This is a genomic window from Streptomyces smyrnaeus, from assembly GCF_017676345.1.
Taxonomy (GTDB): domain Bacteria; phylum Actinomycetota; class Actinomycetes; order Streptomycetales; family Streptomycetaceae; genus Streptomyces; species Streptomyces smyrnaeus.
Window position 1 is genome coordinate 114,492 of sequence record NZ_JAFFZM010000019.1, and the last position, 43,545, is coordinate 158,036.

Annotated in this window: 33 protein-coding genes, 1 tRNA gene and 1 riboswitch (1 of these 35 cut by a window edge); of the genes, 10 read left to right on the forward strand and 24 right to left on the reverse strand. The window is 71.6% G+C overall.

Annotation, left to right across the window (positions count from 1 at the left end):
• A protein-coding gene (locus JW613_RS27545) for an NADP-dependent isocitrate dehydrogenase (protein ID WP_209213578.1) crosses the window boundary here: on the forward strand, positions 1-1,571 show its 3' portion. The gene continues 652 nt to the left of window position 1, outside the view; 1,571 of the gene's 2,223 nt are visible here — the last part of the coding sequence; the start codon falls outside the window, past its left edge; it ends in the stop codon at positions 1,569-1,571.
• Between the two features lie 108 nt (positions 1,572-1,679).
• On the opposite strand, the gene JW613_RS27550 is transcribed toward JW613_RS27545, so the two are convergent.
• Complete coding sequence (locus tag JW613_RS27550) at positions 1,680-2,576, reverse strand: DUF1206 domain-containing protein (RefSeq protein ID WP_209213579.1); 897 nt, start codon at positions 2,574-2,576, stop codon at positions 1,680-1,682.
• A gap of 207 nt (positions 2,577-2,783) precedes the next feature.
• On the opposite strand from JW613_RS27550, the gene JW613_RS27555 reads away from it, so the two are divergent.
• A complete protein-coding gene (locus JW613_RS27555) occupies positions 2,784-4,046 on the forward strand; it encodes a hypothetical protein (RefSeq protein WP_209213580.1) in 1,263 nt (420 codons plus the stop codon).
• A gap of 358 nt (positions 4,047-4,404) precedes the next feature.
• On the opposite strand, the gene JW613_RS27560 is transcribed toward JW613_RS27555, so the two are convergent.
• On the reverse strand, positions 4,405-6,528 hold the full coding sequence (locus JW613_RS27560) for a tetratricopeptide repeat protein (protein ID WP_307866059.1): 2,124 nt from the start codon (positions 6,526-6,528) through the stop codon (positions 4,405-4,407).
• A 554-nt stretch (positions 6,529-7,082) separates the two neighbouring features.
• Here JW613_RS27560 and JW613_RS27565 point away from each other — a divergent pair.
• Entirely contained in the window at positions 7,083-10,214 is a 3,132-nt protein-coding gene (locus JW613_RS27565) for an AfsR/SARP family transcriptional regulator (RefSeq protein WP_209213581.1), read from the forward strand.
• A 415-nt stretch (positions 10,215-10,629) separates the two neighbouring features.
• Here the strand turns inward: JW613_RS27565 and JW613_RS27570 are convergent, their stop codons facing one another.
• Positions 10,630-11,925 (reverse strand): DUF5685 family protein, encoded by a 1,296-nt coding sequence (locus tag JW613_RS27570; protein ID WP_209213582.1) that lies wholly within the window; start codon positions 11,923-11,925, stop codon positions 10,630-10,632.
• Positions 11,926-12,103: 178 nt separating this feature from the next.
• On the opposite strand from JW613_RS27570, the gene JW613_RS27575 reads away from it, so the two are divergent.
• On the forward strand, positions 12,104-12,475 hold the full coding sequence (locus JW613_RS27575) for a hypothetical protein (RefSeq protein WP_209213583.1): 372 nt from the start codon (positions 12,104-12,106) through the stop codon (positions 12,473-12,475).
• 253 nt (positions 12,476-12,728) lie between these two features.
• Positions 12,729-13,955 carry a threonine--tRNA ligase gene (thrS, locus tag JW613_RS27580; protein WP_209213584.1) on the forward strand — a complete coding sequence of 409 codons (1,227 nt, stop codon included), beginning with the start codon at positions 12,729-12,731 and terminating at the stop codon, positions 13,953-13,955.
• 56 nt (positions 13,956-14,011) lie between these two features.
• Here thrS and JW613_RS27585 read toward each other — a convergent pair whose 3' ends face one another.
• From JW613_RS27585 to JW613_RS27615, 7 genes are all read right to left on the reverse strand, one after another.
• Positions 14,012-14,890, reverse strand: a complete 879-nt coding sequence (locus tag JW613_RS27585) for a (2Fe-2S)-binding protein (protein ID WP_209213585.1) — start codon at positions 14,888-14,890, stop codon at positions 14,012-14,014.
• Positions 14,874-15,683: an ABC transporter ATP-binding protein gene (locus JW613_RS27590; RefSeq protein WP_209213586.1), complete on the reverse strand. Its 810-nt coding sequence runs from the start codon at positions 15,681-15,683 to the stop codon at positions 14,874-14,876. The genes JW613_RS27585 and JW613_RS27590 overlap by 17 nt, the downstream gene beginning before the upstream one ends.
• Entirely contained in the window at positions 15,680-16,699 is a 1,020-nt protein-coding gene (locus JW613_RS27595; RefSeq protein WP_372448007.1) for a FecCD family ABC transporter permease, read from the reverse strand. Before JW613_RS27595 ends, JW613_RS27590 begins: the two co-directional genes overlap by 4 nt.
• Before the next feature lie 10 nt (positions 16,700-16,709).
• Complete coding sequence (locus tag JW613_RS27600; RefSeq protein ID WP_209213588.1) at positions 16,710-17,717, reverse strand: ABC transporter substrate-binding protein; 1,008 nt, start codon at positions 17,715-17,717, stop codon at positions 16,710-16,712.
• Between the two features lie 143 nt (positions 17,718-17,860).
• Positions 17,861-18,082, reverse strand: a complete 222-nt coding sequence (locus JW613_RS27605; RefSeq protein WP_209213589.1) for a hypothetical protein — start codon at positions 18,080-18,082, stop codon at positions 17,861-17,863.
• A 67-nt stretch (positions 18,083-18,149) separates the two neighbouring features.
• Positions 18,150-18,330: riboswitch (cobalamin riboswitch) on the reverse strand.
• A 163-nt stretch (positions 18,331-18,493) separates the two neighbouring features.
• Positions 18,494-18,567, reverse strand: a tRNA-OTHER gene (locus JW613_RS27610).
• Positions 18,568-18,758: 191 nt separating this feature from the next.
• Positions 18,759-19,490 (reverse strand): DUF7873 family protein, encoded by a 732-nt coding sequence (locus tag JW613_RS27615; protein ID WP_209213590.1) that lies wholly within the window; start codon positions 19,488-19,490, stop codon positions 18,759-18,761.
• A 162-nt stretch (positions 19,491-19,652) separates the two neighbouring features.
• Here JW613_RS27615 and JW613_RS27620 point away from each other — a divergent pair, with 162 nt between their 5' ends.
• A complete protein-coding gene (locus JW613_RS27620; RefSeq protein ID WP_209213591.1) occupies positions 19,653-21,866 on the forward strand; it encodes a terpene synthase family protein in 2,214 nt (737 codons plus the stop codon).
• Here the strand turns inward: JW613_RS27620 and JW613_RS27625 are convergent.
• The 5 genes from JW613_RS27625 to JW613_RS27645 all read right to left on the reverse strand — a co-directional run bounded on the left by JW613_RS27625 (position 21,802) and on the right by JW613_RS27645 (position 26,721).
• Positions 21,802-22,776: a DMT family transporter gene (locus JW613_RS27625; RefSeq protein WP_209213592.1), complete on the reverse strand. Its 975-nt coding sequence runs from the start codon at positions 22,774-22,776 to the stop codon at positions 21,802-21,804. The genes JW613_RS27620 and JW613_RS27625 overlap by 65 nt on opposite strands.
• A 102-nt stretch (positions 22,777-22,878) precedes the next feature.
• Positions 22,879-23,115, reverse strand: coding sequence for a hypothetical protein (locus tag JW613_RS27630; protein ID WP_209213625.1), 237 nt, complete (start codon positions 23,113-23,115; stop codon positions 22,879-22,881).
• A 192-nt stretch (positions 23,116-23,307) separates the two neighbouring features.
• Positions 23,308-24,843 carry an FAD-dependent oxidoreductase gene (locus tag JW613_RS27635; protein ID WP_209213593.1) on the reverse strand — a complete coding sequence of 512 codons (1,536 nt, stop codon included), beginning with the start codon at positions 24,841-24,843 and terminating at the stop codon, positions 23,308-23,310.
• A 347-nt stretch (positions 24,844-25,190) separates the two neighbouring features.
• Complete coding sequence (locus JW613_RS27640; RefSeq protein WP_209213594.1) at positions 25,191-26,078, reverse strand: TIGR01777 family oxidoreductase; 888 nt, start codon at positions 26,076-26,078, stop codon at positions 25,191-25,193.
• A 121-nt stretch (positions 26,079-26,199) separates the two neighbouring features.
• Positions 26,200-26,721 (reverse strand): DUF4240 domain-containing protein, encoded by a 522-nt coding sequence (locus JW613_RS27645; protein ID WP_180289898.1) that lies wholly within the window; start codon positions 26,719-26,721, stop codon positions 26,200-26,202.
• Between the two features lie 177 nt (positions 26,722-26,898).
• On the opposite strand from JW613_RS27645, the gene JW613_RS27650 reads away from it, so the two are divergent.
• The gene (locus JW613_RS27650; RefSeq protein WP_307866060.1) at positions 26,899-27,846 is read left to right on the forward strand and encodes an SDR family oxidoreductase; all 948 of its coding nucleotides are present in this window, start codon (positions 26,899-26,901) and stop codon (positions 27,844-27,846) included.
• Between the two features lie 17 nt (positions 27,847-27,863).
• Here JW613_RS27650 and JW613_RS27655 read toward each other — a convergent pair whose 3' ends face one another.
• Positions 27,864-28,862, reverse strand: coding sequence for a helix-turn-helix transcriptional regulator (locus JW613_RS27655; protein ID WP_209213596.1), 999 nt, complete (start codon positions 28,860-28,862; stop codon positions 27,864-27,866).
• 74 nt (positions 28,863-28,936) lie between these two features.
• Here JW613_RS27655 and JW613_RS27660 point away from each other — a divergent pair, with 74 nt between their 5' ends.
• Together JW613_RS27660 and JW613_RS27665 are read left to right on the forward strand one after the other, a co-directional pair.
• Positions 28,937-30,463, forward strand: a complete 1,527-nt coding sequence (locus JW613_RS27660; RefSeq protein ID WP_209213597.1) for a sodium-dependent transporter — start codon at positions 28,937-28,939, stop codon at positions 30,461-30,463.
• Positions 30,463-30,564: a methionine/alanine import family NSS transporter small subunit gene (locus JW613_RS27665; protein WP_209213598.1), complete on the forward strand. Its 102-nt coding sequence runs from the start codon at positions 30,463-30,465 to the stop codon at positions 30,562-30,564. Before JW613_RS27660 ends, JW613_RS27665 begins: the two co-directional genes overlap by 1 nt.
• 143 nt (positions 30,565-30,707) lie before the next feature.
• Here JW613_RS27665 and aceE read toward each other — a convergent pair whose 3' ends face one another.
• From aceE to JW613_RS27705, 8 genes are all read right to left on the reverse strand, one after another.
• A complete protein-coding gene (gene aceE, locus JW613_RS27670) occupies positions 30,708-33,407 on the reverse strand; it encodes a pyruvate dehydrogenase (acetyl-transferring), homodimeric type (protein WP_209213599.1) in 2,700 nt (899 codons plus the stop codon).
• 305 nt (positions 33,408-33,712) lie between these two features.
• A complete protein-coding gene (locus tag JW613_RS27675; RefSeq protein ID WP_099880061.1) occupies positions 33,713-34,342 on the reverse strand; it encodes a GntR family transcriptional regulator in 630 nt (209 codons plus the stop codon).
• Positions 34,343-34,514: 172 nt separating this feature from the next.
• Positions 34,515-36,356 (reverse strand): 2-oxoglutarate dehydrogenase, E2 component, dihydrolipoamide succinyltransferase, encoded by a 1,842-nt coding sequence (gene sucB, locus JW613_RS27680; protein ID WP_209213600.1) that lies wholly within the window; start codon positions 36,354-36,356, stop codon positions 34,515-34,517.
• A 61-nt stretch (positions 36,357-36,417) separates the two neighbouring features.
• Positions 36,418-37,806 carry a dihydrolipoyl dehydrogenase gene (lpdA, locus tag JW613_RS27685; protein ID WP_180289617.1) on the reverse strand — a complete coding sequence of 463 codons (1,389 nt, stop codon included), beginning with the start codon at positions 37,804-37,806 and terminating at the stop codon, positions 36,418-36,420.
• 239 nt (positions 37,807-38,045) lie between these two features.
• The gene (locus JW613_RS27690; protein WP_209213601.1) at positions 38,046-39,626 is read right to left on the reverse strand and encodes a leucyl aminopeptidase; all 1,581 of its coding nucleotides are present in this window, start codon (positions 39,624-39,626) and stop codon (positions 38,046-38,048) included.
• 204 nt (positions 39,627-39,830) lie between these two features.
• Positions 39,831-40,658, reverse strand: coding sequence for an adenosylcobinamide-GDP ribazoletransferase (locus JW613_RS27695; protein ID WP_209213602.1), 828 nt, complete (start codon positions 40,656-40,658; stop codon positions 39,831-39,833).
• 55 nt (positions 40,659-40,713) lie between these two features.
• On the reverse strand, positions 40,714-41,826 hold the full coding sequence (locus JW613_RS27700) for a nicotinate-nucleotide--dimethylbenzimidazole phosphoribosyltransferase (protein ID WP_209213603.1): 1,113 nt from the start codon (positions 41,824-41,826) through the stop codon (positions 40,714-40,716).
• Positions 41,827-41,990: 164 nt separating this feature from the next.
• The gene (locus tag JW613_RS27705; protein WP_209213604.1) at positions 41,991-43,205 is read right to left on the reverse strand and encodes a bifunctional adenosylcobinamide kinase/adenosylcobinamide-phosphate guanylyltransferase; all 1,215 of its coding nucleotides are present in this window, start codon (positions 43,203-43,205) and stop codon (positions 41,991-41,993) included.
• A gap of 84 nt (positions 43,206-43,289) precedes the next feature.
• Between JW613_RS27705 and JW613_RS27710 the strand changes: the two genes are divergently transcribed.
• Positions 43,290-43,526: a hypothetical protein gene (locus JW613_RS27710; RefSeq protein ID WP_209213605.1), complete on the forward strand. Its 237-nt coding sequence runs from the start codon at positions 43,290-43,292 to the stop codon at positions 43,524-43,526.
• Positions 43,527-43,545 lie beyond the last annotated feature (19 nt).

Sequence of the window (43,545 nt, forward strand, 5' to 3'; positions counted from 1 at the left end):
CGGGCGAGGTCGTCGACGCCGCCGTCATGCGGGTGGCCGCGCTGCGCGAGTTCCTGTCCGCGCAGGTCGAGCGGGCCAAGGCGGAGGGTGTGCTGTTCTCGGTGCACCTGAAGGCGACGATGATGAAGGTGTCCGACCCGATCATCTTCGGTCACACGGTCCGCGCCTTCTTCCCGAAGACGTTCGCCACCTACGGCGACAAGCTCGCCGCGGCCGGTCTGACCCCGAACGACGGTCTGGGCGGCATCTTCAAGGGCCTGGAGTCGCTGCCGGAGGGCGACAAGATCAAGGCGTCCTTCGACGCCGAGCTGGCCCAGGGCCCGGACCTGGCGATGGTCGACTCGCACCGCGGTATCAGCAACCTGCACGTGCCCAGCGACGTCATCGTGGACGCCTCCATGCCCGCGATGATCCGTACCTCGGGCCACATGTGGAACAAGGACGACCAGGAGCAGGACGCCCTCGCGGTCATCCCCGACAGCAGCTACGCGGGCATCTACCAGGCCGTCATCGACGACTGCCGCGCCAACGGCGCCTTCGACCCGGCCACCATGGGCTCGGTACCGAACGTCGGTCTGATGGCGCAGAAGGCCGAGGAGTACGGCAGCCACGACAAGACCTTCGAGATTCCGGCGACCGGCACGGTCCGCGTCCTGGACGGCGCGGGCGAGCTGGTGCTGGAGCAGGCCGTCGGCGAGGGCGACATCTTCCGGATGTGCCAGACCAAGGACGTACCGATCCAGGACTGGGTCAAGCTGGCCGTCACCCGCGCCCGTGCCACCGGCGACCCGGCCGTCTTCTGGCTGGACGAGACCCGCGCCCACGACCGGAACCTGATCAGGAAGGTCCGCGAGTACCTGCCGCTGCACGACACCGAGGGTCTGCAGATCGAGATCATGTCCCCGGCCGACGCGATGAAGTTCTCCCTGGAGCGCATCCGCCGCGGCGAGAACACCATCTCCGTCACCGGCAACGTGCTGCGCGACTACCTCACCGACCTGTTCCCGATCATGGAGCTGGGCACCAGCGCCAAGATGCTCTCCGTGGTGCCGCTGATCAACGGTGGCGGGCTGTTCGAGACGGGCGCGGGCGGTTCGGCCCCCAAGCATGTGCAGCAGCTCGTCAAGGAGAACTACCTGCGCTGGGACAGCCTGGGCGAGTTCCTGGCGCTGGCCGTCAGCTTCGAGCACCTGGCGCACAAGGCGGGCAACCCGCGCGCCCAGATCCTCGCGGACACCCTCGACCGCGCCACGGGCACGCTGCTGAACGAGAACAAGTCGCCCAGCCGCAAGCTCGGCAGCATCGACAACCGCGGCAGCCACTTCTACCTCGCGCTGTACTGGGCGCAGGAGCTGGCGGAGCAGACGCAGGACACGCAGCTCGCACAGGCGTTCTCCGGCCTCGCCAAGACGCTGGCCGAGCAGGAGCAGACGATCGTCGACGAACTGCTGGCCGTCCAGGGCTCGCCGGTCGACATCGGCGGCTACTACCAGCCTTCCCCCGAGAAGGCGGCGGCCGTGATGCGCCCGTCGAAGACCTTCAACGAGGCGCTGGCTTCGCTGACGCGCTGACGCGCCGGCTTCGCTGACGCGCTGACGCAGCACTGCGCGTATGGAGGGGCCCGGGAGCGGTATCGACCTATCGACCGCTCCCGGGCCCTGCTGCTTGTGCTTGCGGCTTCAGGTTCTGCGCCAGCGCGCCACCGCGAACGAGAAGAGACCGAAGAGAAGGAGCCCCGCCGCCACGGCCACCAGCAGCCACGGCCCCGCCGGGGTCCGGGTGAAGGAACGCAGCGTGTCGTCCAGCCCCTTGGCGCGCTCCGGGTCGTAGGTGAGCGCGGCGCGGGCGAGGAAGGCGCCGACGGTCGCGAACACCAGCCCGCGGGCGAGACCGCCCAGAACGCCGGTGACGTCGACGAACTTCCGCTGCCTCTCGGACAACCGACCCATCCTCAGCTGGTCGTGGTACTTGCGCAGCGCCGCACGGCAGGCCATCACCAGCCCGGCGACCACCACTGCACCGGCCCCGACACCGACCACCCACTGCCCTGCGGGCAGGCCGAGCAACTCGGCCGTCACATCGCGCGACCGCCTGTCGGACGCGCCGCTGCCGCTGCCCTTGTCCCCGGCGGCGAAGGCCAGCACCGAATACGCGACGCCTACGTAGAAGAGCCCGCGCGCCCCCGAAGCGAGGCGCTTGCGGGGCTTGTGGCCGCCCGGCTCGGCCGCACCCCAGACCGCCTCGGAGAGCCGCCACAGCGCCATTCCGGCCAACGCCAGCCCCAGCGCCCACAGCATGAACGCGCCGAACGGACGCCCCGCCACCTCCCGCAGCGCCCCGCCGCGGTCGGCCTGCCCGCCACCTCGCTGCCCGTCGGCGAACGCGACCTGCACCGCCAGCGCGCCGACCAGCAGATAGCTGAACCCGCGCCCCAGGAACCCGGCTCGTGCCGCGCCGTTCAGCACCGGCCGAGCTGTTGCTCTGGCCCGGTCCGAAGCCCGCGCCCTGCCCGGTACCGCCCACCGCACCCTGCTCTCGCCGCCCCGTTTGCGGCCCCGCGGAACGGTCGCGTCCATCGCCCCTCCCCGGTCGCTCCTGCGAGCCGGGTGCCCAGCGGTGTCACAGGTAGTCCGCACATGTTCCGGAGCCCTGTGCCTTCTGGGAGCGGCCGCCCGCATCGGCTGAGGCGGTTGCAAGGATCCGGCAAGGCCGTTGCAAGGCTTCCGCCTTCAGCGTCGGGCATGTCTCTTCCCGCTCCGGTCGACGATGATATGGGGGAGAGCATGTCCGTGTTGGACATTCGCAGTACGACGTCCTCACGGCAGCCGGCCGACATCTGGGCCACGCTGCCGGAGGGCAAGAAGGTGCTGGTCGTCGTGCACACCGAGGTGTACGGCAAGCGGCTGCAGGATCTGCTGCCGCTGCTGGAATCCGATCTGCGGCTCGAGGTGACCTTCACGGTCGCCCCGCACGCCTTCAACGCCGGCGTGAGGCGTTTCTTGCGGTCGATGGGCGCGGCCGTGATGAGCTGGAAGGACGCCGTGCGGACAGAGTTCGATCTGGCACTGGCCGCAGGCTCACGGGGGACGGAACAGTTGCGGGCCCCTCTGGTGCGGGTCTCGCACGGAGCAGGTCACCTGAAGCTTGCCCGCACGGCCGAGGTCGGCCCAGGGGAGCCCCGGGCTCCCGGCGGAATCACCGGGAGGGGGTATCTGACCTGGAAGGGCAAGGTCGTGCCCAAGGCGGTCGCGCTGCCCCACCGGGACGACCTCGCGGCACTGGAGCGCTGGTGCCCGCAGGCGCTTCCGATCGCCGAGGTGGCCGGTGACCCCTGCTACGACCGCATCCGCCGGAGCCTGCCCCTGCGGGAGAGCTACCGGAAGGCCCTGGGGCTGGCCGACGGTCAGAAGCTGGTGCTCGTCACGTCGACGTGGGGGTACACCTCGTCCTTCAACCGGATCGGTGCGCTCCTCCCTCGACTGCTGGCCGAACTCCCGCGGGACGAGTTCCGGGTGGCGGTGCTCGTCCATCCCAACGTCTGGTCGCGCTACGGCGCCTGGCAGGTACGCGCCTGGCTGGCAGGGTGCGGCCAGGCGGGGTTCACCCTACTGCCCCCGGAAGCGGACTGGCGCCAGCCGCTGATCGCTGCCGACTGGCTCATCGGCGACTACGGGTCCGTGACGCTGTACGGCACGATGACGCACGCGCCGATTCTCATGACCCACTTTCCGCACCGGGACGCGAACCCGGCCTCTCCGGGTGTCGAACTCGCGTTGACGGCACCGGCGCTCTCGTCGGCACACCCCCTGGGTGAACAACTCGCCTACTCGGCAGCCGAGTACAACCGGGCGGACTATGCCCGTATCGCCACCGGGATCTCCTCCGAACCCGGGCGCTTCAACCAGAACTTCCGGCGCCTGATCTACCGCGTCATGGGCCTTGGCCAGCCGGCCTGTCCTGCGGCGACGCACCCGCTTCCGCTGCCGCCGCCGTTGGAGGTGTTGGGGCAACCGCACAGCTGTGATCGGCTGGGAGCCCTGCCGTGACCGATGTTCACCGGTATGCGCCGGTACCCTTCGACGACGACTGCGTGTGCGTGGATCTCGACCTGCGTGCCGATGACCGAGCGCGCCAGTGCGCCGACGTGCTGTACGGGAGCGACCGGCATTGCCAGGAGGGCCTGCTGAGCAACTACCCGGGCTGCATTTGCGTCACTCTTCGCAGGGCGGACGCCTCCGGACGGCAGACTATCTGTTCGACCTTGTGCAGAGGCGGGCGACAGTTCGAACTGACAGTGAGCCACGAGATGTCGGCAGCAGAGCACCGACGGCTCGCCTCGGCACTGCATGGTTGGCTGGCCCTGGGGATCCCGCCAGGCCGGTTCGGCGCCTTCCTTGCGGCGGCTCACTCCCGGGGGCTTCCCCAACCGATCTTGTGGAGATGCTCTTTCAGACGTCGTGCATCGACCGGACTGACGGGCTCGTAGAGGGCGAGGGAGTCCGCGAAGCGACGCCGGGCGGTCTCGAGGGCCCCCTGTTCCTGCGCGGTCTCTCCCAGCATCTCCAGGACACGGGCTTGCCAGTGCACCGAGCCCGCCGAACGGAACTCGCCGAGCGCCGTGCTCAGCAAACGCACGGCCTCGGCGTACCCCCGCAAGGAAGGGTGCGCGTGGGCGCGGCCCAGAAAGGCCAGCGCCCGCGCTGCGTCGTATCTGTCCTGCACGGCCAGCAGTTCCGCCCTCGCCCGACCGAGACAGAGCCGGGCCTCGTCCGGCCGGTCGGCGGCGAGGGCGACGTCACCGAGGCACAGACGCGAGAGCGCCGCACCTCGCCGATAGCCGATGTCCGAGCGGATATCGAGCGCTTCTGTGAACAGAGCTGCTGCTTGCTGCAGTCTGTCGGCCAGCCGGTGGGTCTGCCCCAGACCGTGCAGGGCCTGCGCCTCCGCTCGGCGGTCGCCCCGTTCACGTGCGTCCCGCAGAGCCTGGGTGAACCAGTCGAGAGCGTCATCGAGGCGGCCCGCGTTGTACATTCCGCTACCACCGGTGGTGAGCATCCGGCTGACACCCTCGGAATGGCCTGCCCGCCGCGCCGCGGCCAGGCCGAGCTGGTGCGACTCGACCCAAAGGTCGTAGGGGCGTGCACGCAAGAACCAGGGCTGCATGGAGTCGACAAGCTGCCAACAGACCGCGTCCCAGCCCCGTTCCGCGGCGAGCCGCACCAGTTGCATCAGGTGCGGCCCCTCGCTGTGCATCCAGTCCCAAGCTGTCTCCGCCTCCTCGAAGTCGGACGTGGCGGGTGGCGGGAAGGCGTAGTCCCTCCGGAGCCGGCGGTGGCTGGGCGACAGCAGCGTGCGTGCGGCTGTGGCGGTGGCCAGGTACCAGTCGACAAAGCGCCGCTCGGTGTCGACCGAGGCCGTGTCCGGTTCCTCCTGCGCGGCCCGGTGGGCCGCGTGCAGGCGGATGAGGTCGTGCAGGCGGTATCTGGGCTGCCCTGTGGCGGGATGCGGGCCCAGTTCCTCCAGGAGGCTGGCCTCGATCAGTTCCTCCACCAGGTCCCCCATCGACGACACGTCGGTGGCGCAGGCCGCTGCGGACGCGTGGAGGCAGAAGACGTCGACGGGAAGGACGCCGAGCTGTCGGTAGACACGCGCCACCTCCGGCTCCAGCGCCCGGTAGGACTCGTCCAATGCCGCCTCCACCACCCGGTCCCCGTCCAGTCGGAAGGCCTCCAGAGGCCGGGTCTTCTCCGTCATCGCACCGACCACAGCGGCCACGCTCTGCTGTGGCCGGGCCGCCATGCGTGCGGCAGCCACGCACACGGCCAAGGGCAGTCCGGCACACAGGGCGGCCACTTGGCGAACAGAGGAGGGCTCGTCCCTGGCCCGCTGGTTCCCGATCCGGCGACTGAGCAACTCCACCGACTCTTCGGCCCCGAGCACGTCGAGCGTGTGGAAGGCCGCGCCGTCGATCCCCAGTCCCATGAGACGCCTCCGACTGACGACGGCCACCAGGCTGCTGCCACCACCGGGCAGTAGAGGTCTGACCTGGGCGGCGCTGAGTGCGTTGTCCACCATCAGCGCCACCTGTCTTCCGGCGGTCAGCGAGCGCCACAGGGCCGCCTTCTCCGCGAGCTCGGCCGGCACTTGCCGACAGCCGAGCGCCCGCAGCAGCCTGTCCAGAACGTCGCTCGGGCGCTGTGCGCCGCTGAGGGAGTAGCCGGTCATGTCGGCGTAGAGCTGGCCGTCGGGAAAGGCCGGCGTGAGGAGTTTCAACCAGCGGGAGACCAGCACGGTCTTCCCCACGCCGGCAGGTCCGGTCACCGCCACGATCAGCGCGGAATCTCCTCGGTGCTCGGTCCGGATCCGTTCGAGTGCGGTGAGATCGTCCTGTCTGTCGACGAAGTCGGCGGGGACCGGAAGGAGTTGGTGCGGTACCGGCGGGCGCGGCGGCGGCTCCGTCTGCACCTGTACGTTTCCGTGGATCTCGCGTGCCTGGATCACGGTGCCGGACAGCTGCGTGCTTTCCACGGCGTTCGATGATTCCGACGCGCTCCCACCGCCCGTGCCGCTGACGAAGCGTTCGTATTGGAGCAGCCAAACGCGCAGCACCGGCAAGAATCCGGACCGAGCTTCGGCTTGGGCGAGCAGCGCTTCGGCAAATGCAATTGCATTCTGCCGACTGTCCGGTTCCATTTCGGCTGCGACCATGGCCCGGGGCAGATCGTCCTCGGGCGCCTCGGCCATCCCGCTCACGATCTCCGACAGGCCACTCCAGAGCAGCGGTTCACGGACAGCGCCGGTCAACGCCGTGGCCAGCCGTGAGACGGTGATCGATCGCATCCCGGCCCCCGCATTTTCCAGAAGGAAGTAATCGGCTCCTGCCCGAATCGAGTGTTACCCGCTCAGTCTGCGACTAAGCCATGCCGATTAAGACGGCATGCGGCGAGAAGTGGAAGGTTTCGGCCAAGAGGCCCGATCAAGAAAACCGCTCTGGTAAAGCCCAAGGGAACCTGTCATCCTCGATCAAAGAAAAGTCATCATCTGGCAAAGGCGAACGAGTCGAACCGGCGAAGGGCGAGCTGGTGGACTTCGAGATCCTTCTCCTGGGGCCGGTCGGCCTGCGGGTGGACGGCCTGCTCGACCCCCTCGGGTCGGCCAAGGAACGCGCCCTCCTCGCCGCGCTCGCTGTCGATGTGGGGAAGGCGGTCTCGACCGAAGCCCTCATTCGGCGCCTCTGGGGTGAAGATCTTCCGGCCAAACCCCAGTCCGGTCTGCATGTGTACGTCGCCAGACTGCGCCGCCGCTTCCGGCAGGCGGCCGACCGCGTCCCCTTGGTCCAACGCGCCCACACCTACGCTCTCGACATCGCACCCGACTTCATCGACCTGCACCGCTTCCACCGCCTCACCTCGCATGCCCGCTCCGTGCGCGACACCTCCGGGACAGAGGCCCTGGCCGCTTTGCGGGAAGCCGAAACGCTCTGGCGCGGGGAGCCGCTGGCAGGACTGACCGGAGCCTGGGCCGAGGAGGTCCGTGCCGCGCTGGAGGCCGCACGCCTCGCCGCGCGGGTCGACCAGGCGGACCTCGAACTGCGGGCCGGGGACTTCACGGGACCCGCGACCTACCTGCCGCCCCTGCTCGAACAGCAACCGACCAACGAGACGCTCGCGGGCCGGCTGATGGTGGCGTACTACGGTTGCGGCAGACAGGCGGACGCCCTGCGCGTGTACGAGCACGTCCGGAAACTTCTCCGGAACGAGCTCGGGGTGGATCCGGGCACAGCCTTCAGCGAACTGCACGGATTGATCCTGCGCCAGGCGCCGGTGAGTGCCTTCCTCCCGTCGTCGGCGAGCGACCCCGCGCCTCCGCATGCTCTCAACAATCTCCCGGCACACGCCGACCTGGTCGGACGCGAGGGCGAACTCGCAGCGTTGCAGGAGCCCCCACCCGAGGGAACGGTCATCGCCCTGCAGAGCATCTCCGGCATGGCGGGCATCGGGAAATCACTGCTGGCCTTCCACGCTGCTCGGAAGCTGGCCCATGCCTACCCGGACGGGCAGCTCTACGTCGACCTGCGGGCGCACTCCGCGAGACGTCGGCCCCTGACACCGTCCTCGGCGCTGGCCTCACTGCTGCGGACCCTCGGCCTGCCGTCCAAGGGGATACCGCACAGCCTGGAGGAGCGCACCACCTTGTGGCGCAGCCTGCTGCAGGACCGGCGCGCCGTGGTCGTGCTCGACGACGTGGCCGGCGCGGAGCAGATACGCCCCCTCCTGCCACTGGGGTCGCCCTCCCTCGTGCTCCTCACCAGCCGTCAGCGGCTGAGTGGTCTGCCCGGTGTCCGCTCGCTCTTCGTGGACGTACTGTCGGCCCCGGACGCCGTCGCGCTGTTCACCCGGCTCGTCGGCCCCGAGCGTGCCCGGGACGGTGACGAGGTGGCGCACATCGTGGACGTCTGCGGACGCCTGCCGCTGGCGATCGAACTCGCCGCCGGGCGGCTGCGTTCCCGGCCGTCCTGGACCACACGCCATCTCCTGCGGAGACTGGCACAGAGCCACAGCAGGCTGCGGGAGATTCGGGACCGGGACTCCGGTATCGACCGGGCATTCGAGTTGTCCTACAGGACGCTGACCCGCCGACAGCAGGCCGCCTTTCGCCGGCTGGGCCTGCACTTCGGGACCGGCTTCGGCTCCCATGCGGCCGCAGCCCTGATCGGTGTACCGGTCGCCGAGGCCGAGCCGCTGGTCGAGGCCCTGCTCGACTCCAGCCTGCTGACCGAGCCGGAACCCGAGCGCTACCGTTTTCATGACCTGCTCGGCGAGTACGCCCTCACGCTCGCCCGTAGGGACCGCGAGGAGGAAACCGCCGCATTGGAACGGCTGGTCGACTTCTGTCTCGCCGCCGCACTCCGCGCGGATCTGCTGGTGCACCCCAGGCGCACACGCATCGACATCGCCCCCGGACTGCCCTCCGACCACATCCCGGTCTTCCGCGACGACCACGAAGCCAGAAGCTGGCTGCTCGACGAGACCCCTGCACTGCTCGCCGCCGAGGACTATGCACGCACCCACGGCTCGGCACGCAAAGCCGCCGAGCTCGCGCACGTGCTCGGGACGTTCCTGGACACCGAGGGGCTGTGGGACGATGCGGAACTCATGCACCGGCACGCGGCACAGTACTGGCACCAGCAGCGCGCCGACCGGGCCGAAGCGCTGGCCCTCATCGACCTCAGCAGCGCCCACGGACACACCGGGCGCTACGACCAGGCTGCTGCCGCAGGCAGCAGGGCCCTGGCCGTGGCCCGCGCCGCAGACGACGCCGAGTGCGCAGCGGAGGCGCTCCACCAACTCGGAATACTCCACTGGCATCGCGGGGAATACCGCGCGATGCTCGAAGTTCAGCGCGAGGCACTCGAAATAAGGCTTCGTTCAGGAGAACACTGGCACGTGGCACGCAGCACCAACAACATGGGGATCGCCCATCTCCATCTGGGGGACAGCACTGCCGCATTCCGCTATTTCCAGGAAGCGCTCCTGGCATTCCGTGAGATAGGGGACGCCAGAGGAGAGGCCCAGGCTCTCAACAATCTCGCCGAAGTTCATCTGCACACCGGTGACATCTCATCGGCACGCCAATTCTTCTCGCGTTCGCTGATGATTGCGACGGAGTCGTGCAGCCGCTCGGAACAGGCCATGGCACAGTTGAACCTGGGCAACACCCTGGCCGTCCCCGAAGAGCTGGACGAAGCGCTGGACCTGTACGGAAAAGCGCTCTCCTCCTTCCAGCGCCTCGGCAACCGGCGGTACGAGACCATCACCCGTATCGCGCTCGGAGACGCGCTCCGCAAGGCGGGCCGCTACGCGGACTCCCTCGAACAGCACCGGATCTCCCTGACGTTGGCACGCGGTATCGGCGCAGGTCTCGAGGAGGCCCAGGCGCTACGCGGACTCGGCACCGCCGAACACCACCTCCAGGATCACGCCGCTGCCCACCGGGACCTCGAAGAGGCGCTGGGGCTGGCCACCAGGATCCAGTCCCCGGAGGAAGAGGCACGCGCCAAGGACGCGCTGGCCGAACTGCATTTGGCCTGTGACCGTCCGGATCAGGCGATAATGCTCTGGGAAAGTTCCATTGGCATATTCGAGCAGCTCGACCCGACGGAAGCGATCCGCATAAAGCAGCGGTTACGCCGTGCACAAGATCTACGCGAGTAGGCGACCCTCAGGGCGCTGAGCGCTTGATCACTTCTGCATCAACGTCTACTGTGCACTTTCCTGCGCGAATCGCGCTGACATCCCACTCTTCCACGGAAAAGAGCCTCATTCGCATGTTCGCAATGCCCTTGCCTCCGATTTCGGACGCCTCGGAGGTCCGGACCATGGAACCCGTCGCCCGCCAGGCGGAATCCGGGTTTCATACCCCGCTGCTCACCCCGTTCGACACCGCCGGTGCGCGCATAACCGTGTTCCGTGAAAAGTCGTCCCCCGCACGACCCGTGGTATGCATGCCGTCGAGCTACACCGGCCCCACGGGGTTCGCCGCCGCCGATCTGCCGCGCGGACTCGCGGCGGTGTAGCGCGCGGACCCGCGAGGCCGCACCACTGCTGACGCGAGCCGTCCGGGCTCGTGTCAGCAGTCGCAGCAGCCGCAGCTGCAGTCGCAGCCGTCGCAATTGCAGCAGTCGCAGCAATCGCAGCAGTTCGAGCACAGGCCCTCGCGCTTCTTGCGGGACCAGGGGCCCTCGTACTCCGAGGCGCAGCACAGTTGGCAGGTGCAGCAGAGGCCGACGAAGGCCGCGCAGCCGGCGAGGAAGCCGCGTGGGGGGCGTCGGTTGGGGGGATGGGGGCTGTGGCCGCCGGGGTTGCCGCCCCAGCCGCCACCGCCCTGGCCGCCGTCACCGTCACCGTCGCCGGGCGGCAGCCGGCTGCCGCCCTCCCCCGCGTAGGGATTCGCGGGGCCGTTGAGGCTTTGCGGGGCCTGCCCGTACGGAGGGCGGCCCTGCGGCGTCTGCCCGTACGGCTGCTGCTGGTAGGGGTTGCCGGAGGGGTCGGCGCCGGTGTGTGCGCAGGTCGTCGTGGTGAACGCGCGGTCCACGGCGCGCGGCAACTCGTGCACCAGCAGGACGTGTGCCAGCCGCGGATCGGCGAAGTCGACGTCCCGCAGTGCCAGTCGGATGCCGCGGACCGCGTCGTCGCACAGCCGGCGGGTCTCGGTGCGGGAGGCGCCGGTGGCGGTGATGGGGTTCCAGGCGTTCTCGGCGGCGTCCGTGACCCGGTCCTCGACCGCGTCCAGCAGGTGTGCGAGGCGTCCGAACAGCCGCCCCACCTCGGCGAGCGGGGCCGCGTTGCCCGGTTTGCCCGCGAGCGTCGCGGTGTGTGCGAAGGCTGCTGCCGTCGCCGTCTCGGTGGGCTCGGTGACGGCCGTCAGCGGGGTTCCGGGGCCCGCGGCGCGCTCCACGTCGGTCTGCCGGTCCACGGCGTCCACCAGGGCGGAGACCTCGAAGCCGAGCGCGCCGGCGGTGCGGGCACCGGCCCGGTCCCAGCCGGCGGCTATCCGGCGGGCGGCTGCCGCGACCGGACGCCGCCGCAGCAGGCCGTCCCGGTCGGCGATGTGGTCCCGTATCTTCGCCGAGGCCAGGACGAGGGACACCGAGGCCGCCAGCCGGGCTCCCTCGCCCTGTGCGACGGAGGCGGTGCGCATCCCGCGCAGCGGGCACGGGCCCGCGGTGCGGCGCCGGGCGTCGGCCGTGCCGGTCTGGGCGTCGGTCAGTACGGAGACGAGCAGCCCGTCGTAGTTCGTCGCCACCCTGGCGAACTGGCCGTGGTCGCCCCGCAGTGCGAGGCAGAGCCCGCACAGATGCGCCATCCACTCGGCCCTGAGCCCCTCGGACAGCCGGTGCCTGCAGGGCCTGACGATTCCGAACACGAGCTCCCCCGTACCTGACTCGACTGCTCACGCGCTCCGTGCAGTGCCGCGATGCTATCCACCGCCCCGGCCGGCACCGTCGGGGGCCCGTGAGAGCAGTGTGCGGGACCGGTGAGAGGCAATGTGCGGGCGGCCCGTGAGAGGCAACGTGCCGGGGCTCCGCCGCGTCCTTGGGGGTATGGCTGCTGTCCTCGTTCTCGGCTTCGACCCGTACACGGTTCCGGACGTGGACGGGGACGCCCTGCTCGCGACCCTCGACCAGCAACTGACCCGCCTGCGGGAGCAGTCCGTGGAGGTGTCCTCGGTCCAGGTCGCCGCCGACGACCCGGCCGGGTCCGAGTCCGTCTTCGTGGCCGCGCTGAGCGAGCGCGACTGGGACGTCGTGGTCATCGGCGGCGGTATCCGGGTGAAGGGCGAACTGACCTTCTTCGAGCAGGTCGTCAATCTGGTCCACCGGCACGCTCCCGGTGCCGCCATCGCCTTCAACGGCCGTATCGACGAGGTCGCCGAGGCCGTCCGGCGGTGGCTGCCCTCTTCGGCCGCTCCCTGAGGCGGGAGCGGACCCGCTCCAGTGGGGGAGTGGGCACCCGGGCGCGGAAAACCCCGCGACGCGCTCCCGCCCCTCTGCTACGTTCCCTGGCATGCAGCAGCGCGCCGTACGCAGTGCCAGGACGACGACGCCGGATCCGGTCCCGGCGCGCTGATCGACGTATCTGACGTATCACCGAAGCCCCGGGCCGAGCGCCCGGGGCTTCGTCGTCCGCTCCCTGAGGCGCCCGCCCGCGTCCGAGAGGGAGAACCGTATGACCGCCGCCCACCACGACCACCGCTCGCTCGGCCGCGAGCTGGGCCTCTTCGGCACCGATCCGCTGATCGGGGCCGGTCTGCCCTACTGGCTGCCGGACGGGGCCACCGTCCGGCACGCGCTGGAGGAGTACGTACGCGACGCGGAGCGCCGGGCGGGCTACCAGCACGTGTACTCGCCCGTGCTCGGGAAGCGGGAGTTGTACGAACTGTCCGGGCACTGGGCGCACTACGCCGACGACATGTTCCCTCCCCTGGAGGCACCGGGCGGCGAGCAGCTCGTGCTGAGGCCCAGTCTGTGCCCGCACCACGCGGTCATCTACCGGTCCCGCTCGCACAGTTACCGCGAGCTGCCGCTGCGGATGGCGGAGCTGGGCGCCATGTACCGGTCCGAGCGCTCGGGCGTGCTCGGCGGACTGACCCGGGTGCGGGCCATCCAGCTCAACGACGCGCACATCTTCTGCACCCTCGACCAGGTGGCCGCCGAGGCGCGGGCCGCGCTGGAGCTGATCCGTGCCGCCTACCGGGCACTCGGTATCGAGGCCGCCCGCTACCGGCTGTCCCTCCCGGCCCCGGACGGCAAGTACGTGGCGGCGCCCGACAAGTGGCGGCGGGCCACCGCACTGCTGACCGAGGTGCTGGACGGGTCCGGGCTGCCGTACGAGGCGGTCGAGGGCGAGGCCGCCTTCTACGGGCCGAAGATCGATGTGCAGCTCGCCGACGCGGCGGGCAGGGAAGCGACCCTCTCGACCGTCCAGGTCGACCTCCACCAGCCCGAGCGGTTCGATCTGCACTACATCGGCGCGGACGGCAGCAAACACCGGCCCGTCATGGTGCACCGGGCCGTGATCGGCAGCGTCGAGCGTGCCGTGGCCCAGCTGATCGAGGTGCACGGCGGCGCGTTCCCGGCATGGCTTGCTCCCACCCAGCTCACCGTGCTCCCGGTGTCCGAGGCGGAGGTTCCCGAGGCCGAGGCGTTCGTGCGGCGCTGTGCGGACGCCGGTTTGCGGGCCGCGGCGTCGGCACCGGAACGCGGCAGCCTGGGCGCGCGGGTACGGGAAGCGCGTCTGGTGCCGTACCAGGCGGTGATCGGCCCGCGCGAGGCCGCAGACGGCCGACTCGCGCTGCGGCTGCGCGACGGCCGTCGTCTCGGCCCGCTCCCCGCCGAGGAGGTGCTCGCCCGCGTCCGCGCACTCGTCGCAGGCCACAGCACCGAGCTGTGGTGAGCGGAGCCATCGGCGCCCTGCGGTGAGCCATCGGTGCTGCCCGGCGGTGTGCGGGCTCAGCGTGCCGCGTAGCTCCGCAGTCGCTCGGCGCGTGGCGTCAGGCAGCAGCTCGCGCAGCGGACCGCCTCCGCGCTGGTGTAGTAGAGGCAGCAGGTGTTGCGTAGATAGCACAGCCGGTCGGTGCCGTCGGTGCGGGTGACCTCGGCCAGCTCGCCGAGCCGGGCGAGCTGGGGGCGCGGGCCGATGAACTCCGCCCAGCGCCGGGCCAGTACGCCGACGGGGCGGGGCGCGGCGGCGCTCAACCCGGCGGAACTCAATGCGGTGGCGCAGCCGTGGGCCACTCCGCCGTGCAACTGCCGCAGCCCGGCACGGGTAGCGCGGTGCAGCGCGGCGGCGAGCGGCAGCAGATGGGTGTCGAGCACGGCCTCGTGGAGGGCGGCCAGCGTGGCCCCGCGGTCCTCGGCGGGAGCCGCGAGCAGCCGCGGCACCCGCGGCCGCACGCCCGCGATGCCGTGCCGGCCCGGCCGTACCAGCACATTGTGCGGCCGTACGTCCCATACGCGGCCGTCGAGCACCCAGCCGAGCATCGCGGCCGCCGTCACCCGTCCCGCGTACACGGCGATCAACGTGAGCGCGGCCGCGTGTGCCGTGCGATGGCCGCTGCCCTCCCATTCGGCGGTCAGCAGTCGTCGTAGCTCGGCGGAGTCCGGGTCCGGGAGGCGGTCGGCGGCCAGCCACCCGTCCGCCTCCCGCTCGGCGGCGGGTGGATCACCCGGCAGCATGTGGTAGCGCGGGCCGTACGCGGAGGCGAGATCCGTGAGGGCGGTCAGCGCCGTCAACTCCTCCAGCGGCTCGGGCTCGGGTTCCGGCTCCGGCTCGGACCTCGGATCCGACTCCGGCGCCGAATCCGGCTTCCGCTCATGCGGGCCGCCCATCCCGCACCCCCTTCTTCGGCGGCAGGTACACCACGGTCGGCGCGCCGGTCTCCGGGTGGACGCCCACCTCGGCCCGCACCCCGTACACCTGGGCGAACAGCGCCGGGGTCAGTACCTCTTCCGGCGTCCCGTGCGCCACCACCCGCCCTGCCTCCAGTACGTACAGCCGGTCGCAGAAGTACGCGGCGAGGTTGAGGTCGTGCAGGGCCAGCAGGCCGGTGGCGGGCAGGTCCCGCACCAGCGCCAGCAGCTCCCACTGGTAGCGCACATCCAGGTGGTTAGTCGGTTCGTCCAGCACGAGCAGCGCGGGCTCCTGCACCAGGGCGCGTGCCACCACCACCCGCTGCCGCTCACCGCCGGACAACTCGTCGAAGGGCCGCCCGGCCAGCTCCGCGGCACCCGTGCGCTCCAGCGCGGTGGCGACCCGCGCGGCGTCCTGCGCCGTGTCGCTCTCCCAGAACCGCTTGTGCGGGGAGCGGCCCATCGCCACCACCTGCCGTACGGTCAGCCCGAATCCGCCGCCCGCGTCCTGCGGTACGGCTGCCACCCGGCGGGCCCGCGCCTTGACGCTCAGCGCCGCCGTGTCGTCGCCGTCGAGAGTGATCCGCCCGCCGGTGGGCCGCAGCGTCCCGTAGACGCACCGCAGCAGCGTGGTCTTGCCGCTGCCGTTGGGGCCCACCACGCCGACGGTCTGGCCGGGCCCGGCCTCCAGCGTCACCCCGTCGAGCAGGGCGCGCCCCCCGGCCACCTCGTAGGACACCTCCTCGGCGCGCAGCGCGCACGCCCCGCTCACCCGGCAACCCCCTCGGTGCGCTGCGAACGCCGCAGCATCCACAGGAAGAACGGCCCGCCGGTGAGCGCCGTCAGCACGCCGACCGGGATCTCCTCGGGCGCGGCGACGGTACGTGCCGCCAGGTCGGCCAGGACGAGGAAGGCGGCCCCGCCCAGTGCCGCGACCGGCAGCAGCGCGCGGTGGCCGGCGCCGACCGCCATCCGTGCGGCGTGCGGCACCATCAGCCCGACGAAGCCGATCGCGCCGCTCACCGTCACCAGCACCGCCGTCACCAGGGACGCCAGGACGAACACCGCCGCGCGGAAGCGCCCGGTGTCCAGGCCGAGGACCATGGCGCCCTCCTCCCCGGCCAGCAGCAGGTCCAGCGGCCTGGCCAGCGCCAGCAGCAGGAGGAGACCGGCGGCCAGCACCAGCGCGGGCAGCAGCAGGGTCTGCCACCGGGCCTGGCCCAGACCGCCCAGGGTCCAGAAGAGGATGGCCCGCAGATGCTCCTTCTCCGCGGAGGTCACCAGCAGCAGGCTCGTCAGTGCGGACAGCACGTACTGCACCGCCACTCCCGCCAGTACCAGCCGTCCCGTCGTCAGGGTCGCCGACGTTCCACCGCGCCGCGCCATCGCGTACACGACGACGAGCGCGAGCATCGCCCCGGCGAAGGCGCCCATCTGCATCGAGAGCGCGCCGACGCCGAGCACGACGACCACGACGGCACCCGTGGAGGCGCCGGAGGAGATCCCCAGCAGATACGGGTCCGCCAGCGGGTTGCGCACCAGGGCCTGCAACACCGTGCCGACCAGGGCGAGTCCCGCTCCCACGACCGCCGCCAGCAGCACCCGCGGCAGCCGCACATCCAGCACGATCGTGGCGAACGGACCCGGCTGCGAGCGGCCCGTCAGCGCCGCCAGCACCTCGCCCAGGGGGATGCGCGCCGAGCCCAGCGCCAGCCCGGCCAGCGCCCCGGCGACGAGTACGGCGACGAGCGCCGTGGCCACCAGCGTGCACCGCGTTCGTGAACCGATGGGCACGGCGCTACTCCGCGCCGTCGCGGTCCGGGTGCAACTGGCGGGCCAGCTTGTCCACCGCGTCCGGTACCCGCGGCCCCAGGACGGCCGAGGAGAGCGGCAGCACGGCGAAGCGCTTGTGCTCGATGGCCGGCACGTCGGCCAGCGCCGGGTCGTTCAGCAGCCGCTTCTTCTTCTGGGCGACGGTCGTGCCGCCGTAGTCGTAGATCACCACGACCTCGGGCTTGCGCTGCACGACCTTCTCCCAGGAGACGTCGGCGAAGTTCTTGTCGACATCCGCGAAGACGTTGCGGCCACCGGCCCGGCGCAGGATCTCGTTGCCGATGCCCGTACCTCCCGCCGTGAAGGCGGCGCTCTCACCGCTGTCGTAGACGAACACCGGAGTGCGCTCGACGCCCTTCAGCCGCTCGGCGGTGTCCGCCAGTTGCCGGTCCTGCTTCTTGATCAGTGCCTCGGCGCGGTCGGGCACGCCGAAGGTGCGGCCGAGCTCGCGGATCTCCCGGTGCAGGGTGGCGATGCCGACGTCCTTGGTACAGCTCTCCACGTTGAGGCGGGTCTTGATGCCGCTGTCCGCCAGGGCCGCGCGCTCGCGGCCCTCCGTCTTGTCGAAGGCGCTGACGTAACCGCCGTAGACGAAGTCCGGGTTGGCGGCCAGCAGCGTCTCCTTGGACGGGTACTTCTTGGCCAGCACCTTGATGTCGCGGTACGCCTTGGCGTAGCGGGGCAGGATCCGGTCGTCGAGATAGGCGGTGCCGGCCATCCGGTCCTGCAGGCCGAGCGCCAGCAGGATCTCGGTGGTGTGCTGGTTCATGGCCACAGCGCGCCGGGGCGGCCCGGTGAAGGTGGTCTTCACCCCGCAGTTGTCGACCGTGTACGGAAACCCCTTCGCAAAGCTGCCGGTCTCCGTGTCCTCGGCGCCGGCGCCGCCCGCACAGGCGGTGAGGGATATCAGCAGCAGCGAGGCGAGCGCCGCGCGGCGGGTGCGGCGCGGCGCGGCCGATCCCGGACAGGTCATGGGTGTCTCCTCAAGGCGTCGTCGTCGGCGGGCACGAGCGGCACCCCGTGCACCTCGCCACGGTCGGGGGCACGGGGTGCGGCCCCGTGGGGCGGGTGCGGTCCCGCTGCCGGGGACGACTGCCTCGTCACCGTGTTCCGGCCTCACTTGGCGAGCCCGGGCGCACGCGGAGGGCGTGCTGCCTTCTCGGGCGCGGGGCAGCCCTCGGTCGGCTGCGGCACTTCCGGGTGCTGCCGGGGGCGGCCGGGCGCCGCTCCCTCGCCGGACGCCTCGGTCGCGGAGGCCGCGCCGCAGTGGGCGGTGCCCAGGACGAGCGCCGGGGCGAGGCCCGGCACAGGTGCGTGGATACGGCGCGGTCGGCGCATGGCCAGCTGATCCTTCTCCGTCGTAAGGCCCAGTCGCGGGGCCCGGCGTGCCACCACGCCCGGGGCTGTCCGGGCGCGGGTGCCAGCAGGTCTTCGGGCTCGGGACTGTGGGAGCGTGCGCCTTCCCAGGGAGGAGGTCCCCAGTGGCCTCGTGCACGCCCCAGTCCCATACCGCTGCGCGTCAGCTCCGGATTCACACCGGATTCCCTGACCCGTTCAAGGGTTTGACTGGCGGCTGCAACGTACCACGCGGGCGGCAGACGGCAGGAACGGGGGAGAGGTGACAAAAGGGACCCCGGGGCTTTGCCCGGCCCCGGGGTCCTGGGTGCCGTTCGTTCGCACGTCCAAGCGGTTCATGGGCGGATCGTTCGGCGATGTCCTCGCGTGGAGCCACTCCACCACGGCGGCATGTGGAACCGCCGGCCGGGTTCGAACCGGCGTCTCGAGGTCGTCACCGCCCCGGTTGCCGGACGATGAACGGCGATGCTGAGCGTGGAGCGAGAGGTTGAGTTTGACCGGCACCCTGGCTCTGGCAGGGCCGCCGGGGGTTCACACATCAGCTTCAGCTTCAGCTTTGCGCTCCTGGCGCACCCCGGGCCGAAGTCGTCGAAACCCCGGCCCGGGGAGTCTTCGGTTGTTGTGCCGGCGTCGGCATCGGCATCGGCGCCTTCGCGCCTCAGGCGAACAGGTAGCCGAAGACGGCGTCCCCGATGCGCTGGTCGCTCACCTCGGTCCCGTTGGCCTCCTCGCGGGCGAACTTCACCGCCGCGGCCAGTTTGTCCAGCCGCTCCAGCAGTTCGTTGATCCGCCGGGCGGGCAGGGCGCCGGAGTACTTGACGGTGGTCCAGTAACCGACCGGGATGTCCTCGTAGTACACCTCGACCTGGGCCGGGTGCTTCTCCGTGGCCTCCGCCTTCACATGGTTGCGCGGCACCTTCTTGGTGCGGACGGTGCGGACCTGCTCGGTCTTCCACCAGTCCGTGGAGGGGTCCTTCTCCCACGCCTCGGCGCCGTCCAGCACCGGCAGCTTCCGCAGGAACGAGCCGAGCTCGCCCAACTGCTTCTCCAGGAACAGCAGATAGGAGACCGGCACCTGGGACAGGACCGTGTGCCCGTCGACGACGACATCCGCGCGAGCCGTGAGGTTCGCCCAGTCCTTCGTCGCCGTCACATCGAACAGCCGGGTCAGGATCTTCGCCGTTTCCTTCAGCACATCCTCGGCCTTGACCTGGACCCGCGTCGACTCCGGCGGAAGCTGCTCGCCCTCTTCGTCCTTGGGCTGGTACGTACGCGAGATCCCGGCCAGCATCTGCGGCTTCGCCAGCCCGTGCTGCGCCTGCGCCAGGTCCTGGGCCACCTTGGACTTGACGCCCTTCTCCACTGCGATGATCTGATTCAGCTTCGCCACGATCGCGAACCTAGCAGTCCAACATCGCCCCGCACCACGGATTTTGTTCGACAGCTCGGTAACAGGGCGGGTCCCACGTCCGGGTGAAAAAGGATGCTCATCGCTCCGCCCCGGGTAGGCAAAGGCAGCACCGATTCGACGAGCTGTGGGGATACCAAGACGTTGTCGCAACCCTTCGAACTGCCCGACTTCTACGTGCCCTACCCCGCCCGTCTCAACCCGCACGTCGACCAGGCGCGGGCCCATTCCCGGGAGTGGGCACGGCAGATGGGGATGCTGGAGGGGTCCGGGGTCTGGGAGACCGCCGACCTGGACGCGCACGACTACGCGCTGCTGTGCGCCTACACCCACCCCGACGCCACCGCCGAGGACCTGGAGCTGGTCACCGACTGGTACGTGTGGGTCTTCTTCTTCGACGACCACTTCCTGGAGATGTTCAAGCGCACCCAGGACCGGGCGGGCGGCAAGGCGTATCTGGACCGACTGCCGCTGTTCATGCCGCTGGCCGACTCCGCGACCGTCCCCCCGCCCACCAACCCCGTCGAGGCGGGGCTGGCCGACCTGTGGGCCAGGACGGTCCCCTCGATGTCGGCCGACTGGCGCGCGCGGTTCGCCGTCAGCACCGAGAACCTGCTCAACGAGTCGCTGTGGGAGCTGTCCAACATCAACATCGGGCGGGTGCCGAACCCGGTCGAGTACATCGAGATGCGGCGCAAGGTCGGCGGTGCGCCGTGGTCGGCCGGGCTGGTGGAGTTCGCGGCACACGCCGAGGTGCCCGCGTCCGTGGCCGGCTCCCGTCCGCTGTGCGTACTGCGCGACACCTTCTCCGACGCGGTCCATCTGCGCAACGACCTGTTCTCCTACGAGCGGGAGACGCGGGAGGAGGGCGAGCTGTCCAACGGCGTGCTCGTCCTGGAGACGTTCCTGGAGTGCACCACCCAGGAGGCCGCCGACGCCGTCAACGATCTGCTCACCTCCCGCCTCCAGCAGTTCGAGCACACCGCACTGGCCGAAGTGCCCGCGCTCTGCGTCGAGGAGGGCCTGGATCCGGCCGCCTGCGCCGATATCGCCGCCTATGCCAAGGGGCTGCAGGACTGGCAGTCCGGTGGTCACGAGTGGCACATGCGCTCCAGCCGCTACATGAACGGCGGGGGAGCCGACGCGGCCGGACCGGTGCGGCTGCCGTTCGTCCCGGCCGGTATCGGCACCTCGGCCGCCGAGGTGCTGCGCCCGCACACCCGGGCGCAGGTGCGGCGTACCCGCTCCTTCAGCCATGTACCGCACGAGCGCACCGGGCCCTCGCTGCTGCCCGACTTCGAGATGCCCTTCGAGCACCGGCTCAGTCCGCACCTGGGCGGCGCCCGGGAGCGGGTGGTCGAGTGGGCGCGTGCGATGGGGCTGCTGGAGCCGCAGCCGGACGTGCCCGGCGGGCGGGTGTGGGACGAGGAGCTGATGCGGGACAACGATCTGCCGCTGTGCGCCGCCGGTCTGCACCCGGACGCGACGGCCGACGAACTCGATCTGGCCTCCGCCTGGCTGGCCTGGGGCACCTGGGGCGACGACTACTATCCGGTCCGCTTCGGCCGCACCCGCGATCTGGCGGGTGCCAAGGCGTGCACCCGGCGGCTGTCGTTGTTCATGCCCGTCGACGGCGAACCACCCCCGCCGCCGACGAGTCCGCTGGAGCGCTCACTGGCCGATCTGTGGGTGCGGACGGCCGGTCCGATGAGCCCGGCCAAGCGCCGCCGTTTCCGTACCGCCATCGAGGTCATGGCCGACAGCTGGCTGTGGGAGCTGGACAACCAGGCGCAGAACCGCATCCCGGATCCGGTCGACTACGTGGAGATGCGCCGGCGGACCTTCGGCTCGGATCTGACCATGAGTCTGTGCAGGCTCGCCCAACCGGACACCATCCCGGAGGAGATCTACCGCAGCGGTCCGATGAAGTCGCTGGAGAACGCCGCCGCCGACTACGCCTGTCTGCTCAACGACGTCTTCTCCTACCAGAAGGAGATCGAGTTCGAGGGCGAGATCCACAACGGGCTGCTGGTCGTCCGGGACTTCTTCGACTGCGACTACCCCACGGCGCTGCGTATCGTCGACGATCTGATGAAGTCCCGGATGCGGCAGTTCCAGCACGTGGCCGCGCACGAGTTCCCGGTGCTCTACGACGACTTCGCGCTGGACGAGGCGGGCCGCGCCGCGCTGGACGGCTATGTGCGGGAGTTGGAGAACTGGATGGCGGGCATTCTGGTGTGGCACCGCGACTGCCGCCGCTACACGGAGGCAGATCTGCGCCGCCACTTCCTGCCTACCTGGCCGTTCGACGGGCCGAAGGGGTTGGGGACGTCGGCTGCCCGGCCGGTGCCGAGGTAGCCACGGTGCGCGTCCGCGGGGGTCGGGGTGTCCGGCCGCCGGAGCGGGAGACCGCCACCCCCGCCAGGCACAGCAGACCTCCTGCCAGGGTGAGCCAGCCGGGCACCTCGTCCAGGAAGAGCCAGGACATCAGCACGACGAGGAAGGGGACGACGTACGTTGTGGAGCCCATCCGTCCCGCGGTGGTGCGGGAGAGGGCGTAGGCCCAGGTGGAGAAGGCCAGCGCGGTGGGGAAGACGCCCAGATAGACGGTGTTGAGGGTGGCCGACAGCGGTGCGTCGGCCACCTGGGAGGCCAGCTGCCCGGAGAAGGGCAGGCAGGCCACGAAGCCGGTCAGGCAGCCGAAAGTGGTGACCTGGAGCGGCGAGGCGTGGCGCAGCGCCGGCTTCTGGCTGACGACTCCGACGGCGTAGGTGACGGCTGCCAGCACACACAGCGCCACCCCCAGGGGCGAGGAGTCGCCGCCCTCGGAGACCGACAGGCCGACCACCACGGCACCCGCGAAGGAGACCGCCATCCCGGCCAGCAGCCGGCGGGGGAAGCCCTCCTTGAGCAGCCAGCCGCCCAGCAGCGCCATCAGGATGGGCCCGATGTTGACGAGCATGGCGGCCGTGCCCGCGTCCACGAGGCGTTCACCCCAGTTGAGCGCGACCATGTAGCCGCCGAACCACAGCAGGCCCGAGGTGACGATGCCGGGCCAGGCCTCCTTGGGCGGGAGCCCCTCGCGGCGGATGAGCAGCACGGCGCACAGCACGAGGGCACCGGCCCCGAGCCGTCCCAGCGCCAGGGCGCCGGGCGCGTAGTGTTCGCCGGCGCTGCGTATGGAGACGAATGCCGAGGCCCACAGCACCACCGTGATCGCGGCTGCTGCCAGTGCCGTGGCCTCGGCGCGTCCCTTGCCTGCCGCCATGAGGGCTCCTTCAGGGTTCATCCGACCGCATATGCTGTCAGGACCGTAAAGGAGCTTTGCTCATGACGCCACTGTTTTTCCGCTGCCCCCTTTCGAGCCGCGCTACGGCAGCAGGGAGCGCACCAGGCGGCAGGTGGTGAGCGACGGCGGGTGCACGCCGATACGCTGCGCCGTCGTCCGGATGGTGCGGTTGCGGGCCTGTGCCGCTGTGTAGACCCCGGTGTCGAGCAGCGCTATGGCGATCCGCATGGCTTTGAGCCGGCGGTTGTGCGTCTCGTACCACTCGCGCGGCAGGCCGGCCGGGAGCGGTTTCTTGGGCAGCACGGGCAGCGTGGACATCTTCGGCAGGTGCTGCTGCTGGTGCTGGGCGCGGGTGGTGGGGCGGGAGTGCGAACGAGAGGTACGGGAACGGACAGCAGTCATCGACGGTCTCCTCACGACGTCGGTGCGCTTGCTGGAAACTACCCCTATTCTACCCCGCCCCACTGACAAAACCCGCTGGTCACCGGGGAGTTCGGGATCTTTGTTCGATTAAGCGGCGGTCTCTTGCGAGGCCTGTCCAGAGCTGTGCGACGACTCCTGCGGCGAGGTCTCGCCCACCTCCCGCGCATCCGGGACCGGACGCCCGAAGTCCCGCAGGATCTGCTCCGTCGCCCGCTCCGCAGAACTCAGCGCCCCGCGCGGCGTGCTGGTGTCCCGGTGCTCCCCGCAGACGTACAGTCCCGACAGCACCCGCACCGGTCGCCGCGGATCGTGCGGCGCGGGCATCGCGGGCACCGCGTCCGGGTCGTGGTAGGCGGCCAGCAGTTCCCAGCGGTCCGTCGATGTGCCGTAGACGCCCGCGAGTTGCTCGCGCGCGGCTTTGTCCAGCGCGGCGGGCGGCTCGGCCGCCCGCTCGCCCAGCACGACGGAGGTGATGAGCGTCCGGCCGGGCGCCGCGCGCGAGGGGTCCACCGCCGAGGCCACCCAGGTGTGACTGACCGGGTCGGTCTCCGCGCCGTCCCGTTCGGCGCAGACGGTGAACGACGGTCCGCTCGCACCCGCCGGGAGCGGACCCTCCAGGGTGTGGTGCAGGACGGTCACCGGGTGGAACTGCGGCACCCGCAGTCCGGGCAGCAGCGTGGCGGCCGAGCGCGCACCGGTGGCCACCAGCACCGCCTCGCACCCGAACGTGCCGTGCTCCGCGGTCTCGACGGCATGGGTGCTGACCGAGGTGACCCGTACCCCCGTACGTACCGTGCCCGGCGGCAGCGCGGCGGCCAGCAGCTCGGGCACCGTGGCCTGCCCGCCCGCCGGTACGCCCAGCCCGCCGCGTGCGAAGCCGCGCAGGGTCAGGTCGGCGACGCGGCTGGAGGTCGTCAGCGCCGGGTCCGACAGCAGCGCCGTCAGCAGCGGGCGCACCAGCGTCTCCGTCGGCCGGGAAGGCAGACCGCGGGCCGACAGCGCCTGGCAGGTGGGCAGTTCGGGCCTCGAGAGCAGACCCTGGGGCGGTACCGCGGCGAACCGGCCGAGAGAAGCGCGGAGCCGCACCAGGCCCAGCGCGTCCGACATGTCGGCGCGGCTCCGCGCGCCGGTGAGCGCACGAGCCGTGGTGAGAGCTGTCAGTGCGCCCCGCGTGCTTCCTGCGCCCCTCGTGCGCCGGTCGAGCAGGGCCGTGCGGCCTGCCCGCGCCGGGGGAGCGGTGCGCTCCGCCGCCGGGGCCGCCACGCGGTGGGTGCGGCCCTCCGAGTGCAGCAGCGCACCCGGGGTGAACGGGCGCAGCGCGAGGGTGTCCAGGGCGGGCAGCCGCGCGAACGCGTCCGCGTCCCGGTCCAGGCTGAGCACCCCGGGACTGCGGTCGAGCCGGTACCCGTCGAGGTGATCGGTGCGCAGCCGCCCCCCGACGCGCGGCGCCGCCTCCAGGACGAGGACGCGCATCCCCGCGCCGGTCAGCCGGTGTGCGGCGGCCAGCCCGGCCAGTCCCGCACCGACGATCACCACATCGGCGCTTCGGCCTCTGCCGACGGCTTCCACCTCCTCGCCGCCAGTGGCTGTTCGGGTGCCTGCTTGTGCGCTGCTGGTCAGCACGTGTCCTCCCGACGTCGACGCGCGTGCTGGTCTGATGGGGTTGGCCTTCGCTGCTGTCGCGTTGGTGCTGTGCGCGGTGAACGCGTGTGTTCCGGTGTCGCCCTGTGTCCGTCTTGGTGGGTCCGTGTGCCGCTGTGGGCTCCGGCTGTCGTCCTGATGCCCCAGCGCGCTCGGCTCATACCCGTGTTCGAGCGTTGGTGTGTGATCGCGTTCGCGGTACGTCGCGCGGGGGGCGCCCGGATGCATGCACCGGGGGTGCCGCGCCTGCGGGACGGCCACCGGGTCCCGGCGGCGGAGGTCCGGTGGAGGTCCGGTGGAGGCCCGGTGGCCCGTCCGGGGCCGGCGGGTCAAAGGGCGGCGCGGATGGCGTCGGTGACGGTGGGGAAGGCGAAGCGGAAGCCCGCGTCCAGCAGGCGACGGGGCAGCACCCGCTGGCTGCCCAGCACGTCCTGGGCGAACTCGCCCAGGACGACCCGCAAGGCGGGCGCGGGAACCGCGAAGGGGGCGGGGCGGCGCAGCACACGGCCCATGGCGGCGGTGACCTCCCGGTTGGTGGCCGGCTCCGGCGCGGTGAGGTTCACCGGGCCGCTCAGCGACTCGTGAGCCAGCAGGAACCGCAGCGCCGCCACATGGTCGTGCAGCGCGATGTGGCTCCAGAACTGGCGGCCGTCGCCCAGCCGCCCTCCGAGCCCCGCCTTGAAGAGGGGGAACAGCCGCCCCCACGCGCCGCCGCCGCGGGCGACGACCAGCCCGGTGCGGCCGTACACCGTGCGGATCCCGGCCTGAGGCGCCGCCCTGGCCGCGGCCTCCCAGTCCTGACACAGCTCGGTCAGGAACCCGGTACCGGGACCGGCGCTCTCGTCGACGGCCCGTTGACCGGTGTCGCCGTAGTAGCCGATCGCGGTGCCGACGATCAGAGTGCGGGGCGGGGTGTCCAGTCCGGCGAGGGCACCGGCGAGGGTGCGGGTGCCCAGCACCCTGCTGTCGCGCAGTTCGCGCTTGTAGCTCTCCGTCCAGCGGCGTTCGCCCACGCCCGCGCCCGCCAGGTGGACGACGGCCTCGCAACCGGCGAGTCCCGCCGTGTCCACCCGCCCGCCCTTCGGGTCCCACCGCACCTCGTCGGCCGCGGCGGCGGGCCGCCGTACGAGCCGCAGCACGTCGTGTCCGTCCGCCCGCAGCGAGCGGGTCAGTGCCGAGCCGATGAGTCCCGTGGAGCCGGTGACCGCGATACGCATGCGCCCATCCTGACCCATCCGCGCGAGCACGTACGCGCCCCCGTCGCTCTCGCCGTCCCCAGGGTCGCGGCAAAGGGTGAAGCGGTGCGGCCGGGGGCGAACCGGCCGGTGGGAGCAGGGCTCACTCGCCCCGGAAGCGGCTCCACAGCCGGGGCAGCCGGTCGGCCAGCGCCGCCGGGTCCTCCATGTCCAAGGAGACGCCCTCGGGCTCCGCCGGTGCCTCCGGCAGCCCCAGGTCGGGCAGGACCGTACCGGTCAGCTGTTCGTACGCCTCGTCGGCTGCGAAGCCCAGCTCCTCGCCGTCGCCGTCCAGCTCCTCGTCGAAGTCGTCCAGCAGTTCGGCCAGGGCGTCGGCGTCGTGCGCCGCGCCCTCGAAGACCTCCCGGCCCTGGCCGATCAGCCAGCAGCGGAAGGAGTCGAACGCGTCGTCGCTCGCACCGTCCAGCAGGATCCAGGCAGCGGCCCACAGGTCCCACTGGTAGGCCCGGCTGTAGCGCGACTCGAAGTGGCGGGCGAAGTACGTCACCGCGTCGGGGTCGAGCTGGGTGAGCCGCTCGACCAGCAGATCCGCCTGTTCCGGGGGGTCGCCGTCGGCCTCCTGCCGGGTGGAGTCGATCAGCTCCCAGAACTCCGTCTCGTCCATCACGCCCTCAGCATCGGGCCTGGAAGCCCACAACGCACGCGGAGTGCGCCAGATGCGGCTGTGTCGTTATGAGACATGAGCCACACGGCATTCCGTATTCGATACCCGACAGCGGTTGTCCGGTATCGCTGCCAGCGTGTCCTTCCACCGAACCGGAACAGCAGCAAGGAGGAACAGGTGCAGGAACCGAGCAGCTCCACAGGGCCGCTGGCAGGCAAGGTCGCGCTGGTCGCGGGCGCCACCCGGGGAGCGGGCCGCGCCATGGCCGTCGAACTGTGCCGCGCCGGAGCCACCGTCTACGCGACCGGCCGGACCACCCGGGCCAGGGCCAGCGAGGTCGGCCGGACGAGCGAGACCATCGAGGAGACGGCCGAACTGGCGAGCGAGGCTGGAAGGGAGAACTCGGGCAGTGCCCACGCGGTCGCTGTCGACCACCTCGACCCCGCACAGGTGCGCGACCTGATCGCCCGCATCGACCGCGAACAGGGCCGCCTCGACGTCCTCGTCAACGACCTGTGGGGCGGCGACCACCTCGTCGGATTCAGCAAGAAGCTGTGGGAGCACGATCTGGACGAGGGGCTGCGCGTGCTGCGGCTCGGCATCGACAGCCACCTGATCACCAGCAGTCACGCCCTGCCGCTGCTGATCCGGCGGCCGGGCGGACTGCTGATCGAGATCACCGACGGCACCGAGGAGTCCAACCAGGGCTACCGGGAGCCGGTCTACTACGACCTGGCCAAGGCGGCACCGCTGCGGATGGCCCGTGCGCTGGCCCAGGAGACCGACGAATACGGCACCACCGTGGTCTGTCTGACCCCGGGGTGGCTGCGCTCGGAGACCATGCTCGACACCCACTTCAAGGTGACCGAGGAGAACTGGCGCGACGGCTGCGCCACCGACCCGCACTTCGCCATCTCCGAGACCCCGGTCTTCATCGGCCGCGCCGTGGCCGCGCTCGCCGCCGACCCGGAGGTGGCCCGCTGGAACGGGCAGTCGCTCTCCAGCGGCGGTCTCGCCAAGGTCTACGGTTTCACCGACGTGGACGGCTCGGCGCCGGACGCCTGGCGTTACATCATGGACGTCCAGTTCGCGGGCAAGCCCGCCGACGTCTCCGGCTACCGCTGATCCGCGCCCCCGGACTCTTACGCGTACAGCGCCGCCGCCCGCCGTGCCGCGTCCGCGAAGCGCTGCCGCAGCGGCGGCGGCGCCAGCACCTCGCACTCCGGGCCGAGGGCGAGGAGCTGGCCGTAGCCCACCTCCTCGCTCTCCACCCGCAGCGTCACCGTCGTACGGCCCTGCTCGTCGACGGTGCCGCCCGCCAGCGCCTCGTCGGCCGCGTTCCGGTCGATGACGTGGCGCAGCCGACGGGCTCCGAGCTCCGTCAGCCGCAGCGTCACCTGCTCCCTGAGGAGGGAGCGGGCGAAGGCCGCCGCCTGCTGCGCCCAGAACGCGGCCAGCTCGAATTCGGTGTCGCGGTCGAAGCGCTCGTCGCGGACGGTGACCTCGGTGAACCGGTCGACGCGGTAGACCCTCCACCGGCTGCGGAGCGGATGCTGGGCGTCCGCCGGGACGCGGGCCGCCAGATACCACTGCCCCGCCTTCAGCACCAGGCCGTAGGGCTCCAGGTCCCGCTCCACCTCGCCGCCGCCCCGCTCGTCCCGGCGGCGGTAGCGGACGGCGGCCCTGCGGTCCGACCAGACGGCGTCGGCCAGCACGGGCAGCAGCGGCGGCGTCTCGGGCGCCTGCCACCAGCCCGGGGCATCCAGATGGAAGCGCTGCGCCGTGCTGTCGTGCACATCGCGCAGGGTGGGATCGAGCGCCGCCGAGACCTTCAGCTTCGCCGCCGAGGCCGCGTCGTCCAAGCCCAGGTCCCGCAGGGCCGAGGGCACCCCCGACAGGAACAGCGCCTCCGCCTCGGTGCGGCCCATGCCGGTCAGCCGGGTGCGGTAGCCGCCGACGAGCCGGTAGCCGCCGGCGCGGCCCCGGTCGGCGTACACCGGCACGCCCGCCTCGGAGAGCGCCTGCACATCGCGTGAGACAGTACGCTCGGAGACCTCCAGTTCGGCTGCGAGCTGAGCACCGGTCATCTCCCGCCGCGCCTGGAGCAGCAGCACCATCTTGATCAGCCGGGCTGCCCGCATGCTGAATACCCCTCCCGTGGGCCGTGGCCCGCTGTTAACGTTCCGCCCGTTATACAGCGAACTAGGAAACGGTCATGTCTCAGCAAACTCGCGAACAGCGCGAACAGTGGGGCTCGCGGGCCGGATTCCTGATGGCGGCCATCGGCTCCGCCGTCGGGTTGGGAAACATCTGGCGCTTCCCCGCGGAGGCGTACAAGAACGGTGGCGGAGCCTTTCTGCTGCCGTATCTCGTCGCTCTGCTCACCGCAGGGCTCCCGCTGCTCATCCTCGAATACACCGTCGGCAGGAAGTACCGCAAGTCACCGCCGGCCGCCTTCCGGCAGATCTCCCGCCCCGCCGAGGTCATCGGCTGGTGGCAGGTCGCGATCTGCTTCGTCATCGCCTCCTACTACGCCGTGATCGTCGCCTGGGCGGTCCGGTACGCCGGATTCTCCTTCGGCAAGGACTGGGGCAAGGACCCCGAGAAGTTCTTCGCCGGGGACTTCCTGCACGCGGGAAGCGAGCCCGGGCTGCCCAGCTCCTTCGTCGGCAACGTCTTCTGGCCCCTGCTGGCCGTATGGATCGTCGTGCTGGCCATCCTCGCGCTGGGTGTCCGCCGCGGTATCGAGCGGGCCAACAAGGTCTTCATCCCGGCCCTGGTGTTCTTCTTCCTCATCCTGGTCGTGCGCGCCGTGACACTGGACGGCGCGGCCAAGGGCCTGGACGCGCTGTTCTCCCCGGACTGGGGCGCGCTGACCGACGGCAGCGTCTGGGTCGCCGCCTACGGGCAGATCTTCTTCTCGCTCTCCATCGGCTTCGGCATCATGGTCACCTACGCCTCCTACCTGGGGCGCCGTGCCGACCTGACCGGTTCGGCGCTGGTGGCGGGCTTCGCCAACAGCTCCTTCGAGATCCTCGCCGGCATCGGCGTCTTCGCCACCCTCGGCTTCATGGCCCAGGCCAACGGCGTGGCCGTCGGTGACGTCGTCAGCGAAGGCGTGGGGCTGGCCTTCATCGCCTTCCCCGCCGTCATCTCCCAGATGCCGCTGGGCGCGGCGTTCGGCGTCATCTTCTTCGTCTCGCTGGCCATCGCCGGCCTCACCTCGCTGGTCAGCATCGTCCAGGTCGTCATCTCGGCCGTGCAGGACCGCACCGGCATGCGCCGGGTGCCCGCCGTGTGGACCGTCGGCGGGCTGGTGGCGGTCGTCTCGCTGCTCCTCTTCCCCACGGATGCGGGCCTGTCGCTGCTGGACGCGGCCGACCACTTCATCAACCAGTACGGTATCGCGCTCGCCGCGCTCGTCTTCCTGGTCATCATGGCCTGGGTGGTGCGCCGTCTGCGGCCCTTCCAGGCCCACGCCGACGAGACCTCCGCGGTGCGGCTGGGAACCTGGTGGCGGGTGTGCCTGGGGGTCATCACCCCGCTGGTGCTCGGCTGGATGATGGTCGACAGCCTGCGCAAGGAGTTCGACGAGAACTACGGCGGCTACCCCGGCTCGTTCCTGGCCTGGGCCGGCTGGGGCGTGGCGATCGGGGCCCTGCTGGTGGGCGTCCTGATCTCGCTGATCCCCTGGCGGGACGCGCCCGTCGAGGACGAGGCCGAGCGGGAGGAGGTGCGCTGATGTCCACCGGAGCCATCGTGATGATGACCGCGGCCATCCTCATCGTCTGGGGCGGCCTGGTCGCCGCCATCCTCCGCTTGCGCAAGCACCCGGCGGAGTAGCCGGCCCGCACAGCAAAGTTCCCCGCGCCCGAAGGGCGCGGGGAACTTTGCGCTCAGCCACAACACGTCGGGGCTCGGGCAACGACCCGAGCCCCGATGGCGCGTCTCCGCGTGGGCGAACCCCGCGAAGCGTAGGCGAGCGCCTAGGCGAGACCGTACTTCTCGGCGGCCCGGCGGACATCCTCCGCCTTGACCTCGCCGCGCCGTGCGAGCCGCGACAGGGCGGCCACGACGACGGACTCGGCGTCGACGCCGAAGTAGCGGCGCGCGGCCTCCCGGGTGTCGGAGAGTCCGAACCCGTCCGTCCCCAGCGACGCCCAGTCCTGCTCGACCCACTGGCTGATCTGGTCGGGAACGGCCCGCATCCAGTCGCTGACGGCCAGCACCGGGCCCGGTGCTCCCTCCAGCGCGCGGGTCACGTACGGCACCCGCTCCTCGCCGCGCAGCGCGGCCGCGTCGCACTCCATGGCCTCACGCCGCAGCTCCGTCCAGGACGGTGCCGACCACACATCGGCGGCCACGCCCCACTCCTCGGCGAGGATGCGCTGGGCCTCCAGCACCCAGTGGATCGCCGTTCCGGAGGAGAGCAGCTGGATACGGGGGGTGTCCGCGGAGGCGGCCTCCGCCTCCTTGAAGCGGTAGAGGCCCTTGAGGATGCCTTCCTCGACGCCCTCGCCCTCGGGCATGGGCGGCTGCACCTTGGTCTCGTTGTAGACCGTCAGGTAGTAGAAGACGTTCTCCTGCGCCGCCGCGTCCGGCCCGTACATCCGGCGCAGGCCCTCCTTGACGATGACGCCGACCTCGTAGGCGAACGCCGGGTCGTAGGAGATGACCGCCGGGTTGGTGGAGGCCAGCAGATGCGAGTGGCCGTCGGCGTGCTGCAGGCCCTCACCGGTCATGGTCGTACGGCCGGCCGTGGCACCGATGACGAAACCGCGGCCGAGCTGGTCGGCGAGCGCCCAGAACTGGTCGGCGGTGCGCTGGAACCCGAACATCGAGTAGAAGATGTAGAACGGGATCATCGGCTCGCCGTGCGTGGCGTACGAGGTGGCCGCCGCGGTGAAGTCCGCCAGCGAACCGGCCTCGGTGATCCCCTCGTTGAGGATCTGGCCGTCCTTGGCCTCCTTGTAGTACAGCAGCTGGTCGCGGTCGACCGGGTCGTACTGCTGGCCGAGCGGCGAGTAGATACCGGCCGACGGGAACAGCGACTCCATGCCGAACGTGCGCGCCTCGTCCGGGACGATCGGCACCCAGCGCTTGCCGGTCTCCTTGTCCCGCATCAGGTCCTTGACCAGCCGGACGAACGCCATGGTGGTGGCGATCTCCTGCGAGCCGGAGCCCTTCTTCAGCACGTCGAACGGCTTGTCGGCGGGGGAGGGCAGACCCACCGGGTGCACCTTGCGGGCCGGCGCCGGCCCGCCCAGCTCGGCGCGCCGCTCCTGCAGATAGCGCACCTCGGGCGAGTCGGGGCCCGGGTGCACGTACGGCACCAGCTCGTCGTCCAGCTTGCTGTCCGGGATGGGCAGCTCCAGCAGGTCCCGCATGGCGCGGAACTCCTTGCCGGTGAGCTTCTTCATCTGGTGGTTGGCGTTGCGGGACTCGAAGCCCGGACCCAGCGTCCAGCCCTTGACGGTCTGCGCCAGGATCACCGTGGGGGCGCCCTTGTGCTCGACGGCCGCCTTGTACGCCGCGTAGACCTTGCGCGGCTCGTGGCCGGCGCGGGAGGTCTTGAACAGCTCGGTGATCTTGTCGTCGGTCAGCAGTTTGCCGATCTCGACGAGGGCGGGGGAGGCGCCGAAGAAGTGCTCGCGGATGTAGGCCGCGTCGCGGGTGGCGTAGGTCTGGAACTGCGCGTCCGGGACCTCCCGCAGCCGGCGGGTCAGCGCGCCGGTGGTGTCCAGCGCGAACACCTCGTCCCAGGCGCTGCCCCACAGCGACTTGACGACGTTCCAGCCGGCGGCGCGGAACTGGGTCTCCAGCTCCTGCACGATCTTGAAGTTGGCGCGTACCGGGCCGTCGAGGCGCTGCAGATTGCAGTTGATGACGAAGGTGAGGTTGTCCAGCTGCTCGCGACCGGCCAGTGCGAGGGCGGCGGTCGACTCCGGCTCGTCCATCTCGCCGTCGCCGAGGAAGGCCCACACGTGCGAGGCGGAGGTGTCCTTGATGCCCCGGTGGGTCAGATAGCGGTTGAACCGCGCCTGGTAGATCGCCGAGATCGGGCCCAGGCCCATGGAGACGGTGGGGAACTCCCACAGCCACGGCAGCCGGCGCGGATGCGGGTAGGACGGCAGCCCGTCGCCGCCCGCCTCCTGGCGGAAGCGGTCGAGGTGGGCCTCGGTGAGCCGCCCGTCGAGGAAGGCACGGGCGTAGATGCCGGGGGAGGCGTGGCCCTGGACGTACAGCTGGTCGCCCGAGCTGTGGCCGCCGTCGCCCTCCTTGCCCTTGAAGAAGTGCTCGAAGCCCGTCTCGTACAGCCAGGCCGCCGAGGCGAACGTCGCTATATGGCCGCCGAGGCCCTGGCGGCTGCCGCGGGTGACCATGGCCGCCGCGTTCCAGCGGTTCCATGCGGTGATGCGGGACTCCATCGCCTCGTCGCCCGGAAAGGCGGGCTCGGCCGAGGTCGGGATGGTGTTGACGTACTCCGTCTCCAGCAGGGCCGGTACGGCCAGGCCGCTGTGCTGGGCGTGCTCCACGGTACGACGCACCAGGTACGCGGCTCGTTCGTCGCCCGCGTGTGCCGCGACGGCGTCGAGCGACTCGCGCCACTCGCCGGTCTCCTGCGGATCACGGTCCGGGAGCTGGTCCAGCTCACTCGGATACGGCGGGCGTACGGGATCGGGCATGGTGGCCACCTTCCGGACGTGTAGGCCCCTCCAAACGGGTCGGGAGGGCGGTTGTGCGGGTGGGTGTTGTGAACCCTGACGGGCAGGACAGGGGGCACCCAACGAAGGGACTGTACGCCTCTGATCGATGATCGATCAAAGGTCATGGCGAAATTGGCATTCCGTGCCGCGAAATCTGGCACCGCATGCCGGAAGCTCGCCGTCGCGCCCGGGGTCCGTTGCCGAGTGCGGGTGCTCCGCGGTTGTTGGGGGTACCTCCCGGCCGGAGGCTGGGGGAGCAGTTCCCCGCGCCCCTGTCGGGGCGCTCAGTCCCGGGGCGCCGGGGCGCAACCCAGCACGTGCTCCTTCACCAGGAGGCCGATGTTCGGGTCACATCGCTGGATCGCGGCCATAACAGCTTCATGCTCCTCCGCGTACGACTGCTGCACCGTACCCAGCCAGCGGATCGACAGCGCCGTCCACACCTCGATCCCCAGCCCCTCCCAGGTGTGCAGCAGCACGCTGTTGCCCGCGGCGCGCACCAGTTCCCGGTGGAAGGCCACGGTGTGCCGCACCTGGGCTTCGCCGTCCCCGCGCCGGTCGGCCTCGTACAGCGCCGCCACATGCGGCCGCAGCGCCGTCACATCCCCCGCCAGCCGGGGCACCGCCAGCTCCGCGGCGATCTGCTCCAGCCCGGCGCGCACCGGGTAGATCTCCTCCAGATCCGCCGCCGACAGCTCCCGCACCCGCACGCCCTTGTTCGGCGCCGACTCGATCAGCCGCAGCGTCTCCAGCTCCCGCAGCGCCTCTCGCACCGGGGTCTGGGAGACCTCCAGCTCCACCGCGATCCGCCGCTCGACGATCCGCTCCCCGGGCTTCCACCGTCCGCTGACGATCCCCTCCACAAGATGCTCGCGGATCTGCTCGCGCAGCGACTGGACGACGGGCGGGGTCATGAAGACACTCCTCGCAGCGAGGTGGTGGGGCCCCTAGACGATACGACCTGCCCCGGCACCGAGTGCCACTGCATTCGGTGAGGAATCCGTCACCGGCGCTCGACGCCCGGACGCGACGGTGCCCCCGCCACAGCTGTGGCGGGGGCACCGTTCTGCGCGGTTGCCGGGAGGCTTACAGCCCCAGCTCGCCCTCGAACTCGCCGGCCTCCAGACGGGCCTTGACGTCGTTGAGGTAGCGGGCGGCGTCGGCGCCGTCCACGAGCTGGTGGTCGTAGGACAGGGTCAGGTAGACCATGTCGCGGATCGCGATGGTCTCGCCCAGGTCCGGGTGGTTGACGACCATCGGGCGGCGCACGGTGGCACCGATGCCCAGCTCGGCGACCTGCGGGTAGTTCACGATGATGGTGTCGAACAGCGCACCGCGCGAGCCGGTGTTGCTGATCGTGAACGTGCCGCCGGACATGTCGTCCGGGCCCAGCCCGCCCTCGCGGACCTTCTTGGCCAGCTCGGCGGTCTTGCGGGCGATGCCCGCCAGGTTGAGGTTCCCGGCCTCCTTGATGACCGGGACCATCAGGCCCTTCTCCGAGTCCACCGCGATGCCGATGTTCTCGACGTCGTGGTAGGTGATGGTGCCGTCGTCGTTCAGCCGGGCGTTGACGGCCGGGTGGGCCTTCAGCGCCTCGGCCGCCGCCTGCACGAAGAACGGCATCGGCGAGAGCTTGACGCCCTCCCGCGCCGCGAAGGAGTCCTTCGCGCGGGCCCGCAGCTGCATGATGCGGGTGACGTCCACCTCGACGACCGTGGACAGCTGCGCCTGGCTGTGCAGCGCCTTCATCATGTTGTCGGCGATCAGCTTGCGGATCCGCGGCATCTTCACCGTCTGGCCGCGCAGCGGCGACGGCTCCAGCTTCGGCGACTTCGGGGCGGCGGAGGGCGCGGCAGCGGCCGGGGCCGGGGCCTGGGCCTTCTTCGCCTCGGCCGCCTCGATGACGTCCTGCTTGCGGATCCGGCCGCCCACGCCGGTGCCCCGCACCGAGGAGAGGTCCACGCCCTGCTCGGCCGCCAGCTTGCGCACCAGCGGGGTCACATAGGCGCCGTCGCTCTCCGGCGCCGGTGCCGGAGCCGGGGTCTGGGCCGGAGCGGCCGGGGCCGCGGGTGCCTGTGCCGCTGGGGGAGCGGGCTGCGCCGGAGCGGGCTGGGCGGGCGCGGCCGGCTGGGCGGGCGCCGGCTGGGCCTGTGAGGGCTCGGCGGGCGTCTGCGGCGCGGCGGGCTGCGCCGGGGCCGCCGGAGCCTGCGGGGCCTCCTGTGCGGGCTGCGGAGCCGCCTCGGCGGGCTTGCCCGGGGCGGACGGCGCCGGGGCCGCGGCGGCGGGAGCGGCACCGGCCGCACCGATGACGGCCAGCTTGGCGCCGACCTCGGCCGTCTCGTCCTCGCCGACGGTGATCTCCAGCAGGGTGCCGGCGGTCGGGGCGGGGATCTCGGTGTCGACCTTGTCGGTGGAGACCTCCAGCAGCGGCTCGTCCGCCTCGACCTCGTCACCGACCTGCTTGAGCCAGCGGGTGACGGTGCCCTCGGTGACGGACTCGCCCAGCGCGGGCAGCACCACGTCGGTGCCGGTGCCCTCGGCCGCGCCACCGCCGGAGGGGGCCGCGGCGGCGGGCTCGGGCTGGGCCGGTGCGGCCGGGGCCTCGGCCTGTGCGGGCTGCTGCGCGGCAGGCGCGGCGGCCGGCTCGGCCGCGGTCTCGGCGGCCGGTGCGGCAGCGGCCGGAGCGCCGGAGCCGTCGTCGATGACGGCCAGCTCGGCGCCGACCTCCACCGTCTCGTCCTCGGCGACCTTGATGGAGGAGATGGTCCCGGAAGCGGGCGCCGGGATCTCGGTGTCGACCTTGTCGGTGGAGACCTCGAGCAGCGGCTCGTCGGCCTCGATGTGCTCACCCTCGGCCTTCAGCCAGCGGGTGACGGTGCCCTCGGTCACGCTCTCGCCGAGCGCCGGCAGGGTTACGGAAACCGCCATGGTTTCTGTTGCTCCTTACAAAACTGTGCGGATGGGTCGCGCCCTGACTGGAACCCGGCGGTCAGTCGTGGGAGTGCAGCGGCTTGCCGGCCAGCGCCAGGTGCGCCTCGCCGAGCGCCTCGGTCTGCGTCGGGTGGGCGTGGATGAGCTGGGCCACCTCGGCCGGCAGCGCCTCCCAGTTGTAGATGAGCTGGGCCTCGGCCACCTGCTCACCCATGCGGTCACCGACCATGTGGACGCCGACCACGGCGCCGTCGCGCACCTGTACGAGCTTCACCTCGCCCGCCGTCTTCAGGATCTTGCTCTTGCCGTTGCCCGCGAGGTTGTACTTGAGCGTGACCACCTTGTCGGCACCGTACCGCTCCTTGGCCTGCTCCTCGGTGAGGCCGACCGAGGCCACCTCCGGGTTGCAGTAGGTCACGCGCGGCACACCGGCGTAGTCCACCGGCACCGGGTTGAGCCCGGCCAGCCGCTCCGCGACCAGGATGCCCTCGGCGAAGCCCACGTGGGCGAGCTGGAGGGTGGGGATCAGGTCACCGACGGCGGAGATCGTCGGAACGCTGGTGCGGCAGTACTCGTCCACCGTGACGAAACCGCGGTCCATGGCGACCCCGGCCTCCTCGTAGCCCAGGCCCTGGGAGACCGGGCCGCGGCCGATGGCGACCAGCAGCACCTCGGCCTCGAACTCCTTGCCGTCCGCCAGCGTGACCTTGACGCCGTCGCCGGTGTACTCGGCCTTGTCGAAGAAGGTGCCCAGGTTGAACTTGATGCCGCGCTTGCGGAAGGCCCGCTCCAGCAGCTTGGAGCTGTTCTCGTCCTCGGCCGGCACCAGGTGCTTGAGGCCCTCGACGACGGTGACGTCCGCGCCGAAGGACTTCCACACGGAGGCGAACTCGACGCCGATGACGCCGCCGCCCAGGATGATCGCGGACTTCGGCACCCGGTCCATGACCAGCGCGTCGTCGGAGCTGATGATCCGCTCGTGGTCGATGGTCAGACCCGGCAGCGACTTCGGCACCGAGCCGGTCGCCAGCAGGATGTGGCGGCCCTCGTAACGCCGGCCGTTGACATCGACGGAAGTGGGGGAGGACAGCCGGCCCTCGCCCTCCACATAGGTGACCTTGCGGGAGGCGACCAGCCCCTGCAGGCCCTTGTAGAGGCCGGAGATCACACCGTCCTTGTACTTGTGGACACCGGCCATGTCGATGCCCTCGAACGAGGTCTTGACGCCGAACTCGGCGCTCTCCCGGGACTGGTCGGCCACCTCGCCGGCGTGCAGCAGCGCCTTGGTGGGGATGCAGCCCCGGTGCAGGCAGGTACCGCCCAGCTTGTCCTTCTCGATGAGGGCGACATCCAGACCGAGCTGTGCGGCGCGAAGGGCAGCGGCATAACCGCCGCTACCGCCTCCGAGGATCACTAGGTCGAAAACGGTGCTGGCGTCGTTCGCCACGTCACGTCCTCCATGCATGGGTACGCCGTAGCCGGTCTCCTGCGACCGGGCGGCTTGAGGTTCGGCCGCTTTTGTCTGCTCGGCCCTTTTCATCGCTTCCGGCTTCTGTCAAGCCGTGCGGGGCCCTGTCCTGCCAGTGACCCATCTTTGCACTTGTTGCCGGAAAGCGGGGAGCGGGGTGCCTTCGGCGGTCGGTCCGAGGGGTGTGGGGCTTCGCAAGGCGAAGCCCCACCCCCCGGTCAGTCGCCCTCGACCGTGCGCTCCACGAGCCGGACCAGCGTCCGCACCGCCGAGCCCGTCCCGCCCTTGGGGGTGTAACCGAAGGGGCCGGACTCGTTGAAGGCGGGGCCCGCGATGTCCAGGTGCGCCCAGGGCGTGCCCTCGGGGACGAACTCCTTCAGGAAGAGCCCGGCCAGCAGGCCGCCGCCCATCCGCTCACCGATGTTGGCGATGTCGGCGACGGGGGAGTCGAAGCTCTTGCGCAGGTGTCCCGGCAGCGGCATCGGCCAGGCGTCCTCGCCCGCCTCCTCGGCCGCCTCGTGCAGCGCGGTACGGAACTCGTCGTCGTTCGCCATGATCCCGAAGGTGCGGTTGCCCAGGGCCAGCACCATCGCGCCGGTCAGCGTCGCCACGTCCACGATCGCGTCCGGCTCCTCCTCGCTCGCGCGGGTCAGCGCGTCCGCCAGCACCAGCCGGCCCTCGGCGTCGGTGTTGAGGACCTCCACCGTCTTGCCGTTGTACATGGTCAGCACATCACCCGGACGAGTGGCCGAGCCGGACGGCATGTTCTCGGCCAGCGCCAGCCAGCCGGTCACATTGGCCCGCAGCCCCAGCCGGGCCGCCGCGACCACGGCGGCGAAGACGGCCGCCGCGCCGCTCATGTCGCACTTCATCGTCTCGTTGTGGCCGGCCGGCTTGAGCGAGATGCCGCCCGAGTCGTAGGTGATGCCCTTGCCGACCAGCGCCAGGGACTTCTTCGCCTTCGGGTGCGACCAGCCGATGCGGACCAGCCGCGGCGGCTGGGCCGAGCCGTTGCCGACGCCCAGGATGCCGCCGTAACCCCCCTTGGCCAGCGCCTTCTCGTCCAGCACCTCGAACGTCAGACCGAAGTTCTTGGCCGCGGAGCGGGCCTCGGACGCGAAGGTCTTGGGGTCCAGCCCGTTGGCCGGGGTGTTGATCAGGTCACGCGCGCGGTGCACCTCCTCGGCGACCACCAGCGCGCGGTCCACGGCGGCCTTGTGCGCCTTGTCCCGCGGCTTGGCGCCGACCAGCGCGATCTCCGCCAGCGGCGCGGAGGCGTCCTTGGAGCTCTTGCCGTCCTGCTTGCCGCCGTCCTTGCCGCCGTTGTCCTTGCCCCGGTAGGCGGTGAAGGAGTACGCGCCCAGCAGCGCGCCCTCGGCGATCGCGGCGACCGCCTCGGCGTCCTCGACGGGCAGCGCGAACGCGGCCTTCTTGCTGCCCGCCAGCGCGCGTGCGGCGGCGCCCGCCGCACGGCGCAGCACCTCGGCGTCGTAGGGCTCCTGTCCGCCGGCCACCTCGCCCAGCCCGACCGCCACCACGAGGGGGGCCTTCACGCCGCTCGCCGGCGCCGGCAACTTGGTGACCTCGCCCTCGCCGCCGCTCGCGCCGAGCGTCTCGAGCGTCGCGGCCAGCTTTCCGCCGTACGCCTTGTCCACGGCCTCCGCGCCGGGAGCCAGGACGACGGCCGCCTTGGCCGCCCGGCCCGCCTTGCCGGAGGAACCGTTCTTCGCGACACCTACGACGACGGCGTCCGCGCGCAGCGTCGCCGCGGACGAGGAGCTGAGAGTCAGTGCAGACACGTGGGAGAGACCTTCTTCCTGGACATGGCTCCGGAGCGCGAGCTGCCTCCGGTTCGGACGCTCCGGGCATCGTATGCCCGGTCCCCTTTCTCCCGCTCCGCACATTTCCCGCACAACCTCCGGCGGGGGCGAAGTACCCGACGGGAGCGGGACGATCGCGGTACGGGCGCGGTCACGGAAGGGTGACCTGCGGGCTCACAGGGCTCACAGGACCGTCAGCGCGACGAGCGTGCAGCTTGCCGCGACCTCGGCCACCGCACCGAAGACATCCCCGGTCACACCTCCGAACCGCCGCACACACCGTCGCAACAGCGCCTCCGCGGCGCCCAGCCCGAGCACGGCACCGATCACGGAACCGGCGACGCCTGCTGCCGGTCCCGCGCAGCCGGCCAGCGCCGCACAGCAGCCCGCGACGCCCAGCACGGTGCCCAGCGCGGCGCCCCGCGGCACGGTGCCCGCGACAGCGGCCCCCAGTCCCTCGGGCCGCGCGGCGGGCACGCCCTGCCGGGAGGCGAGGGTGAGGGCACCCCGCGCCACCACGGCGGAGGCGACGGTTCCGGCGGCCCCGGTGGCCCACCCCTGGCCGTACAGCGCGGCGAGCGCGGCCACCTGCCCCAACAGGACGAACACCAGTGTCACCACGCCGAACGGCCCGATGTCGGACCGCTTCATCACCCGCAGCGCCTCCTCGGCGGGCTTGCCGCTGCCCAGCCCGTCGGCGACATCGGCGAGTCCGTCCAGGTGCAACCCCCGGGTCAGCACCGCGGGGACCGCGACGGCCGCGACCCCGGCGAGCAGTGCGGAGGCCCCGCAGGCCAGCAGTACGGCAGCCACGGCGGCGGAGAGCAGCCCCACCACCAGCCCGACCACGGGCGCGCACACCATGCCCGCCCGCGCGGCGGCCCTGTCCCACCGCTCGACGCCCACCGGCAGCACGGTCAGCGTGCCGAACGCGAACCGCAGCCCCTCCACCGCGGAGGCCGGGGCGGTGTCCGCGGGCTGCGCGGGTTCCGCGGGCGAGGAGGAGTCCATGGCCGAGCAGGCTACCCGCGGCCCGTACGGCCCCGGCCGACGCCCCCGGGCGGGGTCAGGTGGCGTCCACGACTCCCGCCCCACCCGCCGGTTCCGCGTCCGCCTCGGCCTCCGGGCCCTCGCGGACCGGGAGTTCGGCCGCCAGCGCGGCCGCCGCCCGCACCAGGGGGAGGGCCAGCAGCGCTCCGGTGCCGCCACCGACCTCGACGCCCTGCTCCAGCAGCGGATCGGCGGCCAGCCGGTCCAGGGCCTTGGCCTGGGCCGGTTCGCCGCCCGCCTGGCCGGCCAGCCACCAGTCCGGGGCGCGGAAGGCCACCCGCTGGCCGACCAGCGCGCACGCCGCGGACACCACGCCGTCCAGGATGACCGGTGTGTGCCGGACCGCGGACTGCAGCAGGAACCCCGTCATGGCCGTCAGATCGGCGCCGCCCACCGTCGCCAGCAGCTCCAGCTGGTCGCCGAGGACGGGCCGGGCCCGGCGCAGACCATCCCGGATGGCGGCGCACTTGCGCATCCACGTCAGGTCGTCGATGCCGCCTCCGCCGCGTCCGGTGACCACCGAGGCGTCCGTGCCGCACAGCGCGGCGACCAGAATCCCGGCCGCAGTGGTGCCGCCGACGCTCAGATCGCCGAGCACCACCAGGTCGGTGCCGGCGTCGGCCTCCTCGTCGGCGACGGCCATGCCCGCGCGGAACGCCGCTTCGGCCTCCTCGGGGGTCAGCGTGTCCTCGATGTCCAGCCGCCCGGACGAGCGGCGCACCCGGTGCCGTGTCACCTCGGCGGGGAGTTCGCCCGGGTCGCAGTCGAGCGCCATGTCGACCACGCGCACCGGTACGTCGAAGCGCCGCGCCAGTACGGCAGCGGGGGAGGCGCCGTCCAGCAGCTCGCGGACGAGCTCCTTGGCGGTGCCCGCCGGCCGGGTGGAGACGCCGAGTTCGGCGACGCCGTGGTCACCGGCGAAGACCACCAGGCGCGGGTCGGTGATCGGCCGCACCGGCACCCGGGCCTGTGCGGAGCCGAGCCACTCGCCGACGTCCTCCAGCCGTCCCAGGGCCCGCGGGGGCAGCCCGGTCAGCGCCCGCCGTTCTTCGGCTTCCCGGCGCAGACCGCCGTGCGGTCGCTCGATGAGGTCGGAGAAGTCGTCCAGATCCAGGCTGCGGTCGCTCATGCTCGCTGAGCGTACGTCAGTGCCATGCGCCTGGGTTGGGCGCCTTGCTGGAGAGGGGTTGCCCCTTGCCGTGCGTTGCAGGCTGCGGGTTGTTTCCGGCTGGTCGCGCAGTTCCCCGCGTCCCTTGTTGGCCGCCCCCGCAAGCTTGGGCAGTCCGCTCCCTGTCACCGCAGTGGCAGCGCCACGCCCGCGACCGTCAGCAGTACATGCTCGCACTCCGCAGCGAACGCCGCGTTGAGTCTGCCCAGTTCGTCCCGGAACCGCCGTCCGGCCGGGGTCGCGGGCACCACGCCCGACCCCACCTCGTTGCTGACGGCCACCAGCTGCCGCGGCGTGTGCCGTACGGCCTCCACCAGCGTCCGTACCCGGGTGGCCAGCTCGGCGGCACCGCCCCGTTCCCACCGGGTGTCGTCCCACGCCCCCACCTCGTCCATGGTGTGGGTGAGCCACAGTGCCAGGCAGTCGATCAGCAGTGGTGGCCCGTCCCGCTCCAGCAGCGGCACCAGGTCACAGGTCTCCTCGGTACGCCAGGAGGCGGGCCGCCGCTCGCGGTGCCGGGCCACCCGGGCGGCCCACTCCGCATCCCCGTCGCGGCTGCCGCCGGTGGCCACGTACACCACCCCGGGGAACGCGGCCAGCCGCCGCTCGGCCTCCACCGACTTGCCCGAGCGCGCCCCGCCCAGCACCAGCGTCCGGCGCGGGAGCTGCGAGACGTCCACCCCGCCGTGGAACTCGCCGACGGTCAGTGACGTACCGTCCGGCACCGCCCGCGCGCCGGCCGCGGCCAGCCGCCGGTGCAGTTCCGGGCCCGGCGGCAGGTCGTGCCCCAGATGGACGGCGAGCACGTCCGTGGCCGCCCCCACCAGTCCCGCCTCCCGCAGCCGGGCCAGCGCGTCGGGGCGCCGGCCCACGTCCAGCAGCACCACGTCGTACGGGCCGCCGGGCCCCGTCCCGCTGCCGGTCCCGGCGAGAGCGGCACCGGGTGGCAGATACAGCAGCCGCTCCCCGTCCGGCCCGGTCACCAGGTAGCCGGTGCCCGGGGAGTCCAGCGCCAGCGCCCGCACCCGGTGCCCGCTGATCAGTGCCAGCTCCTGCCGGTCCGGCACCCGCACGGGCGCCGGCAGCCCGGCGGGCACCTCCAGCGCGGGCCCGTCGTGCGGATGGGACAGCAGTACCTGCCGTACGCCGCTGAGCGACCGGCCGGCCCGCGCGGCGGCGAAGGCGGGCCCGGGCGTCAGGTCGAGCAGCAGGGTGCTGTCCACCAGGAGTGCCGTCGCGGCCCGTGCCTCGTGGCCGACGGCGGCGGCGCAGCGGGCGCAGGGGCAGTCGGAGCGGGGGAGACCGGCGGGCTCGCCGGTGCCGAGCAGAGTCAGTTCCACCCTCTGATCGTCTCGTGACCTGCCGCCGCGCGCGCACAGGGGACTACGCTTCCGGGAGCAACCGGCGATCTTACGGAGGCACTGATGGCGTGGACGTGGCGGTTCGAGAAGGCCGACGGTACGGAGACGGAGCCGGCCGTGCAGCCCGAGGAGTTCTCCACCCAGTCGGATGCCGAGTCGTGGATCGGGGAGGTGTGGCGGGAGCTGCTGGAGGGCGGAACCGATCAGGTGACCCTCCAGGAGGACGGCACCACCGTCTACGGCCCGATGAGTCTGCACGCCGCCACGGAGGCGGACTCCGGCGGCACCGCCGCCGGGTGAGCCGGCTTCCCGCCGCGGG

What these genes read in the sequence shown, in the direction of transcription:
- JW613_RS27550 (WP_209213579.1), bottom strand. Translation starts at nt 2,576, where the DNA reads ATGGACGCGACCGTTCCGCGGGGCCGCAAACGGGGCGGCGAGAGCAGG.
- JW613_RS27555 (WP_209213580.1), top strand. Translation starts at nt 2,784, where the DNA reads ATGTCCGTGTTGGACATTCGCAGTACGACGTCCTCACGGCAGCCGGCC.
- JW613_RS27575 (WP_209213583.1), top strand. Translation starts at nt 12,104, where the DNA reads ATGGCTGCTGTCCTCGTTCTCGGCTTCGACCCGTACACGGTTCCGGAC.
- thrS (WP_209213584.1), top strand. Translation starts at nt 12,729, where the DNA reads ATGACCGCCGCCCACCACGACCACCGCTCGCTCGGCCGCGAGCTGGGC.
- JW613_RS27585 (WP_209213585.1), bottom strand. Translation starts at nt 14,890, where the DNA reads ATGGGCGGCCCGCATGAGCGGAAGCCGGATTCGGCGCCGGAGTCGGAT.
- JW613_RS27600 (WP_209213588.1), bottom strand. Translation starts at nt 17,717, where the DNA reads ATGACCTGTCCGGGATCGGCCGCGCCGCGCCGCACCCGCCGCGCGGCG.
- JW613_RS27605 (WP_209213589.1), bottom strand. Translation starts at nt 18,082, where the DNA reads ATGCGCCGACCGCGCCGTATCCACGCACCTGTGCCGGGCCTCGCCCCG.
- JW613_RS27625 (WP_209213592.1), bottom strand. Translation starts at nt 22,776, where the DNA reads ATGGCGGCAGGCAAGGGACGCGCCGAGGCCACGGCACTGGCAGCAGCC.
- JW613_RS27630 (WP_209213625.1), bottom strand. Translation starts at nt 23,115, where the DNA reads ATGTCCACGCTGCCCGTGCTGCCCAAGAAACCGCTCCCGGCCGGCCTG.
- JW613_RS27640 (WP_209213594.1), bottom strand. Translation starts at nt 26,078, where the DNA reads ATGCGTATCGCGGTCACCGGCTCCACGGGACTCATCGGCTCGGCACTG.
- JW613_RS27645 (WP_180289898.1), bottom strand. Translation starts at nt 26,721, where the DNA reads ATGGACGAGACGGAGTTCTGGGAGCTGATCGACTCCACCCGGCAGGAG.
- JW613_RS27655 (WP_209213596.1), bottom strand. Translation starts at nt 28,862, where the DNA reads ATGCGGGCAGCCCGGCTGATCAAGATGGTGCTGCTGCTCCAGGCGCGG.
- JW613_RS27660 (WP_209213597.1), top strand. Translation starts at nt 28,937, where the DNA reads ATGTCTCAGCAAACTCGCGAACAGCGCGAACAGTGGGGCTCGCGGGCC.
- JW613_RS27665 (WP_209213598.1), top strand. Translation starts at nt 30,463, where the DNA reads ATGTCCACCGGAGCCATCGTGATGATGACCGCGGCCATCCTCATCGTC.
- aceE (WP_209213599.1), bottom strand. Translation starts at nt 33,407, where the DNA reads ATGCCCGATCCCGTACGCCCGCCGTATCCGAGTGAGCTGGACCAGCTC.
- JW613_RS27675 (WP_099880061.1), bottom strand. Translation starts at nt 34,342, where the DNA reads ATGACCCCGCCCGTCGTCCAGTCGCTGCGCGAGCAGATCCGCGAGCAT.
- sucB (WP_209213600.1), bottom strand. Translation starts at nt 36,356, where the DNA reads ATGGCGGTTTCCGTAACCCTGCCGGCGCTCGGCGAGAGCGTGACCGAG.
- JW613_RS27695 (WP_209213602.1), bottom strand. Translation starts at nt 40,658, where the DNA reads ATGGACTCCTCCTCGCCCGCGGAACCCGCGCAGCCCGCGGACACCGCC.
- JW613_RS27700 (WP_209213603.1), bottom strand. Translation starts at nt 41,826, where the DNA reads ATGAGCGACCGCAGCCTGGATCTGGACGACTTCTCCGACCTCATCGAG.
- JW613_RS27710 (WP_209213605.1), top strand. Translation starts at nt 43,290, where the DNA reads ATGGCGTGGACGTGGCGGTTCGAGAAGGCCGACGGTACGGAGACGGAG.